General features: G+C 63.7%; 56 protein-coding genes and 1 tRNA gene (2 of these 57 only partly in view). 24 read left to right on the forward strand and 33 right to left on the reverse strand.

Features of this window, described 5'->3' with window-relative positions:
• On the forward strand, positions 1–847 hold the end of the coding sequence (locus M727_RS0114755) for a M23 family metallopeptidase (protein ID WP_027153332.1). It extends 1115 nt beyond the left edge of the window; only the last 847 of its 1962 coding nucleotides appear in the window; its start codon lies off the left edge, out of view; its stop codon occupies positions 845–847.
• 20 nt (positions 848–867) lie between these two features.
• Here the strand turns inward: M727_RS0114755 and M727_RS0114760 are convergent, their stop codons facing one another.
• The 9 genes from M727_RS0114760 to M727_RS0114800 all read right to left on the reverse strand — a co-directional run bounded on the left by M727_RS0114760 (position 868) and on the right by M727_RS0114800 (position 14572).
• On the reverse strand, positions 868–2418 hold the full coding sequence (locus M727_RS0114760) for an MFS transporter (protein WP_027153333.1): 1551 nt from the start codon (positions 2416–2418) through the stop codon (positions 868–870).
• A 136-nt stretch (positions 2419–2554) separates the two neighbouring features.
• Positions 2555–4033, reverse strand: coding sequence for a L,D-transpeptidase family protein (locus tag M727_RS0114765; protein ID WP_027153334.1), 1479 nt, complete (start codon positions 4031–4033; stop codon positions 2555–2557).
• Positions 4034–4286: 253 nt separating this feature from the next.
• Positions 4287–4652, reverse strand: a complete 366-nt coding sequence (locus M727_RS0114770; RefSeq protein ID WP_027153335.1) for an MmcQ/YjbR family DNA-binding protein — start codon at positions 4650–4652, stop codon at positions 4287–4289.
• A 44-nt stretch (positions 4653–4696) separates the two neighbouring features.
• Positions 4697–7303, reverse strand: coding sequence for an ATP-dependent chaperone ClpB (gene clpB / locus M727_RS0114775; RefSeq protein ID WP_027153336.1), 2607 nt, complete (start codon positions 7301–7303; stop codon positions 4697–4699).
• Positions 7304–7527: 224 nt separating this feature from the next.
• Positions 7528–8475: a DUF4167 domain-containing protein gene (locus M727_RS0114780; RefSeq protein ID WP_027153337.1), complete on the reverse strand. Its 948-nt coding sequence runs from the start codon at positions 8473–8475 to the stop codon at positions 7528–7530.
• A 301-nt stretch (positions 8476–8776) separates the two neighbouring features.
• On the reverse strand, positions 8777–9655 hold the full coding sequence (prmC, locus tag M727_RS0114785; RefSeq protein WP_027153338.1) for a peptide chain release factor N(5)-glutamine methyltransferase: 879 nt from the start codon (positions 9653–9655) through the stop codon (positions 8777–8779).
• A complete protein-coding gene (prfA, locus tag M727_RS0114790) occupies positions 9648–10727 on the reverse strand; it encodes a peptide chain release factor 1 (protein WP_027153339.1) in 1080 nt (359 codons plus the stop codon). Before prfA ends, prmC begins: the two co-directional genes overlap by 8 nt.
• A 139-nt stretch (positions 10728–10866) precedes the next feature.
• Complete coding sequence (ptsP, locus tag M727_RS0114795; protein WP_027153340.1) at positions 10867–13137, reverse strand: phosphoenolpyruvate--protein phosphotransferase; 2271 nt, start codon at positions 13135–13137, stop codon at positions 10867–10869.
• Positions 13138–13318: 181 nt separating this feature from the next.
• Positions 13319–14572 carry an aspartate kinase gene (locus M727_RS0114800; RefSeq protein WP_023797301.1) on the reverse strand — a complete coding sequence of 418 codons (1254 nt, stop codon included), beginning with the start codon at positions 14570–14572 and terminating at the stop codon, positions 13319–13321.
• Between the two features lie 294 nt (positions 14573–14866).
• On the opposite strand from M727_RS0114800, the gene ubiG reads away from it, so the two are divergent.
• Entirely contained in the window at positions 14867–15616 is a 750-nt protein-coding gene (gene ubiG, locus M727_RS0114805; protein ID WP_027153341.1) for a bifunctional 2-polyprenyl-6-hydroxyphenol methylase/3-demethylubiquinol 3-O-methyltransferase UbiG, read from the forward strand.
• Between the two features lie 19 nt (positions 15617–15635).
• On the opposite strand, the gene M727_RS0114810 is transcribed toward ubiG, so the two are convergent.
• On the reverse strand, positions 15636–16565 hold the full coding sequence (locus M727_RS0114810; RefSeq protein WP_027153342.1) for a DMT family transporter: 930 nt from the start codon (positions 16563–16565) through the stop codon (positions 15636–15638).
• 98 nt (positions 16566–16663) lie between these two features.
• On the opposite strand from M727_RS0114810, the gene M727_RS0114815 reads away from it, so the two are divergent.
• Together M727_RS0114815 and M727_RS0114820 are read left to right on the forward strand one after the other, a co-directional pair.
• The gene (locus M727_RS0114815) at positions 16664–17155 is read left to right on the forward strand and encodes a MarR family transcriptional regulator (protein WP_027153343.1); all 492 of its coding nucleotides are present in this window, start codon (positions 16664–16666) and stop codon (positions 17153–17155) included.
• Positions 17152–17409, forward strand: a complete 258-nt coding sequence (locus tag M727_RS0114820) for a hypothetical protein (RefSeq protein WP_027153344.1) — start codon at positions 17152–17154, stop codon at positions 17407–17409. Before M727_RS0114815 ends, M727_RS0114820 begins: the two co-directional genes overlap by 4 nt.
• Before the next feature lie 138 nt (positions 17410–17547).
• Here M727_RS0114820 and M727_RS0114825 read toward each other — a convergent pair whose 3' ends face one another.
• From M727_RS0114825 to M727_RS0114850, 6 genes are all read right to left on the reverse strand, one after another.
• Complete coding sequence (locus M727_RS0114825) at positions 17548–17826, reverse strand: helix-turn-helix domain-containing protein (RefSeq protein WP_027153345.1); 279 nt, start codon at positions 17824–17826, stop codon at positions 17548–17550.
• A 15-nt stretch (positions 17827–17841) separates the two neighbouring features.
• Complete coding sequence (locus M727_RS36480) at positions 17842–18069, reverse strand: BrnT family toxin (RefSeq protein WP_348627165.1); 228 nt, start codon at positions 18067–18069, stop codon at positions 17842–17844.
• A 251-nt stretch (positions 18070–18320) separates the two neighbouring features.
• Complete coding sequence (locus M727_RS0114835) at positions 18321–18746, reverse strand: DUF1178 family protein (protein ID WP_027153346.1); 426 nt, start codon at positions 18744–18746, stop codon at positions 18321–18323.
• Entirely contained in the window at positions 18743–19624 is an 882-nt protein-coding gene (locus M727_RS0114840; RefSeq protein ID WP_027153347.1) for a carbon-nitrogen hydrolase family protein, read from the reverse strand. The genes M727_RS0114835 and M727_RS0114840 overlap by 4 nt, the downstream gene beginning before the upstream one ends.
• A gap of 10 nt (positions 19625–19634) precedes the next feature.
• Positions 19635–19904 carry a glutaredoxin 3 gene (grxC, locus tag M727_RS0114845; protein ID WP_027153348.1) on the reverse strand — a complete coding sequence of 90 codons (270 nt, stop codon included), beginning with the start codon at positions 19902–19904 and terminating at the stop codon, positions 19635–19637.
• A 27-nt stretch (positions 19905–19931) separates the two neighbouring features.
• Complete coding sequence (locus tag M727_RS0114850) at positions 19932–20717, reverse strand: ComF family protein (RefSeq protein WP_027153349.1); 786 nt, start codon at positions 20715–20717, stop codon at positions 19932–19934.
• 53 nt (positions 20718–20770) lie between these two features.
• On the opposite strand from M727_RS0114850, the gene M727_RS0114855 reads away from it, so the two are divergent.
• Complete coding sequence (locus tag M727_RS0114855) at positions 20771–21658, forward strand: methyltransferase domain-containing protein (protein WP_027153350.1); 888 nt, start codon at positions 20771–20773, stop codon at positions 21656–21658.
• Between the two features lie 28 nt (positions 21659–21686).
• Here M727_RS0114855 and M727_RS0114860 read toward each other — a convergent pair whose 3' ends face one another.
• The 5 genes from M727_RS0114860 to argJ form a co-directional block, all read right to left on the reverse strand.
• Positions 21687–21866 (reverse strand): Flp family type IVb pilin, encoded by a 180-nt coding sequence (locus M727_RS0114860; RefSeq protein WP_023797290.1) that lies wholly within the window; start codon positions 21864–21866, stop codon positions 21687–21689.
• Between the two features lie 98 nt (positions 21867–21964).
• On the reverse strand, positions 21965–22306 hold the full coding sequence (locus M727_RS0114865) for a hypothetical protein (RefSeq protein WP_027153351.1): 342 nt from the start codon (positions 22304–22306) through the stop codon (positions 21965–21967).
• Between the two features lie 112 nt (positions 22307–22418).
• Positions 22419–22841 (reverse strand): (deoxy)nucleoside triphosphate pyrophosphohydrolase, encoded by a 423-nt coding sequence (locus tag M727_RS0114870; protein ID WP_027153352.1) that lies wholly within the window; start codon positions 22839–22841, stop codon positions 22419–22421.
• Positions 22838–23617 carry a GNAT family N-acetyltransferase gene (locus tag M727_RS0114875; protein WP_198032642.1) on the reverse strand — a complete coding sequence of 260 codons (780 nt, stop codon included), beginning with the start codon at positions 23615–23617 and terminating at the stop codon, positions 22838–22840. Before M727_RS0114875 ends, M727_RS0114870 begins: the two co-directional genes overlap by 4 nt.
• Positions 23617–24858: a bifunctional glutamate N-acetyltransferase/amino-acid acetyltransferase ArgJ gene (gene argJ, locus M727_RS0114880; RefSeq protein WP_027153354.1), complete on the reverse strand. Its 1242-nt coding sequence runs from the start codon at positions 24856–24858 to the stop codon at positions 23617–23619. Before argJ ends, M727_RS0114875 begins: the two co-directional genes overlap by 1 nt.
• A gap of 193 nt (positions 24859–25051) precedes the next feature.
• Between argJ and M727_RS36485 the strand changes: the two genes are divergently transcribed.
• Positions 25052–25693 carry a TetR/AcrR family transcriptional regulator gene (locus M727_RS36485; protein WP_051505619.1) on the forward strand — a complete coding sequence of 214 codons (642 nt, stop codon included), beginning with the start codon at positions 25052–25054 and terminating at the stop codon, positions 25691–25693.
• A gap of 79 nt (positions 25694–25772) precedes the next feature.
• Here the strand turns inward: M727_RS36485 and M727_RS0114890 are convergent, their stop codons facing one another.
• Positions 25773–26705, reverse strand: a complete 933-nt coding sequence (locus M727_RS0114890; RefSeq protein ID WP_023797284.1) for a peptidylprolyl isomerase — start codon at positions 26703–26705, stop codon at positions 25773–25775.
• Between the two features lie 252 nt (positions 26706–26957).
• Between M727_RS0114890 and secA the strand changes: the two genes are divergently transcribed.
• The 4 genes from secA (at position 26958) to M727_RS0114915 (ending at position 33895) form a co-directional block, all read left to right on the forward strand.
• A complete protein-coding gene (gene secA, locus M727_RS0114895; protein ID WP_027153355.1) occupies positions 26958–29690 on the forward strand; it encodes a preprotein translocase subunit SecA in 2733 nt (910 codons plus the stop codon).
• 375 nt (positions 29691–30065) lie between these two features.
• A complete protein-coding gene (locus tag M727_RS0114900; RefSeq protein WP_027153356.1) occupies positions 30066–31466 on the forward strand; it encodes a lipopolysaccharide biosynthesis protein in 1401 nt (466 codons plus the stop codon).
• Positions 31466–32746, forward strand: a complete 1281-nt coding sequence (locus M727_RS0114905) for a GNAT family N-acetyltransferase (RefSeq protein WP_027153357.1) — start codon at positions 31466–31468, stop codon at positions 32744–32746. Before M727_RS0114900 ends, M727_RS0114905 begins: the two co-directional genes overlap by 1 nt.
• A gap of 582 nt (positions 32747–33328) precedes the next feature.
• Positions 33329–33895 (forward strand): hypothetical protein, encoded by a 567-nt coding sequence (locus M727_RS0114915; protein ID WP_245268648.1) that lies wholly within the window; start codon positions 33329–33331, stop codon positions 33893–33895.
• Positions 33896–33996: 101 nt separating this feature from the next.
• Here M727_RS0114915 and M727_RS0114920 read toward each other — a convergent pair.
• Positions 33997–34081: transfer RNA gene (locus tag M727_RS0114920), tRNA-Leu, on the reverse strand.
• Positions 34082–34368: 287 nt separating this feature from the next.
• Between M727_RS0114920 and M727_RS0114925 the strand changes: the two genes are divergently transcribed.
• Together M727_RS0114925 and M727_RS0114930 are read left to right on the forward strand one after the other, a co-directional pair.
• Positions 34369–34956: a YqaA family protein gene (locus M727_RS0114925; RefSeq protein WP_027153359.1), complete on the forward strand. Its 588-nt coding sequence runs from the start codon at positions 34369–34371 to the stop codon at positions 34954–34956.
• A gap of 92 nt (positions 34957–35048) precedes the next feature.
• A complete protein-coding gene (locus M727_RS0114930) occupies positions 35049–35567 on the forward strand; it encodes a disulfide bond formation protein B (RefSeq protein ID WP_027153360.1) in 519 nt (172 codons plus the stop codon).
• A gap of 218 nt (positions 35568–35785) precedes the next feature.
• Here the strand turns inward: M727_RS0114930 and M727_RS0114935 are convergent, their stop codons facing one another.
• Both M727_RS0114935 and M727_RS0114940 read right to left on the reverse strand, forming a co-directional pair.
• Positions 35786–36343: an HNH endonuclease gene (locus M727_RS0114935; RefSeq protein WP_023797250.1), complete on the reverse strand. Its 558-nt coding sequence runs from the start codon at positions 36341–36343 to the stop codon at positions 35786–35788.
• A 111-nt stretch (positions 36344–36454) separates the two neighbouring features.
• Positions 36455–37114: a DNA-3-methyladenine glycosylase gene (locus M727_RS0114940; protein WP_027153361.1), complete on the reverse strand. Its 660-nt coding sequence runs from the start codon at positions 37112–37114 to the stop codon at positions 36455–36457.
• Positions 37115–37205: 91 nt separating this feature from the next.
• Between M727_RS0114940 and gluQRS the strand changes: the two genes are divergently transcribed.
• Both gluQRS and M727_RS0114950 read left to right on the forward strand, forming a co-directional pair.
• Complete coding sequence (gluQRS, locus tag M727_RS0114945) at positions 37206–38081, forward strand: tRNA glutamyl-Q(34) synthetase GluQRS (protein ID WP_027153362.1); 876 nt, start codon at positions 37206–37208, stop codon at positions 38079–38081.
• Between the two features lie 386 nt (positions 38082–38467).
• Positions 38468–39343, forward strand: coding sequence for a DMT family transporter (locus M727_RS0114950; RefSeq protein WP_027153363.1), 876 nt, complete (start codon positions 38468–38470; stop codon positions 39341–39343).
• A gap of 51 nt (positions 39344–39394) precedes the next feature.
• Here M727_RS0114950 and M727_RS0114955 read toward each other — a convergent pair whose 3' ends face one another.
• Positions 39395–40246, reverse strand: a complete 852-nt coding sequence (locus M727_RS0114955; RefSeq protein ID WP_031254136.1) for a YihY/virulence factor BrkB family protein — start codon at positions 40244–40246, stop codon at positions 39395–39397.
• A 57-nt stretch (positions 40247–40303) separates the two neighbouring features.
• Between M727_RS0114955 and M727_RS0114960 the strand changes: the two genes are divergently transcribed.
• The 7 genes from M727_RS0114960 to M727_RS0114995 all read left to right on the forward strand — a co-directional run bounded on the left by M727_RS0114960 (position 40304) and on the right by M727_RS0114995 (position 45853).
• Positions 40304–41170: an SDR family oxidoreductase gene (locus M727_RS0114960; protein ID WP_084646738.1), complete on the forward strand. Its 867-nt coding sequence runs from the start codon at positions 40304–40306 to the stop codon at positions 41168–41170.
• 23 nt (positions 41171–41193) lie between these two features.
• Complete coding sequence (locus M727_RS0114965; RefSeq protein WP_023797244.1) at positions 41194–41385, forward strand: twin transmembrane helix small protein; 192 nt, start codon at positions 41194–41196, stop codon at positions 41383–41385.
• Positions 41386–41413: 28 nt separating this feature from the next.
• Entirely contained in the window at positions 41414–41995 is a 582-nt protein-coding gene (locus tag M727_RS0114970; protein ID WP_027153365.1) for a cob(I)yrinic acid a,c-diamide adenosyltransferase, read from the forward strand.
• Positions 41996–42020: 25 nt separating this feature from the next.
• A complete protein-coding gene (locus M727_RS0114975; protein ID WP_027153366.1) occupies positions 42021–42824 on the forward strand; it encodes a rhomboid family intramembrane serine protease in 804 nt (267 codons plus the stop codon).
• A 334-nt stretch (positions 42825–43158) separates the two neighbouring features.
• Complete coding sequence (locus tag M727_RS0114985) at positions 43159–43908, forward strand: electron transfer flavoprotein subunit beta/FixA family protein (protein WP_023797241.1); 750 nt, start codon at positions 43159–43161, stop codon at positions 43906–43908.
• Positions 43909–43927: 19 nt separating this feature from the next.
• A complete protein-coding gene (locus tag M727_RS0114990; protein WP_027153367.1) occupies positions 43928–44857 on the forward strand; it encodes an electron transfer flavoprotein subunit alpha/FixB family protein in 930 nt (309 codons plus the stop codon).
• A gap of 117 nt (positions 44858–44974) precedes the next feature.
• Positions 44975–45853, forward strand: coding sequence for a 3-hydroxybutyryl-CoA dehydrogenase (locus tag M727_RS0114995; protein ID WP_023797239.1), 879 nt, complete (start codon positions 44975–44977; stop codon positions 45851–45853).
• 111 nt (positions 45854–45964) lie between these two features.
• Here the strand turns inward: M727_RS0114995 and M727_RS0115000 are convergent, their stop codons facing one another.
• Together M727_RS0115000 and M727_RS0115005 are read right to left on the reverse strand one after the other, a co-directional pair.
• The gene (locus M727_RS0115000; protein ID WP_027153368.1) at positions 45965–46603 is read right to left on the reverse strand and encodes an NrsF family protein; all 639 of its coding nucleotides are present in this window, start codon (positions 46601–46603) and stop codon (positions 45965–45967) included.
• A 1-nt stretch (position 46604) separates the two neighbouring features.
• Complete coding sequence (locus M727_RS0115005) at positions 46605–47156, reverse strand: sigma-70 family RNA polymerase sigma factor (RefSeq protein WP_027153369.1); 552 nt, start codon at positions 47154–47156, stop codon at positions 46605–46607.
• 207 nt (positions 47157–47363) lie between these two features.
• Here M727_RS0115005 and M727_RS0115010 point away from each other — a divergent pair, with 207 nt between their 5' ends.
• The 3 genes from M727_RS0115010 (at position 47364) to M727_RS0115020 (ending at position 51212) form a co-directional block, all read left to right on the forward strand.
• On the forward strand, positions 47364–48371 hold the full coding sequence (locus tag M727_RS0115010; RefSeq protein ID WP_027153370.1) for an iron ABC transporter substrate-binding protein: 1008 nt from the start codon (positions 47364–47366) through the stop codon (positions 48369–48371).
• Positions 48372–48546: 175 nt separating this feature from the next.
• Positions 48547–50133 (forward strand): iron ABC transporter permease, encoded by a 1587-nt coding sequence (locus tag M727_RS0115015; protein ID WP_027153371.1) that lies wholly within the window; start codon positions 48547–48549, stop codon positions 50131–50133.
• Positions 50130–51212 (forward strand): ABC transporter ATP-binding protein, encoded by a 1083-nt coding sequence (locus M727_RS0115020; protein ID WP_027153372.1) that lies wholly within the window; start codon positions 50130–50132, stop codon positions 51210–51212. The genes M727_RS0115015 and M727_RS0115020 overlap by 4 nt, the downstream gene beginning before the upstream one ends.
• A gap of 48 nt (positions 51213–51260) precedes the next feature.
• On the opposite strand, the gene M727_RS0115025 is transcribed toward M727_RS0115020, so the two are convergent.
• The 5 genes from M727_RS0115025 to M727_RS0115045 form a co-directional block, all read right to left on the reverse strand.
• Entirely contained in the window at positions 51261–52328 is a 1068-nt protein-coding gene (locus tag M727_RS0115025; RefSeq protein WP_027153373.1) for a sn-glycerol-3-phosphate import ATP-binding protein UgpC, read from the reverse strand.
• A 7-nt stretch (positions 52329–52335) separates the two neighbouring features.
• Positions 52336–53184, reverse strand: a complete 849-nt coding sequence (gene ugpE, locus M727_RS0115030) for a sn-glycerol-3-phosphate ABC transporter permease UgpE (RefSeq protein WP_027153374.1) — start codon at positions 53182–53184, stop codon at positions 52336–52338.
• An 8-nt stretch (positions 53185–53192) separates the two neighbouring features.
• Positions 53193–54077, reverse strand: a complete 885-nt coding sequence (gene ugpA / locus M727_RS0115035) for a sn-glycerol-3-phosphate ABC transporter permease UgpA (protein WP_027153375.1) — start codon at positions 54075–54077, stop codon at positions 53193–53195.
• A gap of 84 nt (positions 54078–54161) precedes the next feature.
• Complete coding sequence (gene ugpB / locus M727_RS0115040; protein ID WP_027153376.1) at positions 54162–55472, reverse strand: sn-glycerol-3-phosphate ABC transporter substrate-binding protein UgpB; 1311 nt, start codon at positions 55470–55472, stop codon at positions 54162–54164.
• A 240-nt stretch (positions 55473–55712) separates the two neighbouring features.
• On the reverse strand, positions 55713–56207 hold the 3' portion of the coding sequence (locus M727_RS0115045; RefSeq protein ID WP_027153377.1) for a TlpA disulfide reductase family protein. Its footprint extends 192 nt past the window's final position; the window shows 495 of its 687 coding nt (coding positions 193–687); the start codon falls outside the window, past its right edge — the gene reads right to left on this strand; the stop codon is at positions 55713–55715.

The raw sequence follows: 56207 nt of genomic DNA on the forward strand, positions 1-56207 counted from the left end.
TTCGCCGCCGGTGGTGGTGCGCGGCAATCTGCCGAACGTCTATGACGGCATCTACCGCGCCGCCTACTCCTACGGCATGTCCAAGGCGATGACCAAGCGGCTGATCAAGCTCCTGGCGTCTGGCGTCGATTTCCAGTCGCGGCTCAATCCGTCGGACCGCATCGAGGTGCTGTTCTCGCAGCCGGATGGCGACGACCGGGCATCCGACGAATCCGAGCTGCTCTATGTCTCGGCGAGCTTCGGCGGCACGACGCGCAATTTCTACCGGTTCCAGATGCAGGACGGCAGCACCGACTATTTCGACGAGGACGGCCGCAGCGCCCAGCAATTCCTGCTGCGCAATCCCCTGCCCGCAGGAAAATTCCGCTCCGGCTTCGGTGCCCGCAGGCATCCGATCCTCGGCTATGTGCGCTTGCATACCGGCGTCGATTGGTCAGCCGCCATCGGCACGCCGATCATCGCCGCCGGCAATGGTGTCGTCGAGAAGGCCGGCTGGGCCGGCGGCTATGGCAAACAGATCATCCTCCGTCACGCCAATGGCTACGAGACCTCCTACAATCACCAGAGCGCATTTGCCAAAGGCATCGCGCCGGGCGTGCGCGTCCGCCAAGGCCAGACCATCGGCTTTCTCGGCCAGACCGGCCTCGCCACCGGTCCGCATCTCCACTACGAGCTGATCGTCAACGGCACCAAGGTCGACCCGATGCGCGTTCGCCTGCCGGTCGGCAAGGTGCTGAAGGGCGACGACCTCGTCGCCTTCAAGCGCGAGCGCGGGCGCATCGATGATCTGCTCAAGCAGGAAGACAATGATTCGCTGAAGGTCGCGAGCGCCAAGATCGAAGGCTGAGCCGAGTTGGGCCTGGCTGCTCAGCGCTGCGGAGCCTCAGATCCACGCGGCCATGGCAGTCGCTCGCCGGAAACAGTTGTCCACGCCACGATCGCCGAGAGCAGGCAAAGCAGCGCGGTCACCAAGGCGACTGCTGCGAACGCTGCGTCGCTGGCGGCAAGCCTTGCTGCATCGACATCCGGCGCCGGTTCGCCGAAACCCGGAATGCCGGATGCGGCACCGCTGTTCAGCGCGGCTGCATAGACCCAGGCCGCCAGTGACCCCATCGCCGCCACTGCGATCAGGCCGCCAATGCGCGAGACGGCATTGTTGATTCCCGAGGCAGCACCGGTATCCTTGTCCTCGACCGCCGTCATCACCGCCGTCGACAGCGGCGACACCACCAGCGCCATGCCGAGCCCCATCAGCGCCATCAGCGGAAACACCCCCCACCAGAAACTGTGGATGCCGGCATAGGCCAGCGAGGCAAGCCCGGCAAAGGCGACAGCGACGACGAGACTGCCGCTGGCGATCGGAAAACGCGGACCGATCCGGTCGGACCATTGGCCGACCGGCCCCGACAACAGCGCGATCAAGACCGACAGCGGCAGGAAGATGAAGCCGACCTCGGCGGCGCGCAGCCCCCATCCGGCGATGAGCAGCATCGGCAGATAGAACAGGTTGGCCGACAGTGCGAAATAGAGGAAGAAGGTCGCCACATTGGCGCCGGCGAAGGCGCCGACCCGAAACAGCGAGAGATCGATCATCGGCTCGCGCTGGCGGCGCTCGAAGACAATGAACACGATGAGCAGCACCGCGCCGGCGGCAATGCTCGGGCCGGACATTTGCTCCTCGCCCTCTGCGCTCATCGAAGTCAAGCCGTAGGCAAGCGCTCCGAACGCCAAGGTGACGAGTGCAGCGCCGCCGAGATCGAGGCTGCGCTTTTCGGTCGGTGCGTCGGCCGGGACCTTGGCGAGCAGAAGATAGATCGAGACAAGACCAAGCGGCAGATTGACCGCGAAGATCACCCGCCACATGCCGTCGCCGAAAGCCGACAAGACAACGCCGCCCAGCACCGGGCCAAGCGCCGTCGTCAGCGCCGATGCTGCCGCCCAAATGCCGATCGCCCTGCCGCGCTCCTTCTTCGGATAGGCCTTGGCGATAATAGCGAGGCTGCCTGGCACCATGATGGCAGCACCGATGCCCTGAATGGCGCGAAACGCAATGAGCATTGGTGGATCCGGCGCCACCGCGCAGGCAAGCGAGGCGGCAATGAACAGCGCGATGCCTGCCACGAAAGCATGCCGCAGGCCAAAACGGTCGCCGGCGGCGCCGCCAACAAGGATGAGTGCCGAAAGCGTCAGCGCATAGGCGTTTGAAATCCACTGCGTCTCGGCGAAACTGGCGCCAAGATCGACGCGGATCGCCGGCGTGGCGATGGCCAGGATCGAGCCGTCGATGAAGCCGAGCGCGGAAGCCAGGATCGCCGCGATCAGCACGAACCTGCGTCGCGATTGCGGGCAGAACGTATCGGCCGGCAGCGGCCTGACCAGGGGGACGGCTTCGGCGCCGACTTCGCTTGGAGAACGCATGAAGCCTGCTTAGACCCCCTATGCGCCGGCAACAACCGGCCAGAGGGTTGCTGTCGTTGAAACCGAACAGGATCACGTCGCCCAAAGAGCCTGCTCCCGGGTTGACCCAGGACTGCGCGATGATTTGGGATAGGGCTCAGTCGATGAATTCCACCGTGACGCCCGGCGACACGATTTTTGCCAGTTCGCGCGCGTCCCAATTGGTCAGCCGCACGCAGCCATGACTTTCGGTCTTGCCGATCTTGGAGGGGTCGGGTGTGCCGTGAATGCCGTAGGTCGGCTTGTCCAGCGCAATCCAGACCGAGCCGACTGGGCCATTCGGGCCCGGCGGGATGGTCAGGATCTTGTTGTTTTCGCCCTGCTTGAAATTGATGTTCGGATTGTAGGTGTAGTTCGGGTCGAGAGCGACTCGCGACACCGCATGCGTGCCGGTGGGTGAAGGCGTGTCCGCCGAGCCAATGGTGGCTGGATAGGCCGCGATCAGCTTTCCCGACGCGTCATAGGCGCGGGCCTGCTTCTTGCCCTTGTCGGCGATGATGCGTGCCACCGGCGTGGCCACCAGCCTGCCGAAATTGGCGACCTTGATGATCGTGCCGGGACGGTTGAAATTGGCTTCCGGATTGAGCGCCTTCAGATAGTTCTCGTCCATGTGGAACCGCTCGGCCAGCGCTTCGGTGACTGAGGTGTAGCTCAGCCGTTCGAGTTGCGCCTTCTGGCCGTAGTCTTCCGGCACCGATGCGACATAGGGGCCGGCAGCATCCTCGGGCGTGATGCTGTAGGAGGCGAAGGCATCGCCGCCGGACTGCTCAAGGGCCGCCTGGATGCCGACCACATCGGTCGACCGCAGATTGCTGCCGGTGATCTCGTTGTAGGCAGCGAGCGCCTTGTCGACATTCGAGCCGAAGCGCCCGTCGACGACGCCGGGCGAAGCGCCGGCGCGGTCGAGCAGCACTTGCAGCGCCGCGACCTCCTGGCGTGCACCGAGTGAAAGCGACGGATCGACGACAATCTTACCGTCGATCTTTGGCGGCAGTGCCGCCTGGTCGCCCGGCGCCATCGGCTCGACCGGTTCGATCGCAGCCTCGTTGAGCGGCTGGCGCTTGACCGTGGGCGGCTTTACCGGCTGCGGCGCTTCCGGATAATTGTTGCCATAGTTGCCGCCATCCAGCGGTGCTTCGGGAAAAGCGTCCACCGGATCGCCGTAGGGATCATATTCCTCGACCGGCGGTACGACGATCAGGCCCTCCTCTTCCAATTGCCTGCGGCGCAAGCGCGCCGTGTCCTCCGGATCGTCGAGATAATAGCGGTCGTCCTCGACCGGTCCGAGATTGCGCAAGCCCTCGCGGCGGAGTGCGCGGCGATCGAACCTGGTCTGCGGCGGCTGGATGGCGAGCACCTTGCCGGTTTCCGTATCGACGATGACGCGGTTTCCTCTGGCGTCGTAGTAGACGTCGAAATCGCCGTTCTGGGCGACCAGCACAGCATGGCTATCCGCGGCTCGGGCATCCGCGGCGCGGGCAGATCGCGGCGCGATGTCCTGCGTCGGCGCGGCCATTACACTCGAAGAAAGCAGCCCGGCGGCGAACGCCGAAAGGGTGAAGATCGTGCGGAACATGCTGGCCAAATTCTCCGGTCCGTAATTGCCGCCGCCCGGCGTTGTCTCTTTAGAGCGCCGCGCGTCCCTTCGGACGCGCAGGGACGCTCTAACACTTAAAAAACTCCGCATCATGCTTTCCGAAAATCCAATTCGATTTTCGGGCCTTTGCGGCAGGCGAACCCCTTCGCCAGCAAATCAGTTGCCAACCATAAGGTTCCAACATGAACCGGGCATGAAGATGGCGGATTTCTGGCGGGCTGGAGCAAGAACACTAGCTGGCGGCGAATCCCAATTCCTTGCGCGCCTGCTTCGTCAGCTTGAGCACGACAAGACGGTGGCTTTCGCGCAGATAGTCCTTTAGCGCGTCATCGTCCATGCTTTGGCTTGTCTGGCGCTGGATCCATTTCATGCCGCGTGAGGCAAGATAGGGCGCGGGCCGAAGGCCCGGCTGTTCCTTCAAGATGTCATAAGCGATGTCGGAGCATTTGAAGGTGACGAACGGCTCCTTGCCATCGCTCCAACCGCCGATCGCAAAGACCTTGGCTCCGACTTTCCAGACATGAGCACCGCCCCACTGGACGACATGGGTCGCCGACGGCAGCGAGGCGCAGAAGCTGTTGTAGTCGTCCAACGTCATCTGCGCCCCCCTTTAATTTTTTGATTATGCGGCGGCCTCGAAAATCAGGCCGCCGCCTCGGTCGCCACGACCGTCGGCTTCGACCGGAAGTTCAACCGGTCTGAACCAGCGGTGACCTTGACGGTCGAGCTGTCGAGAATGTCGCCGAGCAGGATTTTCTCCGCCAGCGGATCCTGAAGGTCCTTCTGCATCACCCGCTTCAACGGCCGCGCGCCATAGGCCGGATCGTAGCCCTTGGCCGCCAGCCAGTCGATCGCCTCCTGATCCAGCGAAAGCGTGATCTTGCGATCTGCGAGCAGGCTTTCCAGCCGTTTGAGCTGGATCTCGACGATGCGGCCCATATCCTGCCGGCGCAGCCGGTGGAACAAGATCACCTCGTCGACGCGGTTGAGGAATTCCGGCCGGAACGACGCCCTGACGACACCCATCACCTCGTCGCGCACGACATCGACGTCCTGGTTCTCGCCGAGATTGACCAGATATTCGGCGCCGAGGTTCGACGTCATGATGATAAGAGTGTTGCGGAAATCGACCGTGCGGCCCTGCCCGTCGGTCAGGCGGCCATCATCGAGCACCTGCAGCAGCACGTTGAACACGTCCGGATGCGCTTTCTCGATCTCGTCGAACAGCACGACCTGGTAGGGCCGGCGTCGCACCGCTTCGGTCAACGCGCCGCCCTCCTCATAGCCGACATAGCCGGGAGGCGCGCCGATCAGCCGGGCGACCGAGTGCTTCTCCATGAACTCCGACATGTCGATGCGCACCATGGCGCTCTCGTCGTCGAACAGGAAGCTGGCAAGCGCCTTGGTCAGTTCGGTCTTGCCGACGCCCGTCGGTCCGAGGAACATGAACGAACCGATCGGCCGGTTCGGATCCTGCAGGCCGGCGCGGGCACGGCGAACGGCTTTCGACACGGCCTGCACCGCCTCGCCCTGGCCGACGACACGCTTGCCGATTTCGTCTTCCATGCGCAGCAGCTTGTCACGCTCGCCTTGCAGCATCTTGTCGACCGGAATGCCGGTCCAGCGCGACACGATGTGGGCGACGTGATCGGGGGTGACCACCTCTTCGACCATGCCGACCTTGCCGTCTTGCGCCTCGGCCTGCGTCAGCTTCTTTTCGAGCTCCGGAATCTTGCCATAGGCAAGCTCGCCGGCGCGCTGGAATTCACCTTTGCGCTGGGCGATGGCGAGCTCGTTGCGCGCCTCATCGAGCTGTTTCTTCAGGTCCGCGGCGAGCCCGAGCTTTTGCTTCTCGGCCTGCCACTTCGAGGTCAGTTCGGTCGATTCCTCTTCCAGGGCGGAAAGATCCTTTTCGAGCCGGGCGAGCCGGTCCTTCGACGCGTCGTCCTTCTCGACCTTCAGCGCCTCACGCTCGATCTTGAGCTGCATGATGCGGCGGTCGATCTCGTCCAGCGCTTCGGGCTTCGAATCGACCTGCATCCGCAGCCGCGACGCGGCCTCGTCGACAAGGTCGATCGCCTTGTCCGGCAGGAAGCGGTCGGCGATGTAGCGGTTGGACAGCGACGCTGCCGCGACCAGCGCCGAATCCGAAATGCGCACCTTGTGGTGCTGCTCGTATTTCTCCTTCAGGCCGCGCAGGATGGAGACGGTGTCTTCCACCGTCGGCTCATTGACGAAGACCGGCTGGAAGCGGCGGGCAAGGGCCGCATCCTTCTCGACATGCTTGCGGTATTCGTCGAGCGTCGTCGCGCCGACGCAGTGGAGTTCGCCGCGTGCCAACGCCGGTTTCAACAGGTTCGACGCATCCATGGCGCCATCCGCCTTGCCGGCGCCGACCAGCGTGTGCATCTCATCGATGAACAGGATGATGCCGCCGGCCGCAGCGGTGACTTCCGAAAGAACCGCCTTCAGCCGCTCCTCGAATTCGCCGCGATATTTGGCGCCGGCGATCAGCGATCCCATATCGAGCGCCATCAACTGCTTGTCCTTGAGCGATTCCGGCACGTCGCCATTGACGATGCGCAACGCCAGCCCTTCGGCGATCGCCGTCTTGCCGACGCCGGGTTCACCGATCAGCACCGGATTGTTCTTGGTGCGGCGCGACAGCACCTGGATGGTGCGGCGGATCTCGTCGTCGCGGCCGATGACCGGGTCGAGCTTGCCGGCGCGACCGTCGGCGGTGAGATCGCGCGCGTACTTCTTAAGCGCATCATAGCCCTGCTCGGCGCTCGCCGAATCGGCGGTGCGACCCTTGCGGACGTCGTTGATCACCTGGTTCAGCGCCTGTGGCGTCACGCCGGCCTTGGTCAGGATGTCGGCGGTCTTGGCGGATTTCTCGACCGCCAGCGCCGTCAGCAGCCGCTCGACCGTGACGAAGCTGTCGCCGGCCTTCTTTGCCAGTTCCTCGGCGGTCGAGAACACTTTGGCCAGCGGTTGCGCCAGATAGAGCTGGCCGTTGCCGCCTTCCACCTTGGGCATTGCCTCAAGTGCCGTCTCGACGCCCAGCTTGACGTCGCGGACGCTGCCGCCGGCGCGCTCGATCAACGACGCTGCCAGGCCCTCGTCGTCGTCGACGAGCACTTTCAATATATGTTCGGGGGTGAATTGCTGGTGGTTGCGCGAGAGCGCCAAGGTCTGCGCCGACTGGATGAAGCCGCGCACGCGCTCGGAATATTTTTCAAGGTTCATATCTGTCTCCTTCCGTCACCGGCCCGCTTTGCGGCACCGGATCAGATTGCGGTGACGGACCCGCCCGTTCGAGCCGGGTCCTGTTCACGCGAGATATGGGGCGCAATCCACGGACCCTCAAGACGTCCCGATAACGGCGGACTCATAATATTTCCCGGGGGGCGCACATACAAAAACGGCGGAGATTTCTCTCCGCCGTCTAGGAATGTCTGGGACTTGCTCGATCAGTTGTTGACGTCGACGATGGTGGGCCCGCCACCGGCGTCTTCCGCCGGAGCAGCATTCACGTTATCGCCGCCAGCATTGTCGTTACCGCCATCCACCTGATCAGCCACCTGATCAGCATTGACGCGCGGACGGCGCGGACGCCTGGGGCGGCGGGCAGCGCCGCTTTCGGCGGCGGCTTCGTTCATCTCGGCCTGGGCAGCCAGAGCCGCTGGCGAAAAGCTTTCGAACTGCGGCGCGGGTTCGGCCACAGAAACAGGCTCGTTCGGAGACACAGCTTCCGCCTGCACGGGGGTTTCGTTCTGAACCGGTCTCTCGTTGCGCCGGTTCTGATCGCCGCGCTGTCCGCCCTGCTCGCCGCGCGCACCAAATTCGCCGCGCTGGCCGTTCTGGCCGTAGCCGCCATTGGGGCGACGGTCGCGATGGCGGTTGTCTCGCCCGCCGGCATCGCGCCCACTGGCATCACGATTGTCGCGGCCGTTTTCCTGGTTGAACGTCAATTCGGCCGGCGTGCCGTCGATGACCGGCTGCGGGCCTGCACCGTGGTTGACCACCGGAGCCGCAGTCTCGCCGACATTGCTGTTGCCGGCATTGTCGAACTCGTCGCGATCTTCGTCGCCGTCATCGTCGAAATCGTCGCGGTTCTGCTGAGCGCTCTGGATCGGCAGCTGCGCCTGCGCGGCAGCGATGATGCGATTGTAGTGCTCGGCGTGCTGGAGATAGTTTTCCGCCATCACCCGGTCGCCGGAGCTTTGCGCGTCACGGGCAAGGGTTGCGTATTTTTCGGCAATCTGCTGAGCCGATCCGCGGATCTTCACGTCCGGACCGTTGCTCTCGTAATTGCGCGTCAGGGGATTTGGACCCTTGCGGTTGTTGTTATTGTTGTTGCCGCCGCCGCCATTGTTGTTGCGACCGCGCATGCGCCTGTTCTGCTGTTGTGGCCTCATTCGACTCTCTTCATTTTGAAATTTCGAAAACTTTTTCACGAACGGAGGCGCTCATGCAGCCAGCCGTTTCGTCTCTTCACCGGCGTTCGCCCGCATCGATTGCGTTGGCGCCACGTCTCATCCTGTTCCGGTTACATCACTTGCCGGACGATTCCCGCACGAAGCTTGGGCGTCGTTTGCGCAAGAAGGCAGCTATTTCCAAGGAAACCGAATCGCTAAGAGCACTGCCTGCTTCGTCTCATCCGGTTAAGGCGACCCTAGCCGCATTCCCCGGCATTGCCAAGCGCTTTTTTGCACTGCATCACGGCTTTGTCAGTTCAAAGATCAGAACCCTCTCGTTTCCGCCAAAGTCGCGGAATACCCCCGCCGGCATATAGCCGGCTGCGGAGAATATGCCCGTGACCTCTTTGCGTTGGGTGTGGCCGATCTCGACCGCAATCCTGCCCTCGGCTTCCAAAAAACCTGCCGCCTCGGCGGCGATGATCCTATAGGGACTCAGACCGTCCACGCCGCCATCGAGGGCTTGGCGTGGATCGAAAACGCGGACTTCGCCCTGCAGATTTTCGATGTCTATGGACGCTATATAGGGCGGGTTGGCGGCAATTACATGGTATCGGCCAAAAACTTTTTCGAACCAGTCGGATTCGAGCACCTGGAACCGGTCGGCCAACCCCAATTCCCCTGCATTGCGCATGGCGGTCACCAGCGCGCCTGGCGAAATATCGACACCGGTGGCGACCGCCGCCGGAACGGCGCTGAGCAGCGCCAGCGCGATGGCGCCGGTGCCGGTGCCGAGATCGAGGATGCGGCACTCGCCTTGCCGTTCCGCTGTCGCCTTGACGAAGGGCAGCACCGCTTCGACCAGCGTTTCGGTGTCCGGTCGCGGCTCCAGCGTTTCCGGTGACAACGACAGGCGCAAGCCATAGAACTCGCGATGGCCGAGGATGCGATGCACCGGCTCACCGGCGACCCGCCGCCTCAAGGCTGCATCGATCGCGGCAATCGCGCCGGCATCGACACCGCATTCGGGATCGGCGATGGCTTGTGTGCGGGTCGTACCGGAAAAATCTTCGACGATCAGCCTCGCATCCAGCGCCGGATCGGCGACTGCGGCCGCAGCAAGGCGTGCCCGCGCCGCTTTCAGCAGCAGCCCTAGCCTACTGGGCAGACTGTCAGCCATCGAGGCCGATATCGGCGAGCAGCTTCGACTGGTGATCGGCGATCAGCGCGTCGATGATCTCGTCGAGTTCGCCCATCATCACCCGGTCCAGCTTATAGAGCGTCAGATTGATGCGATGGTCGGTGACGCGGCCCTGCGGGAAATTATAGGTGCGGATGCGCTCCGAGCGATCGCCCGAACCGACCTGCGATTTGCGCGATTCGGAGCGTTCCTCGTCAGCCTTGCTGCGCTCGAGGTCGTAAAGCCTGGCGCGCAGGATCTGCATGGCTTTGGCCCGGTTCTGGTGCTGCGACTTCTCCGCCTGTACGACCATGATGCCGGTCGGCAGATGGGTGATGCGCACTGCCGAATCGGTGGTATTGACGTGCTGGCCGCCCGAACCCGAGGCGCGCATCGTATCGATGCGGATGTCTTCGGCCCTGATGTCGATGTCGACCTCTTCCGCTTCGGGCAGCACGGCAACCGTCGCCGCCGAGGTGTGGATGCGCCCGCCGGCCTCGGTCGCCGGCACGCGCTGCACACGATGCACGCCGGACTCGAATTTCAGATGGGCAAAGACCCCCTTGCCCGAAATCGTGGCGATGATTTCCTTGTAGCCGCCGACCTCGCCCTCGCTGGCCGACGCCGTCTCGAAACGCCAGCCGCGTGCCGCGGCATAGCGTTCGTACATGCGAAACAGGTCGCCGGCAAAGAGAGCCGCCTCGTCGCCGCCGGTGCCGGCGCGGATTTCGAGGATGGCATTCTTGTCGTCGGCGGCATCCTTGGGCAGAAGCAGGATCTGGATGTCCTTCTGCAGCGCTTCGATGCGTTCCTTGACCTCCGGCAGATCGGCCTCGGCCAGTGCCCGCATTTCGGCATCGGTGCTTTTGTCGGCGAGCATCGCCTGCAGGTCGGCCTGTTCATGCTCGGCGGTGCGCAGCGCCCTGATCTTAGCCACCATCTCCTGCATGTCGGCATATTCCGACGCCATCTTGACATAGGCGTCCGCCGCCGGCCCGGCCGACATTTGCGCTTCGAGCATGTCGAAACGCTTGACGACTTGATCCATGCGGTCGCGGGGCAGGTTGATCATGGTCCTGGAACTTCGATAAGATTCACGTCAGGGCGAGCCGAAAATGACGAGTTTCGAGAACCGGAGCGGAATGTACAATTAGGTACATGAGCACCGGAAGCGCAGAAAATCGACATTTGCAGGCCGCCCTCACGTGAATTTACAACGGAATGGAGCGGTCGTCGGCAAAGGCCTGCAGCAGCGCCCGCATCGGCAACCCCTGGGCCGGCGCCATGAGATTGTCGTCGAAGAACGCTTCCAGCTCGGCCAGCGGCAGTTCCGTCAGCATCGCCTTGACCGGACCGATCGAGGCCGGCGACATCGAGATCGATCGGTAGCCAAGGCCGATCAGCGCCATCGCCGAGATCGGCTTGCCGGCCAGCTCGCCGCACAAGGTCACCGGGGTTTGATTGCGCACCCCGGCGTCGGCAATCTGCTTCAGCGCGCGCAGGAACGGCGTCGACAGCACATCGAAGCGGTCGGCGAGCTGCGTGTTGCCGCGATCGACCGCCATGACGAACTGGAACAGATCGTTCGAGCCGACCGAGACGAAATCGACGGCCTTCATCAGCTCATCGAGCTGGAACAGCAGCGAAGGCACTTCCAGCATGGCCCCGAGCTTCAGGCTGGTCGGCAGATGATGGGCAAAACGCGACAGATGCCGCACTTCGCGATCGATGATTTCGCGCGCCTGGGCGATCTCGCCGAGCTCCGTCACCATCGGCAGCATCAGCTTCAGTTCACGCCCGCCGCATGCCTTCAAAAGCGCTCGGATCTGGGTACGCAACAGGCCCGGCCGGTCGAGCGTCAGGCGGATGGCGCGCCAGCCGAGCGCCGGGTTCTCTTCCTGGATCGTGTCCTTGAAGTAGGGCAGCACCTTGTCGCCGCCGATATCGATGGTGCGGAATGTCACCGGCTTGCCGCGCGCCGCGTCGAGCACGTCACGGTAGAGCCGTTCCTGGGCTTCCGCCCGCGGAAAGGTCGAGGCGACCATGAACTGCAGCTCGGTGCGGAACAGGCCGATACCGGCGGCGCCGGCCTCGGCAAGCTGCGGCAGATCGACGGCCAGGCCCGCATTCATCAAAAGGTCGACCTGGACGCCGTCCTTGGTCATCGACGGCTCCTTGCGCAGCTCGCGATAGACCTCCTGCCGCCGCGCCCGGAAGCGGACCTTTTCGGCATAGGCGGCTTCGAGGTCCGGCTGGGGGCGCAGGTGGATGGCGCCTTGTTCGCCGTCGACAATGATGGCGTCGCCGTTTTCCGCCATGGAAACGGCGCCCTTCATCTGGCCCGCAACCGGTATGCCCATGGCCCGCGCCACGATAACGACGTGGCTGGTCGCTGCGCCGTCCTCCAGCACCAGCCCGCGCAGCTTGTCTCTGGGATAATCGAGCAGTTCGGCGGCCCCCATCGAGCGGGCGACGATGATGGCGTCCTTCGGCAGCGAGGCCGCGACATCGTCCGGCCCGCGCCCCATCAGCTGGCGCAGCAGCCGGTTGGCGAGATCGTCGAAATCGCTCATCCGCTCGCGCAGATAAGGATCGGTCATGTGCAGCATGCGGGCACGCATGTCGCTCTGCACTTTTTCCACCGCCGCTTCCGCCGTCAGGCCGTTGCGTACCGCCTCTTCCAACCGGCGCACCCAGCCGCTGTCGTTGGCGAACATGCGATAGGCTTCGAGCACCTGGCGGTGCTCGCCCTCGAAGGCGACTTCGCGGCGTTCCAGCATGTCGTCGATGGAGAGCCGGAGCGAACCGAGCGACGCATCGAGCCGCTTGATCTCCTCATCGCTGTCCTCGTTGAACAGATTGGTGACGACGATGCGCGGCTCATGCAGCACGACATGGCCAAGTCCGACGCCCTCGTTGAAGGACAGGCCGGTAAAGCTCACCGGGCGGCGCAGATCGAGTTCGAGGCCGGGCCGGGTCAGCCGGGCAAGGTCGCCGGTGGCGATCATCTCGGCGATCACCATCGCCGTCGTTTCCAGCGCCTCGACTTCGTCGTCGCGATAGTGGCGCATGGTCTTGTTCTGGACGACCAGCACACCGAGCGTGCGTCCCGCCCTGAGCACCGGCACGCCGAGGAAGGAATTGTAGATCTCCTCCCCCGTCTCCGGCAGGTAGGCGAAGGCTGGATGTTCCTGCGCGTTGGAGAGATTGAGCGGCCGTGCCGAGGCCGCGATCGTGCCGACGAGGCCTTCCCCCAGCCTGAGCTGCGCCAAATGGACGGCCTTCGGATTCAGGCCCTCGGTGGCATAGAGTTCGAGCACCGAATCGGCGCGCAGCACGTAGAGCGAGCACACTTCAGCGACCATATTGGCGGCGATGTCGCGCACGATGCGGTCGAGCCGCTCCTGCGGCTCCAGCGGCTCCTGCATGAGCTCGCGGAGCCGTTTCAGCAAAACGCGCGGGCCACTGGCCGTATCACGCATCGCGGCTTGTTCTCCAATGGACATTATGCCCGCCGCAGTTTCTCCCGCGGCCGGCGCTCACGCAACAACTCAAATAGAGCGGCGTCGGTCCAATTGGACCCACAAAGGACGCTCCAAGACTTCGAACTGCTGCATCGTGCTTTCCGAAGATCGACCTCCGATTTCCGGACCGAGCAGTCTGCTACTGCTTATCCAGACCGTAGATGGAATGCAAAGTGCGAACAGCAAGTTCTGTGTAGGGACCGTCGATCAGGATCGAAATCTTGATCTCGGATGTCGTGATCGCACGGATGTTGATCGATTTGTCGGCCAGCGCCTTGAAGGCGGTGGCGGCGACGCCGGCATGGCTCCTCATGCCGATGCCGATGACCGAGACTTTCGACATGCCGGCTTCCGACTGCACGACGTCATAGCCGATCGTGGTCTTCAGCCGCTCGAGCACGGCAAGCGCCTTGTCGACATCGCCGGACGGCACGGTGAAGGTCATGTCGGTGAACTTGCCGTCCTCGGAAATGTTCTGGACGATCATGTCGACATTGATGTTGGCTTCGGCCAGCGGCCCGAAAATGCCGGCGGCGACGCCGGGCCGGTCACCGACACGGCGCAACGAAATCTGCGCTTCGTCCTTGGCGTAGGCAATTCCGGTGACGACCTGCTGTTCCACGATCTCTTCCTCGTCGCAAATAAGCGTTCCGGGCGGATTGAGCAAATCCCCCATTCCCGGCGCGTCGGGATCGTCGAAGGACGACCGCACGAAAGTACGCACCCTATGCACCATGGCAAGCTCGACCGAGCGTACCTGCAGGACCTTGGCGCCGAGCGAGGCCATTTCAAGCATTTCCTCGAAGGAAATCTTGGCCAGCCGCCGCGCCTTCGGCTCGATGCGCGGGTCGGTGGTGTAGACCCCGTCGACGTCGGTGTAGATGTCGCAGCGGTCTGCCTTGACCGCCGCCGCGATGGCGACAGCACTGGTGTCGGAGCCGCCGCGGCCGAGCGTCGCGATGCGGTTGTCCGGCCCGATGCCCTGGAAGCCGGCGACCACCGCCACCTGACCCTCGCCGAAGCGCTTGATCAGGAATGCGCCGTCGATGTCGAGAATGCGCGCCGCGCCATGCGCATTGTCGGTCTTGATCGGGATCTGCCAGCCTTGCCAGGAACGGGCATGGACGCCCATGTTCTGCAGCGCGATCGCCAGCAGGCCGGCAGTCACCTGCTCGCCGGAGGCAACGACGGCGTCATATTCGCGGGCATCGTGCATCGGCGAGGCTTCGCGCGTCCACTGCACGAGCTCGTTGGTCTTGCCGGCCATCGCCGAGACGACCACCGCGACCTCATGGCCGGCATCGACCTCGCGTTTGACATGGCGCGCCACATTGCGGATGCGGACGATGTCGGCGACGGAGGTCCCGCCGAATTTCATCACGATGCGCGCCATGGAAGCGAAATGCCTTTGACTGGGTGCCGAAACGGCGGCCGAAAAACGGAAACGGAGCGTCGGGCTGGGCCAGCCGCTGAATTCGCGGCCTCCTTAGCCAAATGCTTTGGGTTTCGCAAGGCGTGCCACCGCTTGCCCCCCCTGCTTGCCCCCTTAGGCGACGAAGGCGACATACGAGCGCAACGCGCCTACCCGAACGCCTGTCGCAGAGGCGCAGCCGGCAACAGCCGAAATTTGCTGCCTTGACATTCGCCGGCTCTCGACCGACTTCCTAGCGTTCGAGGAGACCACACGATGCCAGAACCCCGACGATCGACTATCGATGCCGGAGAAGTGGAGCGTTTTTCCGCTCTTGCCGCCGAATGGTGGAATCCGAACGGCAAATTCCGCCCGCTGCACAAGTTCAATCCGATCCGGCTTGCCTATATACGCGACCAGGTGGCGGCGCGCTTCGGCCGCGACCCGCGCGCAGCGCGGCCGTTCGAGGGCCTGCGCATCCTCGACATCGGCTGCGGCGGCGGGCTGTTGTGCGAGCCGATGGCGCGGCTTGGCGCCGAAGTGGTCGGCGCCGACGCCTCCGCCACCAACATCGAAGTGGCCAGGCTGCATGCGGCGGAGGTCGGCGTGACGGTGGATTACCGTGCCACGACAGCAGAGGACCTGGCTGACGCCGGTGAGAAATTCGACGTCATCCTCAACATGGAAGTGGTCGAGCATGTTGCCGACATCGACCTGTTCGTGGCCAAATGCGGCGAGATGCTCAAGCCCGGCGGCATCATGGTCGTCGCCACCATCAACCGCACGCTGAAGGCGCTGGGCCTGGCCATTATCGGCGCCGAATATGTGCTGTGCTGGTTGCCGCGCGGCACCCACCAGTTCGGCAAGCTGGTGCGGCCCGACGAACTGGAAAAGGCGCTTGCCGGCGCTGGTCTGACCATCATCGACCGCACCGGCGTCACCTACAATCCGCTCGCCGACCGCTGGCAGCGTTCGAAGGACATGGACGTCAACTACATGGTTCTGGCGGAGAAGGCACCCGCCTGAACTTTCTCACGACGCCTTCTCACGCCGCCACCTTCTCACCCGTCTGACTTTGCGCCTTTGTGGGGATCTGGCTTTGCGCCTTGGTGGTGATGAACACGCCGGCGACAATGATGGCGGCGCCGGCCCAGGTCAGCAATTGATAGTGCTCGCCGAGAAACATCGTCCCGGCAAACAATCCGACCGCCGCCGCGACATAGCCGATCTGGCTGAGATAGACCGGGCCGCCGACCGACTGCAGCCGGAAGAAGAAAGCGAACATCGCCGCGGCTGACGCGACCTGCCCGACGACCACCAGCGGCACGCTGGCGAGCAGGGCGAGCGAACCGCCGCCCTGCAGCGTGAAGATGCCGCAAACCAGCAGTGCAGCCGATGCCAGATGGCTGCCGACGGCAAGCTCGATCGGTCCGGTCCCTAAGGGCCAGTCGACCGTGCGGTAGATATTGCCGGCGGCTAGGCTGACCGGAATGAGCAGCCCCGCCGCCACCCAGAAAAACTCGGCCGGCTGGCCGGCCTCGCCACGCGTCACCGCCACCATGACCGCACCAACGAAGCCGACGACAATGCCGACGACGCCAAGCAGATTGGGGCGCCGAACGCCGAGCAGAATCGAAAACACCAGTGTGACCACCGGCGACAGCGTGAACATGATGCCGGTGTAGCCGGCACCGAGATGCGGAATGGCCGAGAACATCAACAGATTGGGGAAGGCGTAGGACACCGCTGCGGTGACGAAGAAATAACGCAGCCTGTGCGGGGTGAGCCGGATGCGCTGCCCGCGCAGCAGCAGGACGCACAAAAGCACGCCGCCGGCGCCGAGCGAGATTACGAGGGCCCAGACCATGGCCGAAACGCCGGCTGCCGTGGCGATCTTGCCGAACGGCAGCGTCAGGCCGAGCAGGCCGCCGGTGACGAGCAAAAGACCGAGCGCTGAATCCCAGAGAAATTTCATAACGAACCTTATTGTCCTTGCGGCTCTTGGCCCACACTGTGACTCAAGCTAAGATAATGCAAAGATTCTTAACGTCAAGATATTTAATGGTGAGATAGATGGATCGCGCAGCGAAAGCGATCGAGCAGTGGAAAAGACAACGGCCGGACCTGGATGTCTCGCCGATGGCCGTGCTCGGACGGTTGAACGAAGCCTCGTCGCTGATAGCGCGAGAACGCCTCGCTCCGCTGTTTGCGCGTTTCGGGCTGCAATCTGGGGAATTCGATGTGATGGCGACGCTGCGCCGTTCCGGATCACCTTACGCGCTGACGCCCACCGCCCTCTATGAGGCGACGATGGTGACGTCGGGCGCCATGACCAACCGGCTCGACCGGCTTGAGAAAACCGGATTGATCAAACGCGGGCCGCATCCCAACGACCGGCGCGGGGTTGTCGTGCAACTGACCGATAAAGGTCTGGCGTTGGTCGATGAGGCTGTCGCCGCTCACGTCGCCAACGAACACGAGATACTTTCCGGCCTGACGCGCGCCGAACAGGACACACTCGCTGGCCTGCTTGAGAAGTTGATAGGGAGCGTCAGCCGGGGGTGAATATCTGGCGGTTGGTGCCGATCCGTGCGACGTTTCCGCAGGAGGTCGCGATCCTCGACCTCCTGTTGTCGCTGGGCATCGATATCAACGCACAGGACAAGGCGGGCAGACGGTTCTTCACATCGCAGCGCCCGATGACATTGACGCCGCCTCGATCGAACTCTTCTAAAACGCGGTGCCGATCGGAGCTTGAAGAACTTGAACGGAAAGCGCGCCATCCTGCGATCCAGGAAAGACTTGCGTGCTCCCGGTAATTCCGTTTCGTGGCAAATCGCAACGTTTGAGACTAGCGGCTGGAGGCTCGATGAAAGCGAATCAAGACGCCGCATCCTGAGACTTTGCGCCTCGACCGAAGTGGCGTTCACGGCGAAGTCGCATACGGGCAACGCCAACTATGCGACAGCCTTTGCCACCATGTCCGGATGCTGGCCGATCACCCGCACATAGGCGATGGCGAAATCCGGCGCGGTCGCCCGCGCCTGCTCCCAGTCGCGCAGCGTGCCGACCGGGACCCGGAAGCGGCTGGCGAACTCGGCTTGCGACAGGCCAAGCCCAGTCCTCGTCCTGCGGATCAGGCGGGCGCGCTGGCCCCGGTCCAGTGCTTCGGCCGTCACGTCGAAATCTTCGGCATCGGTCGGGTCAGCAGGCAGCGTGATGTGCTCTTTCTTCACCCTTGTTGCTCCTTCTCACTGAGATGAAGCGAGGCAAGTCGCCCCGCCAGACGAAAACGCCGGTGAACAGCTTCCCCCGACGAAACCGACCACCTTGAACCGTTCCTCGCCGTCGATCTCGCGGATCGAGGGGATAATCAGGTGGTTGTCGTCCGCAAAAATCCGATCGCCAAAGGCCAGCGGCAGCTTGTGCTTTTCGCGGTTGACCGCATCCTTGGCGGGGTCGAACCTGTCTTCCGTCATGAGGCTCAACTATACGGGATTCCCGTATTGGATGCAACCCTTATCCGCTCGTGGGCTGACATCGGTTTTAGGAGCTCTGCGACAGAACGGCAGCTATGCGGATTTTGCGACTGTCGCGAAAATCCCGATTAAGGCGACAGTTTCGCGCCCGATTTTTGCAACATTCGCATAATCCGTTGTGCGACATGGTCCAAGGACCGCAACGGGTCGAAGCGGAATCCCGTCCCGGTACCAACCGTCACACCAGTCTATCAGTTACGATCCTCCGGGAATGCCGGCACCGGCATGAATTCGACGCCGTCCTCCACCAGGCTCTTGGCCTCCTCCAGCGTCGCCTCGCCATAGATGCCGCGCGGATCGCTCTCGCCGAAATGGATCTTGCGCGCCTCCTCGGCAAACTTGTCGCCGACATAGTCGGCGTTCTCGCGCACCTTCTCGGCCATCGCCTTCAATTGCGCCAACGCCTGCTTCTGGGCCTCGCCCATGGCGAGCGCGATCTTTTCTTGGCTGCGCCCGGTGGAGACGGCCGGCGCCATCAACGCCTTCTCTATTTTGTGCGAGCCGCAGGTCGGGCAATCGACGAAGCCACGCTTCTTCTGGGTATCGAAATCGTCGTTGCTACGAAACCAGCCTTCGAATTCATGCTCGTGCTCGCAGATCAGTGAAAACCGAATCAAGACGCCGCACCCCTGAGACTTTGCGCCTCGACCGAAGTGGCGTTCACGGCGAAGTCGCGTGAATTCTTCAGGTTCGGGATCTTCTTGCGGGCGGCGGCCGACTGCGCCGGGTCGATCTCGGCAACGATCACCGCGGGCTTGTCATGCGCCGCCTCGGCGACGATGCGGCCCCACGGATCGACGATCAGCGAATGGCCATAGGTCTCGCGGCCGTCCTCGTGCAGGCCGCCTTGCGCCGCGGCAATGACATAGGCGCCGTTCTCGATGGCGCGCGCCCGTAGCAGCACATGCCAGTGCGCCTCGCCGGTCTGGCGGGTGAAGGCGGCGGGCACCGAAAGCAGGTCGGCGCCGGCCATCGCCTCGGCGCGGAACAGCTGCGGAAAGCGCAAATCGTAGCAGACGGCGAAACCCAGCTTCGCCCCATCGATCCCGGCGCCGCTGATCTCGGTGACGACGGCCTCGGTGCCTGGCTCGTAGGCGGCGGATTCGCGCCAGCTCTCGCCATTGTCGAGATCGACGTCGAACATGTGGATCTTGTCGTAGGCGGCACTCGTGGCGCCGTCCGGCCCGAACAGAAGCGCGCGGTTGGCGAGCTTGCCGTCGGCGCGCAGGATAGCGGTCGAGCCGATATGCAGGAAGACGCCAAGTTCTTTCGCCAGCTTGCGCGAGGTCGAGACGATGATGTCCTTGTCCTCGGACGTGAACGAGGCGGCCCGCGCCTGGCTGTCGCGGACCAGCGCACCGGTCATTTCCGGCGACTGGATATAGGTCGCACCCTGGCCCGCGGCCTCGCGCACCAGCCGCTCCAGATCGACCGCGTTGCGCTCGGGGCTGGTGCCCGAACGCATCTGGATCGCCGCCGCCTTGAAAGCACCCATCGTCTTGTCCTCAATTCGTCGAGCCATTGGCGAGCAGACGGTCCAGCCGGCCCTCTGCCTCCAGTTCATGGAGATCGTCACAGCCGCCGACATGCGTGTCGCCGATGAATATCTGCGGAAAGGTCGAGCGGCCATTCGCGCGGGAAATCATTTCCCGGCGCAGTTCCGGCGAGAAGGAGGCGTCGTGCTCGGTGTAGGCGACACCCTTGCGCTCGAGCAGCCGCTTGGCCGCCACGCAATAGCCGCACATCATCCGTGTATAGATCGTCACGTCGACCATCGGTCAGCAATCCTGCCTTTTCCCAATCTATATAGTCGCGGACTCGTCGGCCCGAAAGTCCCCCGGCAGCACGCGCGCAAAGGTCAGCACGTCGACCGTCCCGGCACCGCCCTTCTTCAGCGCCTTGGCGACGGCGCGGACAGTGGCGCCGGTGGTATAGACATCGTCGATCAGGAGCACCCGGCGGCCGGCGATCTCGATCTCGGCCTCCTCCGGCACTCTGAAGGCGGCACGCACATTTTCCTCGCGTTCCCGTCGCTCCAGCCCGACCTGCTGGCGGGTGAGTTTGACGCGCCTGACCGCGGAGGGCGCGAAAGGCAGGCCGCCAAGCTGCGATACCGCCCTTGCCAGTTCCGCCGATTGGTTGAACTGGCGCCTGAAAAAGCGCCGCCAGTGCAGCGGCACCGGCACGACCACATCGGCTTCAGCGATCAGTTCGGCACCGGCGCGCAGCATCCAGCGAGCCATCCACGGCGCCAGATCGGTGCGATCCTGGTATTTCAGCCCTTGCACCATCTGGCGGGCGACACCTGAGTAAGCGACCGCGGCCCGTGCCCGCTCGAAGGGCGGCGGGTCGGCGATCGCCTCGGCCGACAGGAACCCCTCGCCCATGTGATGGGTGAACGGCGTGCCCATCACCGGGCACCATGGCCGCTCCAGAAGCCTGAGTTTCGGCCAGCAGGCGCCGCACAGCACGCCGGGCTGCGAGACATGCCGTCGGCAGCCGGCGCAAACCGGCGGAAACAGGATGTGCGCCGGCCAGTCCAACGCCTTTCGAGCGATACTCTTGATATCCGGCATTGGATCGGCCACGTGGTTCTTTCTCCGCCACCCTATATCAGAGTGCGGAAACCAGGAACTGTCAGTTGCAACCTATAGTCGACACCTCTCTCTGGCTGGCGCACAAGCGCCGGGCGCTCGCCAACCCGGCTGCCGGCGCGGACTTCCTGATGCGGCGGGCCGCCGAGGAACTCGCCGACCGGCTGGGCGCGGTGGAACGCAAATTCGACAGGGCGGCCGTCCTGTTTTGCCAGACGCCGGCGGCGGTCGACGTGCTTGCGACAAGCGGCAAGGTGGCGGACATCGTGCGCGTCGAGGCGGATGCGGCGTTCCTGGGCGATGGAGCGGGGGGCGATGCCGCGGGACTGGTGGCGCCGCTGGAGACCGTGCCGTTCGAGCCGGAAAGCCTCGACCTCGCGGTGTCGCTTTTGTCGCTTCAGGCAATGAACGACATTCCCGGCATGCTGGTGCAGATCCGCCGCGCTCTGAAGCCGGACGGTCTTTTCCTCGGCGCTTTTGCCGGCGCCGGCACGCTTTCCGAGCTGCGCGAATGCCTGCTCGCCGCCGAGACCGAGTTTTATGGCGGCGCCAGCCCGCGCGTCATCCCGTTCACCGACGTGCGCGACGCCGGCGCGCTTTTGCAACGCGCCGGTCTGGCCTTGCCCGTCGCCGACGTCGAGACGGTGACGGTGCGCTACGATTCCCTGTTCGGCCTGATGGCGGACCTGCGGGCGATGGGCGAGACCAGCGCGCTCATTGACCGCAGCAGGCGACCGGCCACACGAAAGCTGTTTGCCCGCGCCGCCGAAATCTATGCCGAACGATTTTCGGATGCCGATGGCCGCGTCAGGGCGAGTTTTCCGATCGTCTGGATGTCAGGCTGGGCGCCCGACGCCTCGCAGCAAAAACCGCTGAAGCCGGGCTCGGCAAAACTGTCGCTGAAGACAATCCTGGAAAATCCCGGCCGGCGCTGACCGGTTTATTATGGACGCGGCTGGTCGGTTACTGCGCGAAAGCCTTCACAAGCTTGCTGGCATTGTCGCTGAACAGCCACGTGATTGCGTCGGCGACCTTGCCGACGCCGCCTACGATGGTAAGCGACAGCACGGCCACGATCAGCCCATATTCGACAGCCGTCGCGCCGGTCTTGTCTTCCCAAAATCGTTGCAGCAATGTTTTCATGGCCGTCGATCCCGCTTGCCGGAACCCTAGCGCGGACCTGTTAAGAAAGGTTAATGACACAGGCTTAACAGGCGATGAAAGCACCGCTTTGGCCGGTGTCAGCAGTCGCCGCTGCGCTGGCCATTGTCGCGTATCACGCAGATCGAAGTGGGCAGCGGCTGCAGCACGCTCCTGCGCAGCGTGTAGGTATCACGACGGCCGGTCGAGCCCGTGCTTCCAATCGAACCCGTGCTTTCAATCGACCCTGTGCTCATCCTGTCGAGGCCGCCGGCAAAATCGTCGCGGGCTGATCGCGTCCGGTTGTCGAGCAAGGGCGTGGCGATCAGGGCCAGCGCCACCGCGGCCGAGCCGAACAAAAGCGTGATCCGCAATATTCCCATGCCGGCAGCCCTAAAGCTGCGGTCGGGTCGGATCGAATCCCAGTCCCTGTCGAGGCTCATGCAACCGCCCTCCGGCGAAGGCCTTGACACGACCTTCCTTCGATTTCTGCCGTCATTTTTTCACGGCCAGATAAATCTTCCATTAACGTTGTCTAGGTCTCGGAGGGCAAAATCACAGAAGATCGATGAGGAATTGGATCAGCGGCGCGTCGGCCGGCGGCATCGGAAAATCGCGCATCTGGCGCGGCCGCACCCATTTCAGCACCTGCCCCTCCTTCGGCTGCGCGATGCCGCTGAAGCGACGGCAGACGAACAGCGGCATCAGCAGGTGAAAATCATCGTAGGAATGGCTGGCGAAGGTGAACGGCGCCAGGCAGGGAATATCGGTTTCGATGCCGATCTCCTCGTACAATTCGCGGATGAGGCATTCTTCCGGCGTCTCGCCGGGCTCGACCTTGCCGCCCGGAAACTCCCACAGGCCGGCCAGTTGCTTGCCTTCGGGGCGCTGCGCCAGAAGCACGCGGCCGTCGGTATCGACCAGCGCGCAGGCTGCGACCAGGAGCAGGCGCTTGCCGACAGGGTGCGGGCCGGTCATGCGCCGGGCGGCCGGCGATAATGGTAACGATAGACTTCATCGAACCCGAGCGAATGATAGAGCGCCAGCGCCGGCGCGTTGTCGGCCTCGACCTGCAGCCAGGCTTCCCGGGCGCCGCGCAGCCGTGCCCATTTCAGCGCCGACAGGATGAGGTGGCGGCCATGGCCCTGGTTGCGCACCGATCTGTCGGTGGCGATCTCGAACAGCCCGGCAAGATCGCCGTCATGGACGCAGATCAGCGTCACCAGCGGTTCGGTGCCGTCTTCGAGCGCGAACAGCCCGGCTTCCGGCTGGATGGCGCCGATGATCTCCGACAGGCCCGGCCGCAGCGACACATCCGAGCCGCTTACCTTGAGCGCCGCGCCAATGAAGCGGCTGATGTCCTTCAGCGGGATCTGGTCCATGGCGGCGTCGAGCTGCGCGTCCGCCAGCGGCAGCCGCATCACCAGCGATTCGTCGAATGTGCTCCAGCCCTCGCTGTCGAGATGTTTGGCAAGGATCGGCCCCGACAGCGGCGATATGCGGAAGGTCAGTGGCCGGCCATAGGCGTCGAAACGGCGGCTGGCGCGGCCGATGCGATCGGCAATGTGCTGGATGTCGCCCGGATCGAGCGGGTTGACCGAATTCAGCCGCTTGGCCGGATGGCCCGCCGTCAGCCGCACCACCCAGGTGCCGTCATAATGCACGGCCGCCGCCGGCCAGGCGCGAAAGCCGGCCGCCTCGTAGCGGCGCACGATGGCAAGCACGCTTGCCGGATGTCTGGAAACCAACGCCATCAACTCCGATAATCGCCGTTGATGGCGACATACTCCTTGGTGAGGTCGCAAGTCCACACCGTCGCCTTGCCGCGGCCGATGCCGATATCGGCACGGATGCGGATCTCGTCGCGCTTCATGTAGGCCGACGTCGCCTCCTCGGAGTAGGCGGCGTCGCGCTCGCCCTGATGCGCCAGCCTGATGTCGCCGAACCAGATCGACAGCAGGTCGCGGTCGGCCGGTTCGCCGGCCTTGCCGACGGCCATGACGACGCGGCCCCAATTGGCGTCTTCGCCGGCGACCGCCGTCTTGACCAGCGGCGAATTGGCGATCGACAGCGCGATGCGCTTGGCCGAGCGGGCCGATTTCGCGCCGGTGACGGTGACCTCGACCTGTTTTCGCGCGCCCTCGCCATCGCGCACCACTTGCAGTGCCAGCGCTTTCAGCACCTTGCCGAGCGCGCGGCGGAAGGCGCCGAGGCGCGCATCGCCGGCATTCGTGATATCAGGCGCGCCGCGCCGGGCGGCCGTGCCGGTGGCGAACATCAGCAGCGTGTCGCTGGTCGAGGTGTCGCTGTCGACGGTGACCGCATTGAAGGTCTTGGCGGTGCCGCGCGACAAAAGATCCTGCAGCACGGGGGCTGCGATCGGCGCGTCGGTAGCGATGAAGGAGAGCATCGTCGCCATGTCGGGCGCGATCATGCCGGCGCCCTTGGCAATGCCGTTGATGGTGACGTCGGCGTCGCCGAGTTTTACCGTCGCGGTCGCCAGTTTCGGATAGGTGTCGGTGGTCATGATCGCCTTGGCGGCTTCGGTCCACAGGTCCGGCCTGCCGTCCCTCACCAGTCCGGCGAGCAGATGGCTGAACTTGCCGGCATCGAGCGGCTCGCCGATGACGCCGGTCGAGGCCAGAAACACCTCGTCCGGCGTGCAGCCCGCAGCCTTGGCCGCAGCCTCGCCGGTCATTGCCGTGGAGGCTCGGCCCTTGCTGCCGGTGAAGGCATTGGCGTTGCCGGAATTGACGACCAGAACGCGCGCCTTGCCCTGCCCGAGATTCTGCCGGCAGAAATCGACCGGCGCCGACGGACATTTCGACTTGGTGAACACGCCGGCGACCGTGGTGCCGGCATCGAAGACCATGGTCAGCAGGTCGGTGCGGTTCTTGTACTTTATCCCGGCCTCGGCTGTGGCGATGCGGGCGCCCTCGATGTCAGGCATGTTGGGATATTTCTTCGGCGCGAGCGGCGAAATCGTGGCTGACATGAAGACCTCGGGCGGGAAAAACGCAACGGGAACGCAGGTTTGCCCGATAGCGGGCGCCGGTGCAAGGGCGTTTGATGTTGGGCACATGCCCTTTCTCCTCGAAACGAAACGTTCAGTTGCGCGAAACGGACCGTTTCGTTTCGTCGAGAGAGCGTGTACGATCTGCCGACGAAAAGCATCGAAGGAAAACAGGATGGGGCTGGATCGGGGGCGCAGGTCGATCGGCGCGCGGCGCAACCCCGACAGCGCCGACGCCATTCTCGACGCCGCCGAGGCAGTTCTGGTCGAGGCCGGTTATTCCGGCTTCTCGATCGAAGCGGTGGCGCGGCGGGCGCGTGCGGGAAAGCCGACAATCTATCGCTGGTGGCCGAGCAAGGCCGCCTTGCTGTTCGACGTCTATCAGCGGCTAAAGCGCGTCGATTATCCCGATACTGGCAACCTCGAGGACGATCTCGTCGGCTTCCTCAAAAGCCTGTTCTCGCACTGGCGCGAAACATCGTCAGGCAGCATCTTCAGATCGCTGATCGCCGAGGCGCAGTCGGACGCGACCGTGGCCGCCGTCCTTGCCGAATACACCAAAGGACGCCATGCCCATTCCGGCCAGATGATCGAACGCGCCAAGGCAAGAGGCGAAGTCGCGGCCGACGTCGATTCCACGCTCGTCGCCGACCTGGTCGCCTCGTTTGCCTGGACGCATCTTTTGACCAATCGCCTCGACGAAGACGAAACGACGCTGCGCAAGGCGGTTGGCTATCTGTTGAAGGGCATAGCTCCACCGGGGAACTCGCCGCCGGCGATCCGGCAGCGTTCAAGGCGTCGACGCATCGTAGGATAGGGCGATCTCGGCGCCGCGCTTCCCTTCTCCCCTTGTTGTGGGAGAAGGGAAGAACCGACTGCCCTAGCCTCGCCCTCGCCTACTTGGTGTTTTCCAGCGCGTCGACCGTCTTCTTCAGCTTCTCGTCCGGGATCTCGACCTTGGCCTGGGCGCGCAGCGACTTGACCAGCGCGATGTATTTGTCGCGGATGACTGCCTGACGGGCCTGATCCTTGACCTGGTCGAAGGCCGGCGGCTGCTTGGCGCGCTTGTCCTCGACCTGGATGACGTGCCAGCCGAACTGCGACTGCACCGGCTGCTCGGTGTACTTGCCGACCGCCAGCGCGAACACCGCCTTGTCGAATTCCGGCACCATCTGACCGGGTCCGAACCAGCCGAGATCGCCGCCGCTGGTCTTGCCGCTCGGATCGCTGGTGTGCTCGTTGGCGAGTTTCTGGAAATCGGCGCCGCCATCGAGCTGCTTGATGATCGCATCGGCCTCTTCCTTCGTCTTCACGAGGATGTGACGGGCATGGACCTCGTTGGCCGGCGGCGTGTTGGCGATTTCCTGGTCGTAGCGGGCGCGAACCTCGGCATCGGTGATCTTGCCGACGACATCCTTCTCGACCATTTCGCCATGCAGGGCGCGCTGCTGCAGGAACGCCATGCGGCGCTGGAAGTCGGGATCCTTGTCGAGGCCGGTGGTGACCGCCTGGGCGGCCATGACCTTGATTTCGATTGCTGCCGAAAGGGCTGCGGCGCGGCGCTGTTCGGGCGGCATCTGCGCGAACTGCTGCGACAGCTCGCCTTCGGCAAGCGCAAGATCTGCCTCGGTCAGCGACTGGCCGTTGATCGTGGCGACCACGGCGTTCGGATCGACCGGCGCGGCCGGCTGGGCGGGTGCGCCCGGCTGGGCGGGGGCTGGTTGGGCGGGAGCGGTGTCCTGCGCCATCGCTGGCGACAGCGACAGCGCCGTCAGCCCGAATGCCAGGCCCAGGCTGGCGAGCGACGCGCGGCGGAACAATAAGGACATACAATTAACTCCAATGGGGGATAGCTAGGGCGGGATGGCTTCCAGACCAGCCGGATTGTGGCGGAACTTGGCACGGTCGTCAGGGCCAGCGCGCCGTTGACATCGATTGAGCCCCCTCTTATCTGTCCAACGACTTTGCGTCCAGAACCGTTTTCCGGGCGCTTTTTGCGTTTGTCCACGTTTCACGTGGATTTGATGGGGCCGGCCGGCACCCGTCGCAACGACTTGGAATGCTATCGAAAGGACCATTGAATGGTCAGTTTTGGCGGTCTCGCCCGTAAGGTTTTCGGCTCCTCCAACGATCGCCGGGTCAAGTCGACCCGACCGCGCGTCGAAGCGATCAACGCCATGGAAAACGAGATGCGGGCGCTCTCCGATGCCGAACTGACGGCCCGCACGGAAAAATTCCGCCAGGACGTCGCCAACGGCGCCAGTCTCGACGATCTCCTGGTGCCGGCCTTCGCCACCGTGCGCGAGGCGGCGCGCCGCGTGCTCGGCATGCGCCCGTTCGACGTGCAGCTGATCGGCGGCATGGTGCTGCATAATGGCGGCATCGCCGAGATGCGCACCGGCGAGGGCAAGACGCTGGTCGCCACGCTGCCCGTCTATCTCAACGCGCTCGCCGGCAAAGGCGTCCATGTCGTCACCGTCAACGACTATCTTGCCACACGCGACTCCGAATGGATGGGCCGCGTCTACAAATTCCTCGGCCTTACCGTCGGCGTCATCGTCCATGGCCTGTCCGACGAGGAACGCCATGCCGCCTACGCCGCCGACGTCACCTACGCCACCAACAACGAGCTCGGCTTCGACTATCTGCGCGACAATATGAAATACGAGCGCGCCCAGATGGTGCAGCGCGGCCACAGCTACGCGATCGTCGACGAGGTCGATTCCATCCTGGTCGACGAGGCGCGCACGCCGCTGATCATTTCCGGTCCGCTCGAGGACCGCTCGGAAATGTACAATACCATCGACGCCTTCATGCTGAAGCTCGAGCCGGCCGACTATGAGATCGACGAGAAGCAGAAGACCTCGATCTTTACCGAGGATGGCACCGAGAAGCTGGAAAACCTTTTGCGCGACGCCGGCCTGCTCAAGGGCGAGTCGCTCTACGACGTCGAGAACGTCGCCATCGTCCACCACGTCAACAATGCGCTCAAGGCGCACCAGCTGTTCCAGAAGGACAAGGACTACATCGTGCGCAACGGCGAGATCGTCATCATCGACGAATTCACCGGCCGCATGATGCCGGGCCGCCGCTATTCGGAAGGCCTGCACCAGGCGCTCGAGGCCAAGGAGCATGTGGCGATCCAGCCGGAGAACCAGACGCTCGCCTCCGTCACCTTCCAGAACTATTTCCGCCTCTACAAGAAGCTCGCCGGCATGACCGGCACGGCGCTGACCGAGGCCGAGGAATTCGCCAACATCTACAATCTCGACGTCACCGAGATCCCGACCAATCTGCCGGTCATCCGTATTGACGAGGACGACGAGGTCTACCGGACCGTCGAGGAGAAGTACAAGGCGATCGTCAGGGAGATCAAGGAAGCCCGCGAAAAAGGCCAGCCTACTTTGGTCGGCACCACCTCGATCGAGAAATCCGAGCTGCTGGCCGCACGCCTGCGCAAGGAAGGTTTTGCCGAATTCGAGGTGCTGAACGCCCGCCACCATGAGCGTGAGGCGGCGATCGTCGCCCAGGCGGGAAAACCCGGCGCCATCACCATTGCCACCAACATGGCCGGCCGCGGCACCGACATCCAGCTCGGCGGCAATGCCGACATGCGCATCGCCGAGGAGCTTGGCGACATGCCGGCCGGCCCCGAGCGCGACGCCAGGGAAAAGGCAATCCGCGACGATGTCGCCCGGCTGAAGGAGAAGGCGCTCGCCGCCGGCGGCCTCTACGTGCTCGCCACCGAGCGCCACGAGTCGCGCCGCATCGACAACCAGTTGCGCGGCCGCTCGGGCCGCCAGGGCGATCCCGGGCGCTCAAAATTCTTCCTGTCGCTGCAGGACGATCTGATGCGCATCTTCGGCTCCGAGCGCATGGACGGCATGCTGCAGAAGCTTGGCCTCAAGGAAGACGAGGCGATCATCCACCCCTGGATCAACAAGGCGCTGGAAAAGGCGCAGAAGAAGGTCGAGGCGCGCAATTTCGACATCCGCAAGAACCTGCTGAAATATGACGACGTCTCGAACGACCAGCGCAAGGTGGTGTTCGAGCAGCGCCTCGAGCTGATGGACGGTGAAGGCCTGTCCGAGACCATCGCCGAAATGCGCGAGGGCGTCATCGAGGAGGTCGTCGCCAAGGCTATTCCCGAAAACGCCTATGCCGAGCAGTGGAACGTCGCCGGCCTCAAGGCCGAGGTCGCCGAATTCCTCAATCTCGACCTGCCCATCGAGGACTGGGTCAAGGAAGAGGGCATTGCCGAGGACGACATCCGCGAGCGCATCAGCCAGGCCGCCGAGACCGCTGCCAAGGAGCGTGCAGAGCGCTTCGGCCCTGACGTGATGGCCTATGTCGAGCGCTCCGTGGTCCTGCAGACGCTCGACCATCTGTGGCGCGAGCACATCGTCAACCTCGACCACCTGCGCTCGGTCGTCGGCTTCCGCGGCTACGCCCAGCGCGACCCGCTGCAGGAATACAAGGGCGAGGCGTTCGAGCTGTTCCAGGCAATGCTGGGCAATCTGCGCCAGGCCGTCACCGCGCAATTGATGCGCGTCGAGCTGGTCCGCCAGGCCGCCGAAGCGCCGCCGCCCGAGGCGCCCGACATGTTCGGCAGTCATCTCGACGGCACCACCGGCGAGGACGATTTTGACGGCGGCGAGACCGGTCTTCTGGTTCGCCAGGAGACCCACGCCACCGTCGCCCCCGAAAACCGCGACCCGCAAAACCCCGCCACTTGGGGCAAGGTCGGCCGCAACGAGGCCTGCCCGTGCGGGTCAGGGAAAAAGTACAAGCATTGCCACGGGGCGTTCGCGTAAGCACCCACTTCCCATCTCCCCGTTCACGGGGAGAAGGTGCCCGAAGGGCGGATGAGGGGCGACGCCAACGCCCACGATTAGCCAATCTCCCCACCCGTGGGGGGATGGCCGGCTGGCTAGAGGGGGCGCTGTCCCGCCGACACCGGAAATGGGCCTTCAGCTCTTATTTCTTTCCATCAGCTGGCCCGTCGTTTCGTCGCGTTCTGCCGCGAACGGTGAACATGGCACAAAGCCGGCGCCGCCCCTCATCCGCCTGCCGGCACCTTCTCCCCGTGAACGGGAGAAGGGAGCACTCCCACCTCCCACCCAACCGTTTCTAATGTGTTTTGACTACACCCAGACCCGAAAAGAAGCCGAAAACGGAGTGTGATCAGGGTGCGCTTTTCCGCGGCGACGACAGCCGGGCGGTTTCTGCCGCAGCGCCTTGCGCTGCGCGCAAAGCCGCTGCTTGGCCGCATCGATGCCGTGCTGTTCACCGCCGACGAGCGCGGCGAAGCCAGCCGCATGTCGCTGATCGCCTTTTCCATCCGCATCGTCAGCGCCGTCATCGCCTTCGTCAGCCAAGTGCTGATGGCGCGCTGGATGGGCTCGTTCGAATACGGCATTTTTGTCGTTGTCTGGGTGACGATGGTCATCGTCGGCAACCTCGCCTGCCTCGGCTTCCACACCTCGATCATCCGGTTCATTCCCGAATATCGCGAGCGCAACATGCTGGCCGAACTGCGCGGCATCGTGCTGACCAGCCGCCTGTTCGTGATGGTTGTCTCGACGGCGATCGCCGGGCTGGGAGCGCTCGGCGTCTGGCTGCTCTCGCCCTTTATCGAGAACTACTATGTCGTGCCATTCATTCTCGGCCTCATCTGCATGCCGATGATCGCCATGTCCGACCTGTTGCAGGGGCTGGCGCGGGCCAACTCGTGGGCGCTGTTTGCGCTGGCGCCGACTTATCTGGTGCGGCCGGTGCTGATCCTGGCGCTGATGGTGCTGATGCTTCTGGTCGGCTTTGCGCCCGATGCCAGGACGGCGATCTTCGCCTCGATCGCCGCCACCTATGCCACCACGCTCGGCCAGCTCATCGGCATCACTGCGCGCATCGGCAAAAAAATCCCAGCCGGGCCGAGGAAGCTGCATTTCGCGCAATGGTTCCTCGTGTCGCTGCCGATCTTCCTGGTCGAAGGCTTCTTCTTCCTGCTCACCAATGCCGACGTGCTGATGGTCGGCGCCTATATGAATCCTAACGACGTCGCCGTCTATTTCGCCACGGTCAAGACGCTGGCGCTGGTGCATTTCGTCTATTTTGCGGTCAAGGCGGGCGTTGCCCAGCGCTACGCGCAATTCACCCATGGCGAGCCCGAAAAGCTCGCCGCCTTCGCCCGCGAAACCGTGTCGTGGACGTTCTGGCCATCGCTGTTGATGGCGCTGCTGGTGCTGGTGCTGGGCGAGCCGATGCTGAGCTTGTTCGGGCCTGAATTCGTTGCCGGCTACCCGCTGTTGTTCCTGCTGGTCTTCGGCGTCGTCGCCCGCGCCGCCGTCGGCCCCTGCGAAAGCCTGCTCACCATGAGCGGCAACCAGAATATCTGCGCCGCCGTCTACGCCATGACGCTGGCCCTCAACATCGGCCTAAATCTGGTGCTGATCCCGCTTTTCGGCCTGTGGGGCGCGGCGATGGCCACCGCCTTCGCGATGATCTTCGAGGCCGGCGCGCTGTCCTTCACGGTCTGGCGCAGGCTCGGCATCGTCATGGTCATTTTCGTAGCCGCCAAAGGAGCCGCGTGATGGCTGCCATCCCGTTGCTCGAGGAAACCAGCGGCGGCCCGGCCGGCGCCCTGGTGTCGGGCCTCGCCGGGCTCGCCCGCGAAGCCGATCCCGCCCATATCGAATTGTTGGCCACCGGCCGGCCCCAGCGCAAACTGGCAATTTACGCCGCCTCCGCCGGCTTCGACCTGGTCGAGGAACTCGACTATCTCTGCGCCCGCACGATCGAGACCAACGTGTTCTTCAACCCGCGCTTCCTGGCACCCGCCATGCCGCGACTGGAAGACCGCGAGGTGCGGCTGGCGGTCATCCGCGACGGCGACGAATACCGCAACCGGCTGCGCTTGCTGGTGCCGTTCTCGGTGGAGCGGCCGGCGACGCCGCTCGGCGTGCGGGTGATGCGCACATGGTCGAGCCCGTTCGGGCCGATCGGCACGCCGCTGGTCGACCGCGACGATCCCGTCGGCGTCATCGAGGATTTTTTCGCGATGCTGTCGCGGCCGCATCTCAAACTGCCAAAAGTCTTCGTGCTGCCCGACATCCGGCTCGACGGCCCGGTGGCCAGCCTGCTGGCCACCGTCGCCGAGACGCGTGGCCTGACGCTGGTCACCACCGGCAAGGCCGAACGCCCGATGCTCGAAAGCGAGTTAGACGGGGATGAGTATCTGAAGGCCTCGCTTCGCTCGCACCATTATCGCGAGTTCCGCCGCCTGAAGCGCCGCCTCGCCGACCTGGGCAGGCTGGAGCATCAGGTGGCGCGCGGACCGGAAAACATCCGCCACGCCATCGAGCGTTTTTTGACGCTCGAGGCCGCCGGCTGGAAAGGCCGCGAGCGCACCGCCATGGCCATCGACCGCTACCGCGCCGCCTTTGCCCGCGAGGCCGTGCACCGGCTGGCCGAACGGGACCTGTGCCGCATCCATTCACTGACGCTCGATGACCGCACCATCGCTTGCCTGGTCGTCTTCGTCGAGGCCGGCGTCGCCTACACCTGGAAGACGGCCTATGACGAGACGCTCGCCGCCTATTCGCCGGGCACGCTGCTGATGATCGAGGTGACCAGGCAGCATCTCGACGATCCCAACATCATGATGACCGATTCCTGCGCCGTGCCCGACCATCCGGTGATGAGCCGGCTATGGACGGAGCGCCGGCCGATCGGCACGCTGGTCCTCGGCCTGACGCCGGACGCCGACCGCCTCGCCCGCCAGGCGGCGTCGCAGATCCACCTCTACCGCGAAACCCGCAACATGGCGCGCCTGCTGCGCAACCGGGTGAAGAGCTTGCTGGGACGGCGGTAGGGCAAAGTGCGGCTCCCCTTCTCCCCTTGTTGTGGGAGAAAGTGGCCTCGCGAAGCGAGGTCGGATGAGGGGGTGCTCCAGTGGCACCCAACAGCGCTCCGTCCAGTAACCGTCTTGGCGCTGCGCGCCAATCCACCGCCCGGGGCGAGTCACGGGCCTCGCCTGCCCTTCGGGCCCCACAAGGGGAGAAAGCAGAGAGGGGCAGCGCCGGCTGGTGGTCGCGGCGCATCATCCAGGACCATCGCCTGGTCTACCGCGCCGCCGCGTCGCTTCGCTCCTAGCTCCGGCCTGGGAATGACGAAGGCGCAGGGGCTTACGCTAATCACCAGCGCTGGAAATTGGCAGCTGCAGGCCGGACGGCAGCGACCGTCCACAGTCCCTTTCAGACTCAGTCGAAGAACTGTGTCGAAGGCCTAGGTCATCAGGGTTAATTCTCCCAACCAGCGGAAAGGATTAGCATCGGCGACAATCTCGGCCGCGCAACCAGCATCATTGCCGCCTCGGTCCTGCACGGCCAGAACAAAAATCTGGGAGGAATGCATGACGAAAACAATTCACTTCAGGCGTCGCAGTATTCTCGCTTTGACCGGCCTCATCGGCGCCTGCCTGACTGCGGCCGCGGGTCAGGCCGCCGAGCCTGGCAAGGTCGAGATCGATGCCCTGAAACAATCGCTTTCGAAGTACGAAGACTACAAGGCCGCCATTCGCGACCTCTACCTGTCGACGGTCGGATGCGTTTATTACAGCGGCGAAAAAGTGGCTGGAGCTATGGATTACCCGAAGGGCGCGATGGGCATTCATTTCGTCAACGTCGCGAGCGTCAGCCCGACACCAGATCCGACGCGCCCCAATGTCCTTATCTATGAGCCGGTCGACGGCGGCTTGCGCCTGGTGGCCGTGGAATGGCTTGTTCCGCTGACGCCCGACACCAAGGAGCCGCCGAAACTGTTTGGACAGACGTTCCAGGGGCCGATGGAGGGGCATTATCCGCTTATTCCGGTGGAGTTCTACCATTACGATCTTCACGTCTGGCTGTTCAAAGACAACCCACTTGGAATGTTCAGCCCGACGAACCCCGACGTGAAATGCGACAATTACGCGTTTCCGATGCCGGAGCAGCCGACCAAGATGGTGCCGGGGCCGATGTAATGGCGACTTAGTCTACGCAATGGCCCGGCCTCAATTGGGGTTATCCCAGATGCGCCTGGGATAACCTCCCGCCGAGCTTTCAAGATGTCTCGGGTAGAAAATGGTGCCCCTAGCCGGGATCGAACCAGCACTCCTTGCGGAACTCGATTTTGAGTCGAGCGCGTCTACCAATTCCGCCATAGGGGCTCAGGCCGGGCGGCCTGGATGGGCGCGGACTATACGGTTGGAGGCCTGTTCGTCAACTGGCCAATTCGGGGTGGCCAATTCCGGGCATGTGGCCTTCGCTCGGCCGCGGCCTTTCGATTTCGTGAAGCGGCGGCCATTGTGCGGCGCGAAAAATCTTTCTAGACAGGCAGCGCATTGAAGCGCGCCGCGTCTGGAGAGATTCATCTGGCGCGCTTTTGGTCTTGGTTTTTATGCATTGTTGTCCCAAAGGCGCTGCGCATTTTGGGCGATGTGCATCAGGAGTGCCGATGCTTCGCGGACTTTACGACTGGACCTTGTCGCTGGCGGCGAAGAAATCCGCCGAATGGTGGCTGGCATTCATCGCTTTCGTCGAAAGCTCGGTATTTCTCGTGCCGGCCGATGTGCTCTATCTGCCTATGGCGCTGTCACGGCCGGATCGCGCCTATCGCTACGCGCTGGTCGCCACGCTGGCCTCCGTTCTGGGTGGCATAGCCGGCTGGTACATCGGCCACTACGCCTATGACACGGTGGCGCGGCCGATCCTTGAATTCTACGGCAAGTATGACGACTTCGAGACACTGCGCGTCTCGGCGGGCACCGGATTCATCGTGCTGATGCTGATCACCTCCGGCCTCGCCCATCTGCCGCCGATCAAAGTGGTGACGATCCTGTCCGGCGTCATCGGCACGCCTTTGCTGCTGTTCATCGTGCTGGCGATCGTGGCGCGCGGCGCCCGCTTCCTGTTCCTCGCCTGGCTGCTGCGCCGCTATGGCGAACCGATCCGCGAGTTCATCGAAAAGCGCCTCGGCATGATCGCCGGCGCTGGCGCCGCTGCCCTGATTTCGCTCTATATCGTCGTCAAATACGCGTTTTAGAGCATGATCCCGAACCGAAGGTCAGCGTAGCAAAAAGTGGGCGCCGGCTTTCGGAAAAGATCATGCTCAACAACAAGGCGAACGGCAGATCGATGACAGCGACCGTGAATGCCGACCCTGGACGCCAGCGCATGCGGACGGCGTTGTTCCTCGCCGCCGCCATGGCCGCCACCGTCGGCTCGGCGCTGGCCTTCCAGCATCTCGGCGGCTACATCCCCTGCAAGCTCTGCCTGGAGCAACGCACCCCCTATTACATCGGCGTGCCGCTGATGCTGCTGGCGGCGCTTGCGACGACCTTGCGCTGGCCGGCCTGGCTGACACGCGGCCTGCTGGCCGTCGGCGGCCTGCTGATGGTCTACGGCGTCTACCTCGGCGTCTATCATTCCGGCGTCGAATGGGCGTGGTGGCCGGGGCCGACCGACTGCGCAGCGGCTGCCGGGCCGGTGGACACCGGCGGCAAGGGCGTGCTCGATGCGCTCGACAGATTCGTCCCGCCCTCCTGCGACAAGGCGGCTGTGCGTATCCTCGGCCTGTCGCTGGCCGGCTGGAACGCCATCGCCAGCTTCGTCCTGGCCGTCATCGCCTTCCGCGGCGCCTTTGCCCGCGACTGAGCGCTTCACCCCTTTGGGCCGACGCGAGATCATTCAAGAATTCGGCAGGCTGAGTCGTATGAAGTGATTTTCGAGAACCGGAGCGGAGCGTACTTCCCGCATGTCCCGGAAAAGTGGTCCCGGTTTTCCGACAAGGACATGCGGCAACGAAACTACGTGAGCACCGGAAGCGCAGAAAATCGCTTCAGACGGCCAGCCTCCCGAACTATCGAATGATCTCAAGGTTCGAGTTCGACATCCCAGTAGAGATAATCCATCCAGCTTTCATGCAGATGGTTGGGCGGGAACAGACGGCCATTGTTGTGCAGATCATGCACCGTCGGCTGAAAAGGTTTCTGCAGCGGCCACATCTTGGCGTGCGCCGGCATCATGCCGCCCTTCCTCAGATTGCAGGGCGAGCAGGCGGCGACGACATTCTCCCACGTCGTTGCGCCGCCGCGATGGCGGGGAACGACATGGTCGAAGGTCAGATCCTCCGGCGTGCCGCAATACTGGCACTGGAAACGGTCGCGCAGGAAGACGTTGAAGCGGGTGAAGGCCGGATGCCGCGATGGCTTCACATACGCCTTCAGGCTGACGACGCTCGGCAGCTTCATCGAGAAGGTCGGCGACGACACCGCGTGCTCGTATTCGGCGACGATGTTGACCCGCTCGAGGAACACCGCCTTGATGGCGTCCTGCCACGACCAGAGCGACAGGGGGTAATAGCTGAGCGGACGGTAATCCGCGTTCAGCACCAGTGCTGGAAGCCCATCCGGAGATACGGCAACCGTCACGTCATTGACCTCCTTGGTTCTTAAACCTGTCGGCGCGGATACTGTAAGCCCGACATGACAGGGATGTGAAGCGGCTTGTCGATCAATCGCAGCGCTAAAAATGCATGATTTTCATGCTTTTTTACGGATTCCGCCAGGCGGCGCGGCGTCCCTGCCCCGGGTTTCACGATAATACGCCCAAAAAAGCCGTGATGCGACACCGCGCCACGGGCTCCATGATTCGGCGAGCTTGATCAGCGTTTTCTCGGGCGGGCGCGGGTCGATGCCGAGCGCGTGGCCGACCGCGCTCTGCAGGGCAACGTCGCGTGCCGGGAAGACGTCGGGGTGGCCGGCGGCGAACAGAAGATAGACTTCCGCCGTCCACGGACCGATGCCTGACACCTTGGTCATCGCCGCGATCGCCTCCGCGGCGTCGAGCAAACAGAGATGATCGAGGTCGAGCCCATCGACCACCGCCTGGGCGACGGCGATCAGCCCGCGCTGTTTCGGCCGCGACAGTCCGGCTTCGCGAAAGATGGCTTCGTCAGCGGCAAGGATGGCTTGCGGCGTCAGCGGATCGACGAGTTTTGTCAGCCGCCCGAAGATGGCGTCGGCGCTGGCGCGGGATACCTGCTGCGAGACGATGATCGAGGCAAGGCTTCTGAACCCCGGCTCGGACAGCCGAAGCGGCACCTCGCCGGCGATGCCGCGCACCTTTTCCAGGCGCGGGTCGAGCAGGCAGAGCGCGTCGAGCCCTTGCGAGACGTCGTCGAGCGTGGCGATGCGTTGCATGTCTGCTTGTTCCCGGCGCAAAGTGGCAGATGTAATCAGGCGCAAAGTAGCAACTGGCGAAAGCGCCGCACAACCCGATTGCCGCCGAACGATGACACTCCTGACATTCCGCTTCGCGCCGAGCCCGAATGGCGAACTGCATCTCGGCCATGCCTATTCGGCGCTGCTCAATCAAAAATTGGCTAGCGCAACCGGCGGGCGGCTGTTGCTGCGCATCGAGGACATCGATACGACGCGCTGCACACCGGAATTCGAGGCCGGTATTTTTCGCGACCTGGAATGGCTCGGGCTTGGCTGGGAACAACCGGTGCGCCGTCAGTCCGAGCATTTTTCGGACTATCAGGCGGTGCTCGATCGGCTGATCAGCGAGGAACTCGTCTACCCGGCCTTCATGAGCCGTGGCGAAATCCGCGCCTTCATTGCCGACCGCGAAAGGCGCGACCGCGACTGGCCGCGCGACCCGGACGGGGTGCCGCTCTATCCCGCCGTCGACAAGGCGCTGACTATGAAGGAACGCCAGCAACGGATGGCCGAGAATGTGCCCTTCGCCTGGCGGCTCGACGTCGATGCTGCGATGGCGCGCGTCGGCTCGGGTCTGTCATGGCTGGAATTTTCCGATGAAAGCCTTTCCGCGACACGCACGATAGAAGCCCGGCCGCAGGACTGGGGCGACGTGATCGTGGCGCGCCGTGAAATCCCGACAAGCTATCATCTCGCCGTCGTCGTCGACGACGCGCTGCAAGGCGTCAGCCATGTGGTGCGCGGCCAGGACCTCTATTCCGCCACCGGCGTGCAGCGCCTGCTCCAGGAACTCCTCGGCCTGCCGCAATCAGGCTACTTCCACCATCGTCTGGTCCTCGGCCCGGACGGACGAAAGCTGTCGAAGAGTTTTGCCGATACCGGCCTTGCCGCCTTGCGCGAGGCCGGCGCATCACCGGAAGACGTCCGGCGGTTGGTTGGGATTTAGTCCCAGACACGGTCGTTTTTGACAGGTCGAGCCGATCTGGCAAGAAGGATGCTGTCCGCGAAGCTGCCGATCTCCCCCCGTGTGGGGGAGATGTCCGGCAGGACAGAGGGGGGCGCTGTCCCCCCGCGATCAAAGGTTCTGCACCGCAGCAACGCTCCGAGGTAACGGAATGGATCCCAGGGTCTGCGCCGCGTCGCTTCGCTCCTTGCTCCGCCCTGGGATGACGAAGGCGTGGGGGATCATGTTTTGATCCTCCCTGACCCAGAGCGCATCCTTCAGCTCGGATGAACCTATGGATCAACCGTTTGGTTTTGCTAGCCGGGTTGAACCGCATTACAGCAGTCCCGTACAAAACCCCTCACCGAGCACGCGGCAGCCTTTCAAAAATGCGCAGCATCAAGCGGTTCATCCCCGCCTCCTTTGTCGTCCTGTGGGCGACCGGCTTCATCGGCGCGCGTTATGCCATGCCGTTGGCCGAGCCTTTCACCTTCCTGGCCGCTCGTTTCGTGCTGGCCGCCGTGCTGTTGGCCGCCTTGATGGCAGCACTCGGCTCCAGGCGAGCGACGCGCAAGGAGGCGTTTCACGCGACCGGCGCCGGCATCCTGATGCATGGCGTCTATCTCGGCGGCGTGTTCTGGGCCATCCACAGGGGCATGCCGGCCGGGTTATCGGCCTTGATCGTCGGGCTGCAGCCGCTGATCACGGCGGTGATGGCCGGCAGGTTTCTCGGCGAGGCCATCCTGCCGCGCCATTGGGCCGGTCTCGGCATCGGTCTGGTCGGCGTGGTCATCGTGCTCTGGCCGAAGCTCGGAACGCTCGGCGGCGGCGTGACGGCCGAGACACTGGCCGCCTCCCTTGTCTCGGTGCTTGGCATGAGCGCCGGCACGATCTGGCAGAAGCGCTTCGCCTCCGGCGGCGATCTCGTGGCGGCCACCACTTGGCAATATGTCGGCGGCGCATCGGTGATGGTCCTGGCCTCGCTCGCCTTCGAGACCCGAACCGTCATCGTCAACGGCGAGTTGATCTTCGCCATGGCATGGCTGGTGCTGGTGCTGTCGATCGGCGCCATCTTCCTGTTGATGGTGATGATCCGCGACGGCGAGATGTCGAAAGTCGCTTCGCTGTTCTATCTGGTCCCGGCCGTCACCGCGGTCATCGCCTGGCTGTTGTTCGGCGAACAGTTGAACCTGGTCCAGATCGTCGGCATGGCGATCGCGACGTTCGGCGTCGGGCTGGCAACCGCTCAGCCAACCAAAGCATGATCCCAAAAAGTGGGAACCGATTTTCGGAAAAGATCATGCTCAAAACAAGAATCAGCCAACGCGCGCGCGTGCCTCCAGATAGCGGCTGATCGCGGCATTGAGTTCACCGCCGAGAATGAAGATCGCCGAGACCATATAGAGGAAGACGACCGCGACCATGATCGAGGCAAGGCCGGCATAGGTCGTCACATAGGACGAGAAACGGTCGAGATAGGCGGCGAAGATGGTCGACCCGATAAGCCAGGCAATCAGCGTGAAGATGATGCCCGGTATGATCGAGACGAAGCGGCGCTTGCCCGCAGGCAGCCAGTAATGCACCGCGAACAGCCCGCCGACGATGACGACCGAGGCGATGATGTAACGCCACAGCGTGATCGTTCCCATATAGGGTTTTACCCATTCGAAATTGGCCTCGGCCAGCCGCGCCAGCAACGGCGCAAACACCAGAAGCACGCTGATCGCCAGAAAACCTGCCGTGGCGATCAGCACGAAGGCGATGCTCTGTACCCGGCGGTAGATGATGCCGCGCGTTTCGGAAACGCGGTAGGCGCGGTTGAGCGAGGTGCGCAGCGCCTCGATGCCGTTCGAGGCGAAGAAGGCGGCAAGCAGCACGCCATAGGTCAACAGGTCGGTGCGCTGCACGGTGAGCACGTTGAGCACTTCGCGCGCGATCGGCTCGGCGATCTGCTCGGGCCAGGTGTCGAAGACGATATGAACGGCGGTGTCGGCGAAAGCCTGTGCGCCGAGGAAGCTGGCCAGCGTCGTGGCGAAAATCAGAAAAGGGAACAGCGCCATCAGCGCCGTGATCGCCAGATGACTGGCCATCGCCCAGCCATCGTCTGCATCGAAATGGCCGAACGCGTCATAGAGCACGCGCTTGAGGGCTACGATCTTCCGCAACAAGAACCGCGCTCCCTTCGATTGTCTCGACGCCGCGAATATGGGAAGGGATTGCGGCAAATGGCAAGCCTAGGTCAAAGCACGCTTCCTCCTGGAGAAGAGTTGCGCACCATCATCGTCACCGGAGCTTCTTCCGGGATAGGCGCCTATTGCACCCGGGCGCTGAAGGCGGAAGGCTGGCGGGTGTTCGCGACGGCACGCAAGCCGGAGGACATCGCCGCCCTCGAGGCCGACGGCATCGAGGCTTTCTATCTGGATTATTGCGAACCGGGATCCATCGAGACGCTGGTGGCGTCGGTGCTGGAGCGGACCGGCGGACAGCTCAATGCCCTGTTCAACAACGGCGCCTACGCCCAGCCTGGCGCCGTCGAGGACCTGCCGGTCGCAGCGCTCAGGGAGCAATTCGAGGCGAATGTCTTCGGCTGGCATGACCTCACCCGCCGTGTCGTGCCGGTGATGCGCCGCCAGGGCCATGGCCGTCTTGTCCACTGCTCCTCGATCCTCGGCCTGGCACCGCTGCCTTTTCGCGGCGCCTATTCGGCGTCGAAGCACGCGATCGAAGGGCTGATGCTGTGCATGCATCAGGAACTCCAGGGCAGCGGCATCCATGTCTCGCTGATCGAGCCGGGGCCGGTCACATCGAAGATCGCCAGCAACGGCCTTGTGTGGTTTCTCAGGAATATCGACCGTGAGAATTCCGTCCACCGCCTCGCCTATGAGGCGCAGCTGCAACGGCTGCAGGCCGGCGGCAGCACGTCACGGCTGAAGCCAGGGCCGGAGGTGGTTCATGCGGCCTTGCGCCATGCGCTTCTGTCGCGGCGCCCGCATCCGCATTATGTGGTAACGGTGCCGGCCAGGATCGGCGTCGTCCTCAAACGCATCCTGCCGGCATCAATGCTCTACCGCCTGCTTGCCAAACGCGCCTGAACACAATCGACTGGAAACACACTATGGCAACCGTCTTCAACATCCTCGCTGTCCTCGTCATGGTCGCCGTGGTCATCGTGCTGATCCGCGGCCTCATCAACATGATGCGCGGCGGCTCCGGCATGACCTCCAACAAGCTGATGCAGACGCGCGTGCTGCTGCAGTTCGTGGCATTGGTGCTGATCATGCTAGCGGTGTATTTCACCCGCAAGTGACGAGGGTGGCGATTTCGAGAGGCAGAGCGTGGTCAAGCTCAACAAGATCTACACCCGTACCGGCGACGACGGCACCACCGGCCTTGGCACCGGTGAACGGCGGCTGAAATCCGATCTGCGCATCGACGCCTATGGCACGATCGACGAAGCCAATGCCTGCATCGGCATGGCCCGCATCCACACCGCGGCAACACACCCGGCGATCGACGCGATGCTCGGCCGCATCCAGAACGACCTTTTCGACCTCGGCGCCGATCTGGCGGTGCCGGACGACGGCAAGCCGCTCGGCTATGAACCGCTGCGCATCACCGCTGTGCAGACCGACCGCGTCGAAAAGGACATCGACCTGCTCAACAAGGACCTGCAGCCGCTCAAATCCTTCGTGCTCAACGGCGGCACGCCGGCGGCGGCGGCCCTTCACCTCGCCCGCACGGTGGCGCGGCGGGCCGAGCGCATCATGGTGGCTTTGACGCAAACCCCAGGCGAGCACGTCAGCCGCGAGGCGATAAGATACATCAACCGCGTATCGGACTTTCTGTTCGTCGCCGCACGCGCGGTCAATGACAATGGAAACGCCGACGTGCTATGGGTTCCCGGCAAGAACCGCTGAATCTGCCGAGGCGGGAGGGGGTCCGATGTTCATCCCGCTTTATGACACCAACCGGCTGCGCCACATCGAGCAGCAATATGTGACGATCGGCCTGATCGCGTTCAATACGCTCATCTACTTCGCCACCGCGCTTGGCGGCGAGCAGTTCACCAACGCGGCTGTGCTGGGGCTCGGCTTCATCCCGTCGGTGGTCCATGACAGCGCCGAACTGGCTCCGCAGTTTGTCGTGATCCCGGAGAGCCTGAGCTACGTCACCTATTCCTTCCTGCATGCCGATATTTTCCATCTCGGCGGCAACATGCTGTTCCTGTGGGTGTTCGGCGACAATGTCGAGGACGCGCTCGGTCATATCCGCTTTCTCGCCTTCTATCTGCTCTGCGCCATCGCCGGCGCCTCCTTCCAGGGCCTGATCGCGTGGGACTCGCAGGTTCCGCTGATCGGGGCCTCAGGCGCCATTGCCGGCGTGGTCGCCGCCTATCTGATCCTCTATCCCAGGGTAAAGGTATGGGTGCTGGCCTTCGCCCGCATTCCGCTGCGCATCCCGGCCTTCATCCCGCTCATCCTGTGGATCCTGTTCCAGATCGTGATGTTCGCCGCCGGTGGCGAGGATCAGATTTCCTGGGCCTGCCATGTCGGCGGCATCATCGCCGGGGCCGTGCTGGTGCTCGTCTTGCGCAACCGCGCCGTACCGCTGCTTGCCGGTGCGGATGAAGAGGCAGCGGTGGTCGCCGGCCAAATGCCTGTTGCCGCAGAGCCGGCGCCAGGCGAACCGCTGCCGGCGCGGCCGGCGCAGCGCTGGGGACGGGCAAGCGCCTCCAGTCCGGACTGAACCGATTTGCCGAACTGAACCGATTTGAGTGCGGCGCGGATGATTTGGGCGCGTCCCGGATATTGACGTGCGGGGTCGCCGCAACTACGGAAGCGTTCCCACACCAATGCATGTCGCGCAAAACTGTGCAGCGGTTTTGCGATAACGGCATGCATGAAACACACAACCCGAAGCGCGTCGCGTGAGGTTGGCCAAATGCGACGCGCTTTAGACGGTCGGAGACCAGAATTCCGTCCGGAATGTCGGCTTTCGACAACTCTGAAGAGGCGCACACTGCTATAGCGCGCCCGACTATCTTGAAAGAGGTGGCTATCGTGAAAGAGGTGACAGGCAAATGAAGATCCTTGTGCCCGTGAAGCGGGTTGTGGATGCGAATGTCAAGGTTCGTGTGAAGGCTGACGGTTCGGCGGTGGAACTCGCCAACGTCAAGATGGCGATGAACCCGTTCGACGAGATCGCGGTCGAAGAGGCGATCCGGCTGAAGGAGGCCGGCAAGGCGGAGGAGATCATCGTTGTCTCGATCGGGCCGCAGCAGGCGCAGGAGACCTTGCGCACCGCGCTCGCCATGGGCGCCGACCGCGCCATCCTGGTCAAGACCGACGAGCAGACCGAGCCGCTGGGCGTCGCCAAAGTGCTGAAGGGCGTGGTCGAGGCGGAAAAGCCCGGTCTCGTCATTCTCGGCAAGCAGGCGATCGACGACGATTCGAACCAGACCGGCCAGATGCTGGCCGCACTTCTGGGCTGGGCGCAAGGCACTTTTGCCTCCAAGGTCGTTATCGATGGCGACAAGGCCAAGGTCACGCGCGAGGTCGATGGCGGCCTGCAGACGGTGGAGCTGAAGATGCCGGCGATTGTCACCGCGGATCTTCGCCTCAACCAGCCGCGCTATGCCTCGCTGCCCAACATCATGAAGGCCAAGAAGAAGCCGCTCGACGAGAAATCTCCCGCCGATTACGGCGCCGACGTCAAGCCGCGGCTGAAGGTAATCAAGACCGAGGAGCCGGGCGGCCGCAAGGCGGGCGTCAAGGTCAAGAGCGTCGCCGAACTGGTCGACAAGCTTAAGAACGAAGCCGGCGTGCTGTAGGGCTGGGAAGGGACAAAAGATGACAATTCTTCTGATTGCCGAACACGACAATGCGACGCTTTCCGACCAGACCGCCAAGGCGCTTTCGGCGGCACTGCAGATCGGCTCCGACGTGCATGTGCTGGTCGCCGGCAACGGCGCCAAGCCGGCAGCGGACGCCGCCGCCAAGCTCAAGGGCGTGAGCAAGGTGCTGCTTGCCGAAGCCGACGAGCTCACCGAGCGTCTCGCCGAACCGCTGGCGGCGCTCGTCGTCGGCATGGCCGATGCCTATGACACGATCGTCGCGCCGGCGACCTCCTCGGGCAAGAATGTCGCGCCGCGCGTGGCAGCCCTGCTCGATGTCGCGCAGGTGTCGGAGATCATCGAGATTGTCTCGCCCGACACCTTCAAGCGGCCGATCTATGCCGGCAACGCCATCCAGACGGTGCAGTCGAGCGACGCCAAGAAGGTGATCACCGTGCGCACCGCCTCCTTCCAGGCTGCACCCGAGGGCGGTTCAGCCCCGGTCGAGACGGTTCAGGCAGCAGTCAATCCCGGCCTGTCGAGCTTCGTCGAGAACAAGCTTTCCGAGACCGACCGTCCGGAGCTGACTTCGGCCAGGATCATCATCTCGGGCGGCCGCGCGCTGGGCTCCTCGGAGAAGTTCCAGGAAGTCATCCTGCCGATCGCCGACAAGCTCGGCGCCGCCGTCGGCGCCTCTCGTGCCGCAGTCGATGCCGGCTATGCGCCGAACGACTGGCAGGTCGGCCAGACCGGCAAGGTGGTCGCACCCGATCTCTACATCGCCGTCGGCATCTCCGGCGCCATCCAGCATCTTGCCGGCATGAAGGATTCGAAGGTCATCGTCGCCATCAACAAGGACGAGGAGGCGCCGATCTTCCAGGTCGCCGACTACGGCCTCGTCGGCGACCTTTTCGTCATTCTGCCGGAACTGCAAAAGGCGCTTTGACGCCTTCTGCCAAAGCGTATTAAATTGTGAAGGGCGGGGTAGACGAAGTCGCCCCGCCCTTTTAGTTTGCACCGCACAAAAAGCAGGCCGCAAAGGCCATTTGACGGGATCGGTGTAATGAACAAGATCGAGACGATCGGCATCATCGGGGCGGGCCAGATGGGCGGCGGCATCGCCCATGTGTCCGCGCTGGCGGGCTACAAGGTGCTGGTTTACGACATCTCGCCCGAGCGCATCGAAAAGGGCATCGCCACGATCAGCGGCAACATGGCCCGCCAGGTCGGCTCCGGCAAGCTCGAGGAAAAGCTGCGCAACGAGGCGATGGCGCGCATTTCGTCAGCACCGACCATGGCCGACCTTGCCGGTGCCGATCTGGTGATCGAGGCAGCGACCGAGGACGAGACGGTCAAGCGCAAGATCTACGCCCAGCTCTGTCCGCAGCTCAATCCGGAAGCCATCCTGGCGACGAACACCTCGTCGATCTCGATCACACGTCTCGCCGCGCAGACCGACAGGCCGGAGCGTTTCATCGGCATCCATTTCATGAATCCGGTTCCAGTGATGAAGCTGGTCGAACTGGTGCGCGGCATCGCCACCGAGGACCAGACCTTCGAAGCGGCAAAGGCCTATGTCAACCATCTCGAGAAGACGATCACCGTTTCGGAGGATTTTCCGGCTTTCATCGTCAACCGCATCCTGCTGCCGATGATCAACGAGGCGATCTACACGCTCTATGAAGGGGTCGGCTCGGTTGACGCGATCGACACCGCCATGCGGCTCGGCGCCAACCATCCGATGGGACCGCTGCAGCTTGCCGATTTCATCGGCCTCGACACCTGCCTGTCGATCATGCAGGTGCTGCATGACGGCCTGTCGGATTCGAAATACCGGCCCTGCCCGCTGCTGGTGAAATATGTCGAGGCCGGCTGGCTCGGCCGCAAGACCGGGCGCGGCTTCTACGACTATCGCGGCGAGCATCCCGTTCCGACGCGCTAAGGCATGCCATTGCAGGCGACAGCGACCCCATGGCGCTCCTTACGAGTATACCGATATCCAGCCTCGCGCTGCTTTGCGGAAGTCCAACCCGTTTTCGGGGCCAGGCAGTCGCTACCAGCGCACGAAAAGCCGCCCGCCGAGCGCGCCGAGTGCGGCGAGGATGGCAATCGCGATCGTATACCAGGTGGCGACGAAAAGCGGCGAATCGTCGAAGCAGTGTGCGGCATAGAAGGTTGCCGCCAGCCCGCCGGCGAGCACGCCCGCCACGGTGCCGGCAAGCACCGGCCGCGTCGGCGCGCCATAGCGCAGCACCGCCAGGAAGACGGCAAGCGGACCGATGCCGATCAGCGGAATGAAGGTCAGGCAGATAACCATGTTGCTGCCGACCAGCCGCCTGCTCCAGTCGGCCGCAGGCACCGAAAGGAGTTCCAGCCCCACCGCTACGGCCACCAGCAGCGGTGCGGCAATCATCAAGGCCGCCGCCCTGCTCGTCGCTGCACCGGGTGTCGACAGGGCGCGGATCAAGGCGAAGGCGCTGACAGCCAGAGCCATCGTGAACACGAACTTGGCAACGAAACGCGTCGTATACATGGCGGTGGCGATGTCGGTGCGTGGGCCGATCGCCAGCCAGAACACCACCGCCGCGATCAGTGTAGCCGCACCTGCGCCTATCCACCAGGCCGAGCCAAGCGGCATCGCCGTGCTGCGGGCATCGGCGTCGAGCGCCTTGATGAGATCGTCGGTCCTCATGTCATTCCCGCCTGAACTGCTTGGCTCCGAACCGTTTGGCAATGGCTGCGAGACCGCGATGCAGCGACACGCGCACCGCCGTCTCGCTGATGCCGAACCTCACTGCCGTCTCGCCGATGGAGCGGCCTTCGACCGACACCGACGAAACCACCGAACGCTGCGCCGGCGGCAGGCCGTCCAACGCCCGGTTGATGTCACGCCCGCTGACCGTCTCGGCCTCCGGTTCGGCGAAGGTCTCTGCGATCTCGTCGATCTCGATCTCGATGCGCCGGCCGCGCCGTCGAAAGGCGTCGATCAGCTTGAAGCGCGCTATGGCGTAGACCCAGGGCAGCACAGGTAAATCCTGGCGCCAGGTATGCCGCTTCACATGAATGGCCAGCAAGGTTTCCTGCACGACATCCTCGGGATCGACCCCGCCCTGAACGATCTTGCGCCTGACGAAGCCGCGAACGAGGGCAGCCGTCCGGCGCAGAAAGTCGGCGTAAGCCCTTTCATCTCCCGCGATCGCGGCCCGCATCAGCCGGGAAAGCTCGGCCTCGTCCTTGCCGGTCACAAGAGTTAACTCCCCAGTATTCGCGCCTCGGCCCGATTTGTTACGTGGCCGGCGAAATAATGTCCAAGCCAAAGTAAAGGAATATCACGAAGGTTTCACCTCCGGCGGCCGATTGCGCAGCGCATCAATGTTGACTACACCGATCAGGAATTGATAGGTGCAGCGGTGCTAAATCAAAGACCATCGAGATCGAGAGGGATGACGTCCATGAAATATGCCCTTTCCGCCCTTGCCGGAGCCACAGCACTTGCAATCAGCCTGGTCGCCAGCCCGGTTATGGCCCAGGACAGCGGCATCGTCGTCTACAATGCCCAGCATGAGAGCCTGACCAATGCCTGGGTGGAAGGTTTCACCAAGGAAACCGGCATCAAGGTTACCGTTCGCCACGGCGGCGACAGCGATTTTTCCAACCAGATCGTTGCCGAAGGCGCCGCCTCGCCGGCCGACGTGTTCCTGACGGAAAACTCACCCGCCATGGTGCTGGTCGAGTCATCAGGCCTGTTCGCGCCGGTCGACGCCGACACCCTGGCGCAGATTCCCAAGGAGTACCAGCCGGCCAGCGGCAAGTGGGTGGGCATCGCCGCGCGCAGCACCGTCTTTGCTTACAACAAGACCAAGCTGACCGCCGAGCAGTTGCCCAAGTCGCTGCTTGAGCTCGCCGATCCGAGCTGGAAGGGACGCTGGGCCGCTTCGCCGTCCGGCGCCGATTTCCAGGCGATCGTCAGCGCGCTTTTGCAGCTCAAGGGTGAGGCCGCAACCGCCGACTGGCTGAAGGCGATGAAGGAGAATTTTATCGCCTACAAAGGCAACAGCACGGTGATGAAGGCGGTCAATGCCGGCGAGGTCGATGGCGGCGTGATCTATCACTATTATTACTACGGCGACCAGGCCAAGACCGGCGAGAACAGCAACAACGTCGGGCTGCATTATTTCAAGAACCAGGACCCGGGCGCCTTCGTCTCGGTTTCCGGCGGTGGCGTGCTGGCCTCCAGCAAGCACCCGAAGGAAGCCCAGGCCTTCCTGAAATGGGTGACCGGCAAGAGTGGTCAGGACGTGCTGAAGACCGGCAATTCCTTCGAATACGCGGTCGGCAAGGGCGCGGAGTCCAACCCGGCGCTGGTACCGCTGGCCGATCTGCAGGCGCCGAAGGTCGATGCGACGACGCTGAACTCCAGGAAGGTGACCGACCTGATGACGGCAGCCGGCTTGCTTTAGTTCGCGTTCGTCCTAAAACGGCAACCGACTGCGCTCCTGCGGGAATTCGCTTCCGCAGGAGCGCTCTGTTTTTCGAGGTGGCATTCGTCCATGACGACAAGCTGCATTCTTGGCCGTGTTTGTGGCCGTTCGATCGTTTCCGCCACCGGGCGGCAACGGCTCGGCGTCTGAGCTGATGCAGTCTGCGACCGAACTAGCACGTTCAGGCTTGCCGACCGGCATGGTGGCTGTGCATTGGAGGCGCCGGCGGCCGATATCCTGGATTTCGCTCGCCGCCATCCTGGTCTCACTTTTCTCGCTGCTGCCGCTCGCCTTCATCATCTGGGTTGCCGTGCAGACCGGCTGGGAAACCGTATCGGCACTGGTCTTCCGGCCACGTGTTGGCGAGCTCCTGGTCAACACCCTGCTTTTGGTGGTGCTGGCGGTGCCGATCTGCATCGTGCTCTCGGTGGCGCTGGCCTGGCTGACCGAACGCAGCAGCCTTCCCGGTGCCCGGCTGTGGGCCTGGCTGTCGGTGGCGCCGCTCGCCATCCCCGCCTTCGTTCACAGCTATGCCTGGATCACCCTGGTGCCGGGACTGCACGGGCTGTGGGCCGGCGTACTGGTTTCCGTCGTCGCCTATTTCCCGTTCCTCTATCTGCCGGTGGCGGCAGCCTTGCGCCGGCTCGATCCTGCTCTCGAAGACGCCGCGGCAGCCGTCGGCCTCGGGCCATGGCGCGTGTTCCGGCGGGTCGTGCTGCCGCAGCTCAGGCTCGCCATCTGCGGCGGCTCGCTGCTGGTCGGACTGCATCTCCTGGCCGAATACGGCCTCTACGTGTTCATCCGCTTCGATACCTTCACCACGGCGATCGTCGACCAGTTCCAGTCGACCTTCAACGGCCCCGCCGCCAACATGCTGGCTGCGGTGCTGGTGACATGCTGTTTCGTGCTGCTCGGGATCGAAGTGCTGGTGCGCGGCGAGGAGCGCTATGCCCGCGTCGGCTCGGGCGCCGCGCGGCAGCAGCAACGCACAAGGCTCGGCCGCGCCACCATCCCGTGCTTGGCTCTGCCCGTTGTCACCGCGCTGCTGGCGCTCGGCGTGCCGTTCGTCACCATCGGCCGCTGGCTTGTGGCCGGCGGCGCCGATGTCTGGCGCCTCGATGAGATCGGCCTGGCGCTCGGCCAGACCCTGTTCCTGGCGCTCGCCGGCGCCCTGCTCGCCACTATCGCCGCCATGCCGATGGCCTGGATTTCGATCCGGGCACCGGGGCCGCTGCAGCGCCTTCTGGAGGGCTGCAACTACATCGTCGGATCGCTGCCCGGCGTCGTCGTGGCGCTGGCGCTGGTCACCATCACGGTGCGCATCGCCCTGCCGCTCTATCAGACCCTGTTCACGATCCTCGTAGCCTATGCGCTGATGTTTCTGCCGCGCGCCCTGATCAGCCTGCGGGCGTCGATCGCGCAGGCGCCGGTCGAGCTCGAACGCGCCGCCGCCAGTCTCGGCCGGTCACCGCTCAGGGCGCTGTGGTCGACGACGATCCGCCTGTCGGCGCCGGGTGCCGCGGCGGGCATGGCGCTGGTGGCGCTCGGCATCATGAACGAATTGACCGCCACCCAGATGCTGGCGCCCAACGGCACCCGCACGCTGGCGATGGCGTTCTGGGCCCACAGCGGCGAGATCGACTATGCGTCCGCCGCACCCTACGCGCTCATCATGGTGGCGATGTCGCTGCCGCTGACCTGGCTGCTCTACATCCAGTCGAAGCGGATGGCCGGACGATGAGCTTCCTCGAACTCACCGATGTGCACAAGCACTACGGCCCGGTGGCCGCACTGGCCGGCGTCGACCTCAGCGTGGCCAGCGGCAGCCGCACGGCGATCGTCGGACCGTCAGGCTGCGGCAAGACGACCCTGCTGCGGTTGATCGCCGGCTTCGAAGCGCCGGACCAGGGTCGCATCGTGCTCGACGGCGAGGTGCTGGCCAATGGCGACGCCGCGGTGCCGGCATATCGGCGCGGCATCGGCGTGGTGGCGCAGGACGGCGCCCTGTTCCCGCATCTGAGCATCGCCGCCAATATCGGTTTCGGCATGCGGCATCACGAGGACAAGCGCAGCGAGCGTATCGCCGAGCTCGCCTATATCGTCGGGCTCGACAAGGCGATCCTGAAACGGCGGCCGCACGAGCTCTCAGGCGGCCAGCAGCAGCGTGTGGCGTTGGCCCGCGCCATGGCCATGAAGCCGCGGCTGATGCTGCTCGACGAGCCGTTCTCGGCGCTCGACACCGGCCTGCGCGCCTCGATGCGCAAGGCGGTGGCCGAGCTTCTGGAGACCGCCGGCATCACCACGATCCTGGTCACGCACGACCAGGCCGAGGCGCTGTCCTTTGCCAGCCAGGTCGCGGTGATGCGCGACGGCAAATTCTCGCAGGTCGGCACGCCGCGCGAGCTTTATCTCAAGCCGAAGGACCGGATGGTCGCCGAATTCCTCGGCGACGCCATCATCCTGCCGGCCAAGATCGCGGACGGCTTCGCCAGCTCGCCGCTCGGCCGCATCGCCGTCGACAGCACCGAGCGGCGCGATCTCGCCCGCATCATGCTGCGGCCGGAACAGGTGCTGTTGAAACGAACATCGCGCGAAGGCATGTCGGGCACGCCGGACATGCTGTTCGGCGAAGTGACGGAATCCGAATTCGCCGGCTCGATGTGCACCATCGCGGTGCGGCTCCTGAACAGTCCCGATCCGCCGGACGCAGCCGCGATCGGCAACACGCCACTGATCCTGCGCAAGCCAGGCATGGACACACCGACGGTTGGCGAGATCGTCCGGCTGACGGTGTCGGGCAAGGCGCATGTGTTTGCCTGAACGGTCTTGCGTCTCGCGCAGTTCGCCAGTCAGGCCGACAGGCCGGCTTCAATCGACCCGCTTTCCAGCCTGATCGAACCAGTGCAGCTTTTCGGCTTTGGCCACGACACGCAACTGGTCGCCGGGCTTTGCGGTGGCGCGCCCCGAGACGCGCACGATGATACGGCTGCCGGCTGCGGCGCAGTGAAGAAAGCTTTCGGCCCCGACCGGCTCGACCGCTTCGACTGTCGCCGGCAGGACGAGCGCACCGGGCAGCGCCTCCGCATTGAAGGTGACGTCGGCATCTTCAGGGCGAAACCCCAGCGTCACGGCTTGTGTTCCGGGAGCCGCAAAGCCGATCGCGGTGCCGTCGGCCAGCATCGGGCCTGAGGAACTTCCGGTCAGCGCCAGAAGATTCATCGGCGGTGCGCCGATGAAGGAAGCGACGAAGATCGACGCCGGCTTTTCGTAGATGTCGAGCGGCGCGCCCGTTTGCTCGACCTGCCCGGCGTTCATGACAACAAGGATGTCGGCCAGCGTCATCGCCTCGAGCTGGTCGTGAGTGACATAGACCGAGGTGACGCCGAGCGTGCGCTGCAAGTTCTTGATCTCGACCCGCATCTGCCCGCGCAATTTGGCATCGAGGTTGCTGAGCGGCTCGTCGAACAGGAAGACTTTCGGATTGCGCACGATGGCGCGGCCCATGGCGACACGCTGGCGCTGGCCGCCGGAAAGCTCGCGCGGCCGCCGGTCGAGCAGCGCCGAAAGCTCCAGCACCTTGGCGGTCGAACGCACCCTGCTGTCGATCTCGTCCTTCGGCGTGCCACGATTGCGCAGGCCATAGGCCATGTTGTCATAGACTTTCATATGCGGGTAAAGCGCGTAGTTCTGGAACACCATGGCGATGTCGCGCTCGGTCGGGCCGATGGCGTTGACCACCTTGCCGTCGATGGCGACCGTGCCGGCGGAAATCGTCTCCAACCCGGCGATCATCCTCAGCAGCGTCGACTTGCCGCAACCGGAGGGGCCGACCAGCACGCAAAGCTCCTTGTCGGGAATGGCGATGGAGACCCCCTTCACGGCTTCGACGCCGCTGGGATAGACCTTCTTCACGTCCTTCAGATCGACGGTCGCCATCAGCTTCTCACTTTTCGGATTCGACCAGGCCGCGCACGAACCAGCGTTGCATCAGCACCACCACCAGGATCGGCGGCACGATGGCCAGCATCGCCGTGACCATGACCAGGTGCCATTCGGTATCGGCATCGGCAAAGGAAACCATCTTTCGCAACGCGATGACGATGGTGTTCATGTCGTTGCTGTTGGTGACCAGCAGCGGCCAAAGATACTGCGTCCAGCCATAGATGAAGAGGATCACGAACAGTGCCGCAATGTTGGTGCGCGACAATGGCAACAGGATATCGAAGAAGAAGCGCCATGGCCCGGCGCCATCGACGCGCGCCGCCTCGACCAATTCGCCCGGTATGGTCATGAAGAACTGGCGGAACAGCAGCGTCGCGGTGGCCGAGGCGATCAGCGGGATGATCAGGCCGGCATAGGTGTCGATCATGCCGAGATCGACCATCACCTTGTAGGTAGGCAGGATGCGCACCTCGACCGGAAGCATCAAGGTGATGAAGATCAGCCAGAAAAAGGTCATGCGCAGCGGGAAGCGGAAGAACACGATCGCGTAGGCCGACAGGATCGAGATGCAGATCTTTCCCAACGCAACGCCGAGCGCCATGATTGTGGTGTTGAGGAGCAGTTGGCCGACGCTGACACCGCCGATGCGGCCAATGCCGCCGAACAGCGCCTCGCTGTAGTTGTTCCACAACTGGCCGCCGGGCAAGAGCGGCAGCGGCGGCCTGAGGATCGTTTGCAGCGTGTGTGTCGAGGCGACGAACGTGTAGTAGATCGGGAAAGCCACGATCAATATGCCGAGGATAAGCACGGCATGGGCGATGAAAGTGCGGAGCGGGGACTGGCCGATCATCGCTGCCCTCAGCCGTAATGGACTTTGCGTTCCACGTAGCGGAACTGGATAGCGGTGAGCGCAATGACGATCGCCATCAGGATGACCGACTGCGCCGCCGAGTCGCCCAGAATCAGATTGACGAAACCATCATTGTAGACCTTGTAGACCATCGTCTCGGTCGCCTTGCCCGGCCCGCCGCCGGTGACGGCATGAACGATGCCGAACGTGTCGAACAGGGCATAGACGGTGTTGACGACCAGCAGGAAAAAGGTGGTCGGCGCGAGCAGCGGGAAGACAATGGTCCAGAAGCGCTTGGTCTCGCCGGCGCCGTCCATGGCCGCCGCCTCGATCAGCGTTTTCGGCACTGCCTGGAGACCGGCGACGAAGAACAGGAAATTGTAGCTGATCTGCTTCCAGGCAGCCGCCGACACCAGTAGGATCATGGCGTGGGTTCCGTTGAGCAGCGGATCCCATGCGATGCCGAGGCTTCTCAGCAAATACGCCAACGAGCCGATCGAAGGATTGAACAGAAACAGCCACAGCATGCCGGCAATCGCCGGCGCCACGGCATAAGGCCATATCAACAGCGTGCGGTAGAGGCCTTTGCCGCGCACCGCCTTCTCGGCCATGACCGCAAGCAAAAGGGCCACGCACATCGCGACGATCGCGGTCGCAAGCGAGAACACCACGGTGACCTTGATCGAATTGAGGTAGGCCGGATCGGCCAGCACCTTGCGGAAATTGGCAAACCAGACGAACCTGGTCCTCAGCCCGAACGGATCCTGTCTGAGCATCGACTGGTAAAGCGCCTGACCGGCCGGCCAGTAGAAGAAAACCAGTGTTATGGCGAGTTGCGGCGCCACCAGCAGGTAGGGCAGGATCTTGTTGGGAAAGACGACGCGTGGAGACAGGCTGATTTCCTTCGCTATCTCGGGAGACGCCCACGCGAGCTCGCGTGGGCGATATTCAAACCGACACCAACCGAGATAATCTCGTCAGTTCTCCAGCGCTTCCTTGATTGCGGCGTTGCCGCGCGTAACCGCGTTGTCAAGCGCCTGCTGAGCGGTTTGCTGGCCGGCCAGCATCTTCTCGAACTCCTCGTTCTGGATATCGCGCACCTGCGGCAGGTTCGGCAGGCGCACGCCCTTCGAGTTGTCGGTCGGCGCCTTACCCGTCATCTGCAGGATGGGTGTCTCACGGCCGGGGTTCTTGTCATAGAAGCCCGATTTCTTGGTCGCCTCGTAGGCAGCGAGCGTCACCGGCAGGTATCCCGACTTCTGGTGCAGATATTCCTGCACATCGGTCTTGGACAGGTAGGCGAAGAATGCCGCGACACCCTTGTATTGCTCGTCCGACTTGGCGCCGAACACCCACAGGCTGGCGCCGCCCGGCGTGGTGTTCTGCGGTGCGCCCTTGGCGTCGCTGTCGTAGGGAAGCTGGCCGATGCCATAGTTCATGCCGGACTTGACGATGTCGCCGAGGCCGCCCGACGATTCGGTGAAGATGCCGCATTCGCCGGCAAGGAAGATCTGCTTGGCTTCGGAGGTGCGCCCGCCATATTTGAAGGTGCCGTCCTTGGCAAGGTCTGCGAGCGCCTGGAAGTGGTTGACGAAAATCGGCGCGTTGATCTTGAGTTCGACATCGCCGCCGGCCAGGCCGTTCTGCTGGGTCGCCCACGACACATCATTCCATGCCGCAAAATTCTCCAGATGGATCCAGGTCAGCCAGGTCGAGGTATAGCCACAAGGGGCGGCGCCGCTCGTCTTGATCTTCTTGGCAGCTTCCCACACCTCGTTCCAGGTCTTGGGCGGGTTGTTCACGTCGAGGCCGGCCTTCTGGAAGATGTCCTTGTTGTAGTAGAGGATCGGCGAGGAGGAGTTGTAGGGGAAGGACAGCATGGTGCCGTCCGGCTTCGAATAATAGCCAACGATGCCGGGCAAATACTGGCTCTTGTCGAAGGTCATCCCGGCACCGGTCATCACCTCGGCCACCGGCTTGATCGCACCCTCGGCCGCCATCATCACGCCGGTGCCGACGTCGAACACCTGGAGGATGTCGGGCGCCTGGCCAGCGCGGAAAGCGGCGATGCCGGCGTTCAGCGTCTCCGGATAGGTGCCCTTGAACACCGGAACCAGTTCATAGTCGCTCTGGCTGGCGTTGAAATCCTTGGAGATCTTGCCGACGACCTCGGCGTTGGCGCCGGTCATGGCGTGCCACCAACTGATCTGCGTGACGGCGAAGGCGGAGGTGGTGGAAAGCAGGGTCAAGGTGGCGGCAACACCGGCCGCGAAGCCGAAGAACTTCATGTTTCATCTCCCGTTTGTCATTGGCGAAAGGGGCACTCTCGCAAAGCCAATATGTGCCGCCCGTGACAATTGGACAACGGTTTTGTTGCGGACCGATGAACTTGATTTCCACTTAAAGTGGCGTGCGCTCGAGATGAGAGCCGATGGAAAGCAATTGAAAAGCCGGCTTACCAATCGAACAACGACGACGACCGGCAATCGCCGGCGCCTCCTAAAGAGCGCACTATTGCGCGACATGCGTTAGTCCGACTTGCCGAGCGCCGTCTCGACCAGCCGCCTGGCGTCGGGGCTCGACCATTCGGCCGGGCCGTTCATGTGGGCAATCAGGCAGCCTTCCGCGTCGATCAGCATGGTGACCGGCAGGCCGAGCGCCAGGCCGCGTGTCTTGAGATCGTTGAACAGCGCCATCGTCGAATCACGGTAGTAGCGGAGCGCCTTGACGCCGGTCTCCTCGAGGAACTTCTTCGGTTTGGCGTCGTCGCCGGCATCGACATTGACCGCGACGACCTCGAAAGCATCGCTGCCCATTTCGTTCTGCAGCGCGTCGAGCGCCGGCATTTCGGCGCGGCAAGGCGCGCACCATGTCGCCCACAGATTGAGCAGCACCGTTTTGCCGGCATGGTCGGCGAGCGTCATCGGCTTGCCGTCGGGGCTGTTGAAGGCAAGACCCTTCAGCGATTGTGGCGGATCGGCCGGCAAAAGTGCTGCAACCTGGCCGGTGGCAGCCGCCGCGAC

Source organism: Mesorhizobium sp. WSM2561, from assembly GCF_000513915.1.
Taxonomy (GTDB): Bacteria; Pseudomonadota; Alphaproteobacteria; order Rhizobiales; family Rhizobiaceae; genus Mesorhizobium; species Mesorhizobium muleiense.

Coding starts and splice junctions, on each gene's coding strand:
- M727_RS0114760 (WP_027153333.1), bottom strand. CDS start 2,418: ATGCGTTCTCCAAGCGAAGTCGGCGCCGAAGCCGTCCCCCTGGTCAGG.
- M727_RS0114765 (WP_027153334.1), bottom strand. CDS start 4,033: ATGTTCCGCACGATCTTCACCCTTTCGGCGTTCGCCGCCGGGCTGCTT.
- M727_RS0114770 (WP_027153335.1), bottom strand. CDS start 4,652: ATGACGTTGGACGACTACAACAGCTTCTGCGCCTCGCTGCCGTCGGCG.
- clpB (WP_027153336.1), bottom strand. CDS start 7,303: ATGAACCTTGAAAAATATTCCGAGCGCGTGCGCGGCTTCATCCAGTCG.
- M727_RS0114780 (WP_027153337.1), bottom strand. CDS start 8,475: ATGAGGCCACAACAGCAGAACAGGCGCATGCGCGGTCGCAACAACAAT.
- prmC (WP_027153338.1), bottom strand. CDS start 9,655: ATGGCTGACAGTCTGCCCAGTAGGCTAGGGCTGCTGCTGAAAGCGGCG.
- prfA (WP_027153339.1), bottom strand. CDS start 10,727: ATGATCAACCTGCCCCGCGACCGCATGGATCAAGTCGTCAAGCGTTTC.
- ptsP (WP_027153340.1), bottom strand. CDS start 13,137: ATGCGTGATACGGCCAGTGGCCCGCGCGTTTTGCTGAAACGGCTCCGC.
- M727_RS0114800 (WP_023797301.1), bottom strand. CDS start 14,572: ATGGCGCGCATCGTGATGAAATTCGGCGGGACCTCCGTCGCCGACATC.
- ubiG (WP_027153341.1), top strand. CDS start 14,867: ATGCCAGAACCCCGACGATCGACTATCGATGCCGGAGAAGTGGAGCGT.
- M727_RS0114810 (WP_027153342.1), bottom strand. CDS start 16,565: ATGAAATTTCTCTGGGATTCAGCGCTCGGTCTTTTGCTCGTCACCGGC.
- M727_RS0114815 (WP_027153343.1), top strand. CDS start 16,664: ATGGATCGCGCAGCGAAAGCGATCGAGCAGTGGAAAAGACAACGGCCG.
- M727_RS36480 (WP_348627165.1), bottom strand. CDS start 18,069: ATGACGGAAGACAGGTTCGACCCCGCCAAGGATGCGGTCAACCGCGAA.
- M727_RS0114840 (WP_027153347.1), bottom strand. CDS start 19,624: ATGGGTGCTTTCAAGGCGGCGGCGATCCAGATGCGTTCGGGCACCAGC.
- grxC (WP_027153348.1), bottom strand. CDS start 19,904: ATGGTCGACGTGACGATCTATACACGGATGATGTGCGGCTATTGCGTG.
- M727_RS0114860 (WP_023797290.1), bottom strand. CDS start 21,866: ATGAAAACATTGCTGCAACGATTTTGGGAAGACAAGACCGGCGCGACG.
- M727_RS0114865 (WP_027153351.1), bottom strand. CDS start 22,306: ATGAGCCTCGACAGGGACTGGGATTCGATCCGACCCGACCGCAGCTTT.
- M727_RS0114870 (WP_027153352.1), bottom strand. CDS start 22,841: ATGACCGGCCCGCACCCTGTCGGCAAGCGCCTGCTCCTGGTCGCAGCC.
- M727_RS0114875 (WP_198032642.1), bottom strand. CDS start 23,617: ATGGCGTTGGTTTCCAGACATCCGGCAAGCGTGCTTGCCATCGTGCGC.
- argJ (WP_027153354.1), bottom strand. CDS start 24,858: ATGTCAGCCACGATTTCGCCGCTCGCGCCGAAGAAATATCCCAACATG.
- M727_RS36485 (WP_051505619.1), top strand. CDS start 25,052: ATGGGGCTGGATCGGGGGCGCAGGTCGATCGGCGCGCGGCGCAACCCC.
- M727_RS0114890 (WP_023797284.1), bottom strand. CDS start 26,705: ATGTCCTTATTGTTCCGCCGCGCGTCGCTCGCCAGCCTGGGCCTGGCA.
- secA (WP_027153355.1), top strand. CDS start 26,958: ATGGTCAGTTTTGGCGGTCTCGCCCGTAAGGTTTTCGGCTCCTCCAAC.
- M727_RS0114905 (WP_027153357.1), top strand. CDS start 31,466: ATGGCTGCCATCCCGTTGCTCGAGGAAACCAGCGGCGGCCCGGCCGGC.
- M727_RS0114925 (WP_027153359.1), top strand. CDS start 34,369: ATGCTTCGCGGACTTTACGACTGGACCTTGTCGCTGGCGGCGAAGAAA.
- M727_RS0114930 (WP_027153360.1), top strand. CDS start 35,049: ATGACAGCGACCGTGAATGCCGACCCTGGACGCCAGCGCATGCGGACG.
- M727_RS0114940 (WP_027153361.1), bottom strand. CDS start 37,114: ATGCAACGCATCGCCACGCTCGACGACGTCTCGCAAGGGCTCGACGCG.
- gluQRS (WP_027153362.1), top strand. CDS start 37,206: ATGACACTCCTGACATTCCGCTTCGCGCCGAGCCCGAATGGCGAACTG.
- M727_RS0114950 (WP_027153363.1), top strand. CDS start 38,468: ATGCGCAGCATCAAGCGGTTCATCCCCGCCTCCTTTGTCGTCCTGTGG.
- M727_RS0114960 (WP_084646738.1), top strand. CDS start 40,304: ATGGCAAGCCTAGGTCAAAGCACGCTTCCTCCTGGAGAAGAGTTGCGC.
- M727_RS0114965 (WP_023797244.1), top strand. CDS start 41,194: ATGGCAACCGTCTTCAACATCCTCGCTGTCCTCGTCATGGTCGCCGTG.
- M727_RS0114975 (WP_027153366.1), top strand. CDS start 42,021: ATGTTCATCCCGCTTTATGACACCAACCGGCTGCGCCACATCGAGCAG.
- M727_RS0114985 (WP_023797241.1), top strand. CDS start 43,159: ATGAAGATCCTTGTGCCCGTGAAGCGGGTTGTGGATGCGAATGTCAAG.
- M727_RS0114990 (WP_027153367.1), top strand. CDS start 43,928: ATGACAATTCTTCTGATTGCCGAACACGACAATGCGACGCTTTCCGAC.
- M727_RS0114995 (WP_023797239.1), top strand. CDS start 44,975: ATGAACAAGATCGAGACGATCGGCATCATCGGGGCGGGCCAGATGGGC.
- M727_RS0115000 (WP_027153368.1), bottom strand. CDS start 46,603: ATGAGGACCGACGATCTCATCAAGGCGCTCGACGCCGATGCCCGCAGC.
- M727_RS0115010 (WP_027153370.1), top strand. CDS start 47,364: ATGAAATATGCCCTTTCCGCCCTTGCCGGAGCCACAGCACTTGCAATC.
- M727_RS0115015 (WP_027153371.1), top strand. CDS start 48,547: ATGCAGTCTGCGACCGAACTAGCACGTTCAGGCTTGCCGACCGGCATG.
- M727_RS0115020 (WP_027153372.1), top strand. CDS start 50,130: ATGAGCTTCCTCGAACTCACCGATGTGCACAAGCACTACGGCCCGGTG.
- M727_RS0115025 (WP_027153373.1), bottom strand. CDS start 52,328: ATGGCGACCGTCGATCTGAAGGACGTGAAGAAGGTCTATCCCAGCGGC.
- ugpE (WP_027153374.1), bottom strand. CDS start 53,184: ATGATCGGCCAGTCCCCGCTCCGCACTTTCATCGCCCATGCCGTGCTT.
- ugpB (WP_027153376.1), bottom strand. CDS start 55,472: ATGAAGTTCTTCGGCTTCGCGGCCGGTGTTGCCGCCACCTTGACCCTG.